Genomic DNA, 55,584 nt, shown 5'->3' on the forward strand with positions numbered 1-55,584 from the left:
CGGGGCGCGGCCGGTCTCCGGGCCCTGCGCGGCCGGATCGTTGCGCGTGTCGATAATCGCCTTGGCCCCGTGAGGCCACCGCCCCAATGGGCGAATGGGCGACGGATGCGAGAGAGCGTCGGGCTTCTGACATGGCAGGGCCGCGCCCAGCCCATCGCCAGGCGCGGCACCGGCCCGGCGTCAACCGGTCAGTTGACGCGCGCCGCGTCGGATCCCGGCGGGACGCCGAGCCCGGGCCGCTTGCGGCGCAGGGCGGCCCGGAGGACGGTCCGCCAGTAGCCCGGATGGGACAGGAACCCCGCCGCCCAGGACAGATGCATGGCCACCGCCGCCGGTCCGCTCAGGAGCAGGACGGGGTCCCGCGCCTTGAGGGCCAGGGCGAGGCCGCACAGGCCGCAGGCTCCGGCGTAGAGCAGCAGCGGGATCAGCAGGGCGGGCATCAGGGCTGCCAGGGGCAGGGCCGCGACGGCGTAGAGCAGAACCAGGGCCGGCAGCATCTGGCGGGCGCGCGGCAGGCTGGCGTGCTTCTCGAGGGTCCGCGCGCAGCCGCGACCGTACTGACGGTATTGCCGCGCGAGGCTGCCGAAGCGCGCGCGGGGAAAATACGTGATCGCGAGGTCGGCGGCGAGGTAGATCCGCCCGCCCGCCGCGCAGAGCCGCCGGTCGAGCTCGGCATCCTCGTTGTGGGTGAAGGTCTCGTCGTAGCCGCCCACCCGCAGGAACGCCCGCCGGTCGAAGGCCGCGTGGTGGCCGTGGGCGACGTAGCCCGAGATGCCGCCCTGACGGTGGGCCGAGCCGCCGTTGCCGAGGCGGCTGTTCTGCGCCGCCGCGATGGCCCGCTGCAGCGGCGTGACCCCGACGGTCCGGAGCGGCACGACCACCGAGACGGCTTCCCGCAGCTGCATCGTGCGGACGAGGTTCTGCACGAACCCCTCCGGATAGACGGCGTGGCAATCGGCGCGGACCAGGTAGGCGGAGGCGGGATGCGCCAGCCGTGCCGCGAGGTTGAGGGCCGCCGCCTGGATCCGGCGCTCGTTGTGGACGAGCCGGATCCGCGGATCCCCGGCGCTCAGGGCGGCGACGATCGCGCAGGTGCCATCGCGGCTGCCGCCATCCAACACCAGCAATTCGCAGGCGACCGCATCCCGGTCGGGCAGAACGGACGCGATGGCCTCGGCGATGTGGTCGGCCTCGTCGAGGGCCGGCATGGCGATCGTCACGAGCGGAGCACCGGCGGCGCGCGCGGGGGTTCTCGTGGGTGATCTCATGGGGGCTCTCCCGACACCGGGCCCCGGTGGTCGGCGGATCCGGGCCGGCCGTTCCGGAGGGAAGCGGACGCCGACGGTCCCGCGTCCGAGGGCTCATCTGCCGTGATTGGCCGCGATTACGGTCATTGATCACAACCACCACTTCGGTTGGCCGCACCGATACGACGAAAGGTGTAATTCTGACCGCCCCACCGCAATGATAGCCCGTTCCGGCGGGACAGCCGGACGGCTCGACAGTCGATTCGAACCGGATCCCGCGAGCTCGATCACGGGCTCGAAGCGTCATGCGGGACCCCCTCGAATGATGAAATCTCTGGATGCGCTTGCCCTCGGCCCGTCGGAATGCGGGCTGACCGAACAGCGAGGCGATCCGTCGACGCTGCGGGTCACCGAGATTGCGCCCGACGACCGGATCATCGCCTTCGACGCCGTGGGCCTCTGGCAGTATCGCGGTCTCTTGCGCGTCCTGATCCTGCGGGACCTGAAGGTCCTCTATCGTCAGACCGCCCTCGGCGCCTGCTGGGCGATCGCACAGCCGCTCTTCACCGTCCTGATCTTCACCGTGATCTTCGGCCACTTCGCCAAGATCCCCACCGACGGCGCGCCCTACGCGCTGTTCGCGGGCAGCGCGGTCGTCCTGTGGACCTACTTCGCCGAAGCGGTCCGGCGCAGCGCCAACGGCCTCGTGGCGGAGGCCGAACTCATCCGCAAGATCTACTTCCCGCGGTTGGTCATCCCGCTCGCCACGGTGATCTCGCCGATGGTCGATTTCGCCATCGCGCTGGCCGTCATGCTGGCCCTGATGGTCTGGTACGGCGTGGTGCCGGACTGGCACCTCGTGCTGACCGTCCCGACCCTGATCGTCACGGCGATGCTCGCCCTCGGCGTGAGTCTGTGGCTCGGCCCGATCAATGTCCGCTTCCGGGACGTCAAGCATACGCTGCCGTTCCTGATCCAGATCTGGATGTACGCCTCGCCGATCGTCTACGCGTCGAGCATCGTGCCCGCCTCGGTGCGCTGGCTCTACGCACTCAATCCCATGGTCGGCCTGATCGAGGCGTTCCGGTTCGCCGTCCTCGGCGGGACGCCGCCCGACGCCTTCGCGATCACGGTCTCGGTCACGGCAGCGTTCGTCCTGCTCGTCAGCGGACTGATCTTCTTCCAGCGCATGGAGCGCTCCTTCGCGGATGTAATCTGATGTCGATGGCAATCAGCGTACAAGATATCGGCAAGCAGTACTGGCGCGCGCCGCGGGCCGCGCACCAGAACTCCCTGCGCGACGCCCTCAGCGAGGGCGTCCGGGGCCTCCTGTCCCGCCGCTCCGAGGCGCGCCCGGCACGGGAATCCTTCTGGGCGCTCAGGGACGTCAGCTTCGGCATCAAGCACGGTGAGAATGTCGGCATCATCGGCCTGAACGGCGCCGGCAAGAGCACGCTCCTCAAGCTGCTCTCACGGATCGCCGCCCCCACCACCGGCCGCATCCGCCTCGAGGGTCGGGTCGGTGCCCTGCTCGAGGTCGGCACCGGCTTCCACAGAGAGCTGACCGGCCGGGAGAACATCTTCCTGTACGGCTCGATCCTGGGCATGGGCCGGCAGGAGATCGCCGACAAGTTCGACGCGATCGTCGCGTTCTCGGAGATCGGAGACTTCATCGACACGCCGGTCAAACGCTACTCGAGCGGCATGTATGTCCGGCTGGCCTTCTCGGTCGCGGCCCATCTCGAGCCCGACATCCTGCTCCTGGATGAAGTCCTGGCCGTCGGAGACTACGCCTTCCAGAGAAAATGCATGGACTTCGCCCATCGCCTGCAAGCAAGCGGCGCCACCATCCTGATCGTGTCGCACAACATGTTCAGCGTGAAGACGATGTGCAAGCGCGTGATCTACATCAAGAACGGGACGGTGGCCTATGACGGGCCCGTGGATGCGGGCCTCAAAATCTACGAGCAGGACAGCTACCTGTCCCACCCCTCGTGGTACAGACCCGAACAGTCGAGCCAGGACTTCCGGATCACCGGCGTCGAGATCGTCGACGCGGCCGGAGAGGGCAAGACGGTCTTCTCCCACGGCGAGCGGATGCGGATCCGCATGCGGTATGCGGCCGATCTGCCGATCCACGACGCGAACGTCTCCTGCTCCTTCACCCGCGCCGACGAGACCCATTGCTGCACGTTCAGCACGCTGCTCGACGCGGCACCGGTGCCGGTGATCGCCGGTACGGGGACGATCGAGCTGCTGACACCGCCGCTCCGGCTCACCGCGGACGATTACCGGGTGTCGATCTCCGTGCGCCGCAAGGGCTTCGACACGATCGCCGACGCCAAGATCGGCGCCCGGTTCCACGTTCAGCACCCGGATCTCGATCCGTACATCTTCGGCATCTTCCACGAAGAAGGTCACTGGACCTTCGGCAGGTAGACTTATCGGGAAGGCAAAGAACCATGAGCACGGTCGATGTCGTCGTCCCCTGCTACAATTACGGCCGCTACCTCCGCGCATGCGTCGACAGTATCCTGACGCAGCGCGATGTGGACGTCCGGATTCTCATCATCGACGACATGTCGAACGACTCATCCGAAGAGGTGGGACGGGCCCTGGCCCGGGAGGATGCCCGCGTCACCTATCGGCGCCACACGGTCAACCAGGGACACATCAAGACTTTCAACGAAGGAATCATCGACTGGGCCACGGCCGACTACACGCTGCTGCTTTCGGCCGACGACATGCTGACGCCCGGGGCGCTCGCCCGCGCGGCGCAGGCGCTGAACCGGCATCCCGAAGCGGGGCTCGTCTGCGGGATGGCGGTGTCCCAGGCCGGCGACGTGGAGCCGGTGGCCGTCGCCGACGCATCGGACCCGGAATGCCGGCTCGTCCCGGGGCGCACGTTCATCAAGCGCTTCTGCGACTTCGGAAACCAGTTCGCATCCCCGGTCGTGATCGTCCGCACATCCGTCCAGCATCGTCTCGGCGGCTACAATCCGAAGATGCGGCACACCTCCGACATGGAGATGTGGATGCGCTTCGCGTGCCATGGGCCCGTGGTCATCCTGAATGCGAAGCAGGCCTATTACCGCTGGCATAACCAGAACATGAGTTCTCATTACTATGCACAGGCGATCAGCGATCGCCGTGAGCAGATGGAAACCTGCCGCGTCATCCTGCAGGAGCAGGGAGACAGGATCCCCGAGCTTCAGGGATGGGTGGCCGCGATGCAGCGGCGGATCGGACGCGAACTCCTGATCACGGCGAGCAACTCCTTCACCCTGCATCACGACGACGACTGGAAGGAGATCCTCGCAGCTGCAGCGGAGTTCGATCCGCACCTGCTCCTGCGGCGCGACTGGTGGAAGCTCGCCCTGAAGCGGGTGATCGGTCGTCCGGCGCTCCATACCTTCCGCAGGCAGCTGCACCGATCGAACGGACGGTCGATCCGGGAGTGTCGTCTCGACTGGACGAACCATGGCGAGGTCACGGGCTGGTGGCCCGCCTGAACATCCTGTCGCGGACGGTGCCTTCTCGGCGCCGCATGTCAGCACAGGTGCAATCGAGCGGAGGACGACGTGCAGAGGCCCGTCATAAACGTCGCATTCGGCATCGATCAGTCGTACATCCCACAACTTCGTGTGGTCATGCGCTCGATCGAGACACGAAACGAACGCAACCCGCTGCGGTTTTTCGTCTTCCATGACGGCATCGACGCGGCCAGCCGAGCCCAGGTTTCGACCCGGCGCGCCACGATCGAGTGGATTCAGATCTGCGATCCGGTCCTGCTCGGGTTCGACGCCCATCGCCCGAGCATGAGTCGGGCGACGTATTTCCGGTTGATGATCCCGCGATTTATGCCGCCTGACGTCAGTCGTGCGATCTATCTCGATTCCGATCTCATCCTTCAAAGCGACATCGCCGAACTCTGGGACTTCGACCTCGGCGCCCATGCGCTCGGAGCCGTGGTCGATGCCGGCCTCAACCCGCGCGACTTCGCCGCGCGGTACGGCCTGCCGGCCCAGGGCCGATACTTCAACGCGGGCGTGCTCCTGCTGGATGTCCAGAAACTCAGAGCGGACCAGAGCTTCGATCACACGATCGCGCTCCTTGCAAGCAACGTCTACGATTACGACGATCAGGATGCGTTGAACATCAGCTTCTGGAACCGCTGGACCAGCATTCCACCGGAATGGAACTTCCAGCGCAATTTTCTCTACGAGAAGTTCGCAACGTGGACCGCTCTGACCCGGAGCGCCCCGCGGCCGAAGATCATCCACTTCACCGACGCGACCAAACCCTGGCGCCGCGACGAATGGCATCCTCTGGCGTGGCTTTACCTGAAGGAGCTGCGCGGTGCCGAGTTCGGCCTGAGCCTCCTGCGCAATGCGGGCATCGGCTTCAAGACCCGGCTCAAATGGCGTCTGCGCTGGCTGCTGTGGAATTTTAGATGCTTCTGCAGATGGAACCTCGGCCTCCAATAGCGAAGCCGGCCTTCTCCTGAGTTTCTCGGAAGCGTGCCGGCGCCGAACGCGCCGACGCGGCCCCGGTCGAACCCCGACACGTCACGGCGCCCGACATGAAGCTGACCTACTTTGCCGGCGATCCGCCGAACTTCGGGGATGAACTCAACCCGCTGGTCTGGAGCGCGATGCTTCCGGACGGCTTTCTGGATGATCGCGAGGAGGCGCTGTTCCTCGGGATCGGCTCGATCATCCAAGACATCTACCCGAGATCGGCAAGAAAATACGTTATCGGGTCCGGCTACGGCGGCTATTCGGCGATGCCGGACGTGCATGACGGATCCTGGGACGTCCTGTTCGTCCGTGGCCCCGGGACCGCGCAGCGCCTCGGCCTCCCGGCGGAGCGGGCGATCTGCGATCCAGCCGTCCTGCTGCGCCTGCTGCCGCTGCCGGAGGCCGCGTCGGGCATCACGGTCGCCTTCATGCCGCATTACGAAAGCCTGGAGCGTGGCTTCTGGCAGGTGGCCTGCCGGATGGCGGGCGTCACGCTGATCGATCCCCGGGACGATGTCGGGCGGATCCTGTCCCAGATCAGGGGCGCCAGGCTCCTCATCACCGAGGCGATGCACGGCGCCATCGTCGCCGATGCCCTCCGCACACCCTGGATCGCCGCCAAGCCGCTCCATCACTCGCATCGCATGAAGTGGCGGGACTGGTCCGAGTCCCTCGAGATCGACCTGCGCCCGCATGCCTTGCTGCCGAGCAACATCCGCGAGATGTATCACGTCGTTTGGCCCAACGCCGAAGTCTGGCGCGCGGCGCGTTCGAGCACGATGCCGAGTCTCAAGCCCGTCAATCAGATGCTGACCTGGATCGCCGCGAAGCGTCTGCAGCAGCTGTCGCATGCGGAGCCGCAGATGAGCCGCGACACCCGGCTGGATGCGGCCGTCGACGGAGTCGCCTCTGCCATAGATCGGTTCGTTCGGTCCCGCGGCGGTTCGGGCCTGCGCGCGACCGGACGGGCATCGGCTTCGGCCCGTTCCGCGTCGATGCGGTCGATGCGCTTGACGGCGTGAGGGCGGCCGCGGGGGCGATCCCGCCGATCCCCGTGACGGCCCGGCTGGCGTCCGATCAGATCGGCCGATGCATCGAGGCCATCTGAACCAGCGCCCTTCGGCAATCCCGGCGCGCGACCAGATGATAGGTCGCGCGGACCGGGAAGACCCTCAGCGCTCCGACGATCGCCCTGAAGGCCCGGCGCTTCTGGCCGCGCGAGGCCGCGGCGATCATGATCGTGACGAAATACCAGTAAAAGTGCTGCAGCGTTCCTTGATACGCCCTGAGGAACGCGAGGGGCGAGGGCCAGATACGCCATTCCGGCACACTATGCCTGAAGAAGACCAGCCGGTCGTAGGCAAGACGGTCGTACTGAATCGCGTCGTAGGTGCCGTGGGCGCGGCCGCGGAAGAGCATGCAGGGTGTCTCGACATAGCCCAGGGTCCGCCGGCGGGCGATACGGAGCTGCCAATCCAGGTCTTCTCCACCGATGAGCGTCTCGTCGAACAGACCCACCAAATCGCGGACGCGTCTGCGGACCACGAGCGTGCCCAGTTGAGGAAAGTAGCCGCTCAGCATGGTCCGAAGAAGCGCGTCGCCGACGCCCGGATGCCGTTCCGGCCAAGGGGCTGAGGGATTCTTCAGGTCCGGGTCCGTGCCGACGGCCTGCCCCAGAACGCCGTCCAAGGCGGGATCCGCATCGAGGACCGCAATCTGCGCACGCACATTCCCCGGAAGCCACGCGTCGTCATCGTCGAGGAAAGCGATGAAGTCGCCGGTCGCCAAACGCAGGCCCGCATTCCGTGCCGCGCTCGGCCCGCGGCGCTCCACCGCCACGTAGGTGGCCCCGAACGCCTCGGCGATCGCCCGGTTCTCGCACGCGCCCCCATTGTCCGCGACGAGGATTTCAAACGCGAGATCGCGATCTTCGAGGCGCCGGATGCTTGCGAGCGCACCGCGCAGAAGATGGGGCCGCCGGAATGTCGGCACTATGACCGAAACCAGCCTCGGACCGTCTTGCATCGGGGCGCCTCCCAGGCCGATGGATCTGCTGCGACATGACAGGGCAGTACGGCCTCGGACTGTTGGAGCACCCCGAGACGCCGGAGATCAGACCCATTCTTCCCACGCATCGAAGGCGCCGCGCAGCAGGGCCTGGAAGATCAGATCATGGTCGAAGCAGGTGACGAAGGTCCGCCCCACGGTGCCCTCAGGTTTGGTCTCCTCCGCCTGCGCATAGAGGGTCCGGTAGCCGGCCTCGCGGGCCGCCTGTTGGGCGAAGGGCGTCCAGTTCATCGACTGACCGAGCGGGATCGCGAAGCTCGCCGGAGCGACGCCCAGGCGCCGCGCGATGATGGCCCGGGAGACGACGAGTTCCTCGACGGTCCGATCCGTGTCGAGGCGCCCGAAATCCGGGTGCGTCACCGAGTGGCTGCCGATCTCGACCCCGGCCGCAGCGAGCGCCTCGATGGCGCGCCAGTCCAGGATGCCGCGCGGCCCGGTCTCGGGCCGGTCCAGCCAGCCTGCCACGATGAACAGGGTCCACGGGATCCCGTAATCACGCAGGATCGGGGCCGCCGCGCTCAGCACGCTGTGCCAGCCATCGTCGAAGGTGATGGCGAGGTCGCGGGCGCCGCCGCGTCCCTCGGCGATGGCGGCCGCCGGCACGAAGCGGTAGCCCAGACGGAGCGCCCGCTCGATCTGATGCCGGAAGCGCCCGGGGGCGACGTCGTTGACGCCGCATTCCGGCTGGCCCACCGAGTGGTAGCAGAGGATGCGCCCGCCCGGCAGGGCCCGACGCCGGCGGGCGAGGGCGAGCGTCGTGCGCTCGCAGGCCATCCGGGCGGCGGCGACGCGCGGGCGGGTCAGGCCGACCGTCCGGGCGAGGCTCTTGACCGGTGCGGGGATCATCGCAGGGCGGCGCGCAGGCCGTCGACGACCTGATCCTGCGCCACCTCCGTCATCGCCGCGTAGAGCGGCAGCAGGATCGCGTGCTCGCGGGCCCGCTCGGATTCCGGCAGCGCGAACCGCCGCGGCGCCTCGGCGTAGGGCGGCTCCAGATGCGCGCACATGATGCCCCGGCGGGTGGCGATGCCCCGGTCGAGCATCGCCTGCATGACCGCCTGCTGGTCCGCATCGTCCGGGAGGCGGACGCAGTAGCTCTGCCAGTTGCTGCGCAGCCCCATCGGCTCGGGCGGCGGCGTCACCCCGGGGAGGTCGGCCAGCCGCACGCGGTACCCGTCGGCGAGGTCGCGGCGCCGGGCGATCAGGTCGGGCAGCCGCTTCAGCTGCTCCCGGCCGATGGCCGCCTGCACGTCCGTCATCCGGTAGTTGAAGCCCGCGATGGCGTATTCCTCGACCACCACCCGGGCGCTGCCGTGGCGGGCGATGTCGGAGACGCTCATCCCGTGCTGGCGCAGCAGCCGGAAGGTCCGGTCCCACGCGGCGTTGGCGGTGGTGATCATGCCGCCGTCGCCGGTGGTCAGCACCTTGCGCGGGTGGAACGAGAAGCAGGCGATGTCCCCCGCCGGGCTGCCGATCGGCCGCCAGACGTCGCCCTGGAGCCGCTCGGAGCCGATGGCGCAGGCCGCGTCCTCGATCACCGGGATGCCGGACCGGCGCCCGATCGCCACGATCGCCTCCAGGTCGCAGGGCATGCCCATCTGGTGGACGCAGACGATCGCCTTCGTCTTCCCGGTGATCGCCGCCGCGGCGGCGTCCGGGGCCATGTTGTAGGTCGCCGGGTCGATGTCGACGAAGATCGGCGTCGCCCCGCACTGGGCGATGGCGTTGGCGGTGGCGATGAAGCTGTGGCTCACCGTCACCACCTCGTCGCCGGGGCCGACCCCGACGGCGAGGAGCGCGAGATGCAGCGCGGTCGTGCAGTTCGAGACCGCGCAGGCATGGGGCGCGCCGACGATCGCGGCGAACTCCGTCTCGAAGGCCGCGACCTGCGGCCCCTGGGTCAGCCATCCGGAGCGGACGACGGCGGCGGCGGCCTCGGCCTCGGGGTCGCCGACTTCGGGCTTGGCAATCGGGATCATGCCAGCGCCCGCCGCAGGTGTTCCGAGCGGGACTCGTCCTGCCACCAGGCGACGAGGTCGGCGAGGCCCTCGGCCGCGCCGATCTTCGCCTCGAAGCCGATCAGCGCCTTGGCGAGGCTCGTGTCGCAGAGGCGCCGGGGCACCGGGTTCACGGCCCGCTCGGCCTCGTGGATCAGCGGCGTGCCGTCCCGGCCCATGATCCGGGTGAGGTGGCCGGCGAGGTCGACCAGCGAGGTCTCGACGCCGGTGCCGACGTTGAGCACCACGTCGGTGGCCGGCGAGATCGCCGACAGGATGTTGGCCCGGGCGATGTCGCGGACATGGACGAGGTCCATGGTCTGCAGGCCGTCGCCGAAGACGATCGGCGACTGGCCCTCGGCCAGGCGCTGCATCCAGCGGACCATGACCTCGGTGTAGCGGCCGGTCAGGTCCATCCGCGGGCCGTAGGCGTTGAAGTACCGGAGCGCGACGTAGTCCAGCCCGTACATGTCGTTGAACGAGCGCAGCAGACCTTCGCCGAAGGACTTGGCGGCGCCGTACAGGGTCCGGTTGTCGTAGGGGTGGTGCTTCTCGGTCGTCGGGAAGACCTCCGCCATCCCGTAGACCGAGGCCGAGGAGGCCATCACCACCTTGGCGACGCCGGCCTCGACGCAGCTCTCAAGCAGGTTGAAGGTCGCGGCGGCCATCACCTCGAAGGCGTGGCGCGGCTCTGCGGCGCATTGCGTGATCCGCAGGGCCGCCTGGTGGAACACCACGTCGGTGCCCTTGACCAGCGTCTCCATCAGGGCGCGGTCGCGGATGTCGCCCTGGACGAGGCGGACGCGGCCGGAGCCGAGGGCGTCCCCGAGATTCTCGGGGCGGCCGCGGATCATGTTGTCGATGGCCACGATCTCGTCGCAGCCGGCCTCGACCAGAAGGTCGATGATGTGCGAGCCGATGAAGCCCGATCCGCCGGTGACCAGGATCCGGGTCCCGCGCAGGTCGCCGCTGAACCGGCTTCCCTTGGTGACCTCACGCAGCTTGGGCATCGGCGACCTCGCAGTAGCTCGCGACGGCCCGGCAGACGGTGTCGATCTGCGCGGACGTCATCTCGGGGAACATCGGGAGGGACAGGGTCCGGGCGGCCAGCCGCTCGGTGACCGGCAGGCGGCCGGCGCCGTCGTCGAGGTGACTGTAGGCGGGCTGCCGGTGGACCGGGACGGGATAGTGGATCCCGGTGGCGATGCCGGCCGCGTTGAGGTACTGGCGCAGCCCCTCGCGGTCCGCCGTCGACACGGCGTAGACGTGGAACACGTGGTCGAGCCCGGCGGGCGCCGGCAGCTCCAGGCCGAGGCCCGCGAGCCGGGCGCCGTACTCCGCCGCCACCGCCTGGCGGGCGCGGGTCCAGCCCTCCAGGTGCGGGAGCTTGACCCCCAGCACCGCGCCCTGGACGCCGTCCATGCGCAGGTTGAAGCCGTGGCGGACGTGGTTGTACTTGCCCTGCTGGCCCCAGTCGCGCAGGCAGCGGGCCGCCGCGGCGAGGTCGTCCCGGTCCGTGACGATGGCGCCGCCCTCGCCGTAGGCCCCGAGATTCTTGCCGGGATAGAAGCTGAAGCAGCCGATATCCCCGATCGTGCCGGCCTTGCGGCCGCCGCGCTCGGCGAGATGCGCCTGGGCGGCGTCCTCGACGAGGGCGAGCCCGTGGCGCCGGGCGATGGCGCCGAGCGCGTCGAGATCGGCCATCCGGCCGTGGAGGTGCACCGGCAGGATCGCCTTGGTGCGGGGCGTGATCGCCGCCTCGACCAGGGCCGGGTCCATGGTCCAGGTGACCGGGTCGATGTCGACGAGGACCGGGGTGGCCCCGGCATACAGGACCGCCGCGACCGTCGCCACGAAGGTCGACGAGACCGTGATCACCTCGTCGCCCGGGCCGATGTCGAGGGCGAGGAGGGCGAGGTGCAGGGCCGCGGTGCCGCTGCTGACGGCGACCGCGTGGCGGGCGCCGCAGGCCTCGGCGAAGGCCGTCTCGAAGGCGCTGACCGCCGGGCCGAGGACGAAGTCGCCGCTGCGCAGGACGTTGAGGATTGCGGTCTCGACGTCGCCGCCGATCGCCGCGTACTGCGCCTTGAGGTCGAGGAAGGGGATCACGAGGCCCTCGCAAGTGGCATGAGGTCGATGGGGGCGCCGTTCTGGCGCAGGGAGCGCATGGCGGCTTCGAGCATCTCGACGACGCGCAGGCCGCTGTGGCCGTCGGTCATGGGCGCGGTGCCGTTCTCGATGGAATCGGCGAAGTGCTCGATCTCGACGATCAGCGCCTCGCGGAAGGACAGGTGCGGCGACCACATGTCGCCGGTCCGGTAGGAGACCATCAGCTCGGTGATGTCGTCCGAGCCGCCGCCGACCGTGACGCCGCGGTCGTAGACCTTGACCTTCTCGATCGGGTCGAGGTCATTGTAGACGATCATCTTCTTGCTGCCGCCGATCAGCGTCTGCCGCACCTTCACGGGCGCGAGCCAGTTGACGTTGATCTGCGCGACCACGCCGCGCGGGTAGAAGACGGTCAGGTGGGCCATGTTCTCGGGACGGCCGCTGAAATGGCCGGTGCCGCTCGCCGAGATCGCCACCGGGGCGAGATCCAGGATGTGGTCGAGGATCGCGAGGTCGTGGACCGCCAGGTCCCAGATCACGTTCACGTCGCGCTGGAACAGGCCGAGGTTCACCCGGGTCGAGTCGTAGTAGAACACGTCGCCGATGGCGTCGGTCGTGACGAGCTCGTGGATCTTCTCGACCGCACCCGTGTAGACGAAGGTGTGATCGACCATCAGCCTCAGGTTGCGCTTGGCTGCCTCCTCGATCAGCAGCCGGGCCTCGAAGGCCGAGGGCGTGATCGGCTTCTCGATGAAGACGTGCTTGCCGGCCCGGAGCGCGTTGATGGCGATCTCGAAATGCGAGCTCACCGGCGTCGCCACCATGACGGCGTCGATCGCGGGATCGGCCACGAGGTCGCGCCAGTCCTGATGGAGCTGGACGGCGGGGTAGCGCTTGCCGGCCCGTGCGAGCGCGGCGGGCGACTGGTCGGCGATGGCCACCAGCTGGCAGCGCTCGCTCTCCGACGTGCACCGGGCGAGGTTCGGCCCCCAGTAGCCGTATCCGACGATACCGATCGAGATCATGAGTGCATTCCCCTCAAGCAATCTGCAGAGGCTCGGCCGGCTCGGGCCGCGGCGACTGGACGGAACGGGCGCGCGCGGCGCTTTCGGCGCGCTTGGTGCGCGTGTCCCCGACGACCCGCGCGGGGCATCCGGCGACGATGGCGAAGGCCGGGACATCCCGGGTGACGACGGCACCGGCACCGACCAGGGCGCCCTCGCCGATGGTGATCCCCGCCACGATGGTGGCGTTGGAGCCGATGGAGGCGCGGGCCTCGACCACGGTCTCGACGAGCTCCCACTCGCCGTCCCGCTTCAGGCTCCCGTCCGCGTTGGTGGCTTCCGGATAGAGCTCGTTGGTGAAGACCACGCCGTGGCCGACGAACACCTCGGCCCCGATCGAGACGCCCGCGCAGATGAAGCTGTGCGAGGAGATCTTGCAGCGCGGGCCGATATGGCTGCCGCGCTGGATCTCCACGAACGGGCCGATGCGCGAGCCGTCTTCGATTCGACATCCATAAATATTGACCAGATCTGGGTACAATATGCCCACATCAGAACCAATATTGACATCATTAATCGGCATACCGGTCGCTCCACCCGCCGAATTTCCGTGCGGTAAAGCTGCACAGAGCTGCAGGTGGCCGGGAACCCAGGCTTTCGATGTCGTTCGTCCGTCGAAAGGCGAATAGCGTCTGCCCGATGCTGCCGGCCGTCGCGATCCGGCGGCGCTCCGGTCGCCGCGCCTACGCCGAAAGGCGGGGATCCTGCCCCGACGGGACGGCGCCGGCCCACCTTTTGGAGGAGTCCCGGCGGACTTTGCCGTTACGCATCATGCCGCCTCAGCCACCCATAAGCCCGTGAGGCCGACGCGCGGTTCGCCGCTCGATGGCCACGCCCGGACATGGCAGCGCATTCGAGGGGACGACGCGTGTCGAGGATTCTGGCGAAGACTGAGCCTATGCCTGCCGGACATCGGTCCGCCGTCACCCGGCGCGCCTCCCGAGCCGGCATCATGGCCTGCCTGCTCGCCCTGTTCACGGTCCCCGCGGCGGCGGAGTACCGGATCGCCCCCGGGGACACGATCGAGGTGTCGGCCCTGAGCCTCCCGAACTTCAAGCAGGAATCCACGGTCTCGACCGATGGCGCCCTCATGGTCCCGCTGCTCGGGGATGTGCCGGCCGCCGGCCTGACCCTCGCCGAGCTGCGCCGGAACCTGCAGAAGACCCTGGCCGCCAAGGCGGTGCGGCAGCGCGGGCCGGACGGCAGGGAAACGATCGCCGTGATCGAGCCGGACGAGATCGGCGTGCGGGTCGCGAAGTACCAGCCGATCTACCTGAGCGGCGACGTGACCAAGCAGGGCGAGCACCCGTTCCATCCGGGCATGACCGTCCGGCAGGCGGTCGCCCTCGCGGGCGGCTACAATCTCCTGCGGTTCCGGATGGAGAACCCGATCATCGAATCCGCGAACCTGCGCGCCGACTACGATGCGACCTGGGCGAGCATCGCGCGGGAGAATGCGACGATCTGGCGCCTGAAGGCGATCATCGCCGCGCCGCGGGACAGGAGCGCCCCGGCCGCGGACCCGCAGGCCGCCTCGGGCGGCCGCCCGACACCGGCGCAGAAGCTCGCCGAGCAGCAGCTCCGGATCCAGCTGACCGACATCGCGAAGGAGAAGGAGCATCTGCAGCGCTCCCTCGCCCGGGCCCAGACGCAGTACGCGAATCTCAGCGAGCAGCAGGTCAAGGAGAAGGAGGGCGTCAACGCCGATGCCGAGGAGTACGACACGGTGCGTGCCCTGTTCCAGCGCGGCGCGGTGGTCACCACGCGGCTGACCGACGCCCGGCGGGCGGTGCTGCTCTCCTCGACCCGCGCCCTGCAGACGACGGTCCAGCTCACCCAGCTCGACCGTGACAAGAGCGACGTCGCCCGCAAGCTCGAGCGGGTCGAGGACCTGCAGGCCATGGACGCCCTGGAGAAGCTCCAGGCCGCGGAGAGCAACCTGTCGGCACTTCGCTCGAAGCTGAACAGCATCAACGACAAGCTCGTCTACACCGGCGCCCTGCGGGCCCAGCTCCTATCCGGAAGCCGGGCGCAGGCCGCGATCTCGGTCTTCCGCCAGGGCAGCACGTCCCGGACCCAGCTCGACGCCGCCGAGGACATGGAGCTTCAGCCGGGCGACGTCCTGGAGGTCGCGCTCAAGCCGGATCCCACCCTGCGGGGCATCGGTGACGGAGCCGGCCAGAACTGACGCCCCCCGGTTCGGCACCCCATGGGCCGAGCCGACACCCCCTTCGACAGAGAGCGCTCCGAGGCGGTGTCCGCCGCGGTGAGGAGAGAGCCATGAACCGACACTCGACCAGCGCGTCCTTCCTGCCGATCGGTGCGGCCCGCGCCGGTGGGACGGGCCCCTGGCGCAGCCTGCCGTTCTCGTCCGAGGCGGAGGCGCAGGTGTCCATCCTGACGATCGCCCGGCAGAACTGGCGGTCGATCCTGGTCTTCGCCACCATCGGCCTGGTCTGCGCCGGATTCTACGTCGCGACCGCACCCGCGATCTTCACGGCCCGGACGCGCATCTACATCGAGAGCCGCACCAGCCCGGTGACGGCCCGCGACACGCCCAATGCCGGGGCCCCGCTCGAGATCGCCGAGGTCGAGAGCCAGGTCGAGTACATACGCTCGGAGAAGATCGCGCTGGCCGCCGTGCGCCGGCTCGGCCTCCCCCCCCTGCAGGACCTCGCGGTGCCCTCGCACCCGCTGGTGGCGAAGATCCGTGAGGTCGTGAAGGCCCTCAAGGCGCTCCCCCATCGATTGATCGGCACCGAACCGCCGGTCCGGGAGACTGCCCCCGTGAGCCCGGAACTGAGCCAGGCACGGACCCTCCGGGAGAATGTGGAGGCCAACCGCATCGGCGCGGCCTACGTCATCGAGGTCGGGTACAGCGCCGACAACCCGACCACCGCCGCCGCCGTCGCGAACGCGGTGGCCGAGGCCTATGTCAGCACCGAGCTGGAAAACCGGGCCCAGATCTGGAAGGTCGCCGGCGAGTGGATGCTGCCGCGGCTGAAGGAACTCCAGCAGCGCGCCAGCCAGGCCTCGCGCGAGGCCCAGACCTACAAGGCCGAGCACACCATCATCGACCTGGGCAAGCGCGGCCTCGTGGGCGAGCAGCAGGTGGAAGAGCTCAACACCGCCGTGGCCGCGGCCCGCGCCAAGACCATGGATGCCCGGGCGGTGCGCGACCAGATCCGCGGGCTCCTCGATTCGGACATCGCCGATCCCGGGATTACCGAGGCCTTCAAGGATAGCGTGATCATCCAGCTGCGCCGGCAATATGTCGACCTCGTGCAGCGCGCCGACGACCTGAAGCGCCGGCTCGGCCCCGACCACGAGGCGGTCCAGGCGATCCAGCGGGACATTCAGGCGGCCAAGCAGTCGCTGCGCACCGAACTCGAGCGCCTCGCCATGTCCCTGGACCACGATTACGAGGTCGCCAAGGCACGCGAGGACAGCATGACGGCGGCCTTCGACGCCCTGATCTCGAAGACGCTGATCATGAGCAATGCCCGGGTCAAGGCGAAAGAACTCGACCGCACCGCCGAGACCTACGACCAGATCTACACGAACCTGCTCCAGCGCTACATCGACGCCGTCAACCAGCAATCCTATCCGCAGCCCTCCGCCCACGTGATCACGCCGGCGACCGTGCCGGAGGCTCCGAGCGCGCCCCGCGGCAGCCTGATCCTGCTCCTCGGCCTCTTCGTCGGCACCGGGTTCGGGGTGAGCGGCGCCTTCGCGCGGCACTGGTTCGACCGGACGATCCGCTCGCCCCGGCAGCTCACCGGCCACGGCCTGACCTGCCTCGCCGCTCTCCCCGAGCTGCGGCGCGAGCCGGGCTTCCGGGCCGCCCTGGCGCTGGCTCAGGCCCATGCCAGCGAGGCGCAGCGCCCGGCCAATGTCGAAGCGTTCAAGGCGAGCGCGGTGCGGTTCATGCCCCAATCGGTCTTCGTCGAGCGCCTGCACAGCCTGAAGGCCCATGTGCTGGGCAGCGATCGCCGCGGTGCGGTCTTCGCGATCGGCGTCACCTCGGTGGGGTCCGGCGCGGGCAAGACCCTGTTCGCGAGCAATTTCGGTCAGCTCCTCGCCCGCGTCCGGTCGAGCGCCGGGCGGGTGTTGGTGATCGACGCGGACGTCAGGCGGGCGACGCTCTCGCAGATCAACCGGGCCACGGACCAGCGCGGCCTGCTCGATGTGCTCGCCGGCCGCTGCTGCGCCACGGAGGCGGTCCGGCCCCAGCCCGGGGAAGTCCGCCTGCTGGCCTGCGGGAACCGCCACCCGAACGACCCCCATTTCAGCGACCTGATGACCCCGGAGGGCGTCGCGTCGGTCGTCGGGGACGAGCGCACCACCCTCGACCGCGTCGTCGTCGATCTGCCGCCGGTGGACGAATTGCCCACTCTCCAGCCGCTCCTCGACAGCCTCGACGGCCTGATCATCGTGGTGGAGGCGGGGCGGACGAGCATCGACGAGGTCGCCGCCGCCGTCCACGATCTCGAGTCGAGCGGCAGCACCGTCCTGGGCATCGTGCTCAACAAGACGAGCGACGGGACGACGGTCCGGCGCGGCGGCCTCAGGAGCGCGCTCCGGCGCTGGGCCACGGCCCCGCGGCGGCCCCACGACGCAACCCAGGCGGCTCTGTGATCGGCCCGCTCAGCCGGGGCATCGGCCGGACCTCGGCCTTCGGGCCGGGCGCGGCCACCGCGCCCCCGGCGGTCGCGAACCCGAAGACCGCGCCCGGCCGTCGGGTCGCCTTCTTCGGCCACGATCTGGCCGAGCCGACGGTCCGGAAGCGGGTCGATGCCATCCGGGAAGCCGGCTGGTCCGTGGTCGTCTACGCCTTCGAGCGGGCCCGACCCGGCGGCGCAGCCACGCCCCGGGAGGCGGACGATGCCGTCCCGCTCGGCCGGACCGTCGACCGGAACTACGCAAGCCGGCTGCCGCGCCTCGCCCTCGGCATCCTCCGCGCCCTGCGCCGCGGGCCCGACCTGCGCGCGGCGGACGTGATCTACGTGCGCAACCTCGACATGGCCCTCGTGGCCTGGACCTCTTCACGCCTCGCCGGAAGCCGCGCGCGCCTCGTCTACGAGGTGCTCGACATCCAGCGGCTGATGGTCCGGCCGGACGCCCCGGGGCGGATCGCCCGCACGGTCGAGCGCTGGCTCCTCCGCCGCAGCGCCCTCCTCGTCGTGAGCGCACCGGACTTCATCGACCGGTACTTCCGGCCCGTCCAAGGCTTCACCGGCGCGTGGCATCTGCTGGAGAACAAGGTCATGGGCCATCGCCTCGGCGAGGTGGCGGACCGGCTCGATCGCACCCGCGCGGCTGAGCCGCCCTGGGTGATCGGCTGGTTCGGGACGCTGCGCTGCCGCAGGAGCCTGACGCTTCTCGCCGCCATTGCCGACGCCCTCGGCGACTCGGTGCGGATCGTCCTGGCCGGGCGTCTCTCCGAGGAGGACATAGCCCCGCACATGCTGGCCGAAACCCTGGACGGCCGTGCGAACATGGCGTTCCGCGGTCCTTACGCCAATCCCCGCGATCTCCCCGAGATCTACAGCGGGATCCACTTCAGCTGGGCCGTCGATTACCTCGACGATGGACTGAATTCGGACTGGCTGCTGCCGAACCGGCTCTACGAGGGCGGCCTGTGCGGGGCGCTGACGCTCGCGCGCGCCTCGACCGCCACCGGGCGCTACGCGGTCGCCGAAGGGCTCGGCTGGGCCTTCCCCGAGCCGCTCGCGGATTCCGTGACGGCGTTCCTGCGGACGCTGACGCCCGCCGTCTACGCGCAGCGACACGCCCGACTGCTCGTCTGCGACCTCGCCACGTTCGTCGATGTCGGCGGCATGCGCGATCTCCTGGTCCGGGTGGACTGAACAGGCCTCTTCAGAGCAGTCCGGGCATCGCAATTCCGGCGCGCAGGCGCGGGCTGATTCGCCCGCCGCGCCGGGCGGCACGCCCAGCCGCGCCGCGGATCCGGATGCCCTGCCATTCGGTACCGCAGCGTACCCATGAAATCAGTACTCGACTCAAAACAGCCCCAACAAACACCCACATATGTTGCATTTTAGCCTCATCATTTGACACCGGATCGCATTGGGGCGAATACTTGCAATCGAATACATGAAGCGCATTCGGATCATCGAAATCGGTTCGAAAGCCAAGCCAAACGCCTTAGCAATAAGCGGGGGCAAGCAAAGCAAAGTTTGATCATTCAGAAAATCGATGAACGATGGACTACATTCGCAAAGATCTTGAGACCGATCGCTGCCCGACGACAAACGACCTTGCGAATGCACATCTCGATCAGTTCAAGAACCGGCTATCAAACAAATCACCCTGTACGTACGTAGTGAGCGATGATTGTATTTAGAGAAGAAATTTAGGCAGTTAATTTCATACAGGGTATTTACAGGCGATTTTACGAAAGTTAGCATTGTATCCGTGGTCATCGGCCATCGCCCCAGACGACCGGAGCGACCGCGTATCTCAGTGTCACGCCGTCGGCGGGCTCATTGGGTACTCACGTCATCGCTGACAATGGACTTCCTTCGAAAGGAGGTAATTTCTCATGGCCAGTCTTGGTACTCGAGACGCGCTCATCATCGTTGAGCGGGACACGGCCGAGAGCCGCGGCGGCTTTTCGGGTGCACATGCCGGTGACAACCCGGCCGTCGTCGAGCAACGGGACCAGTCCCGGGGCCGCTCCAGCCGCATCGTGATCATCGATCGACGCCAGCTCGTCGGCCGATGCCTCGCCGCCTCGCTCAGCGAGGCCGACCGGGAGACTTCGTTCGAAGTCTTCGCGGACATCGAATCGTGGAAGCGTCAGACGCCCTTCGTTCCGGCGAGCGTGGTCGTCCTCTGTCGGCCGGACGGCAATCTGTCCGAGACCGAGTGGGCCGAGATCACCCGGGAGCTGACCTTCCTGCAGGGCGAGGCCGGCACGCCGCCGGTGGCGGTCATCTCGGACGGCGAGCACCTCGAGCAGATCGTGCGGATCATCAAGCTCGGGGTCAAAGGCTACATTCCGACGACGACCTCCGTCGACATCGCCCTGCAGGCCCTCCAGCTCGTGCAGGCCGGCGGCGTCTACATCCCGGCCGAGTGCCTCCTGCCCCTGCTGGCCAACATCAAGGTGGACGAGCCGGTCGAGGCCGGCGACGATGAGATCTTCTCGCCGCGGCAGCTCTGCGTGGCGCGGGCGCTGCGGAAGGGCACGCCGAACAAGATCATCGCGTATGAACTGAACATGTGCGAGAGCACCGTGAAGGTTCATGTCCGGAATATCATGAAGAAGCTCAAGGCCAAGAACCGGACGGAAGTCGCCTATCTGACGAACAAGTACTTCCTCCGGGAGGATTCGAGCCTGGCGAGCGTGAAGGCCCCCGCGGCCTGATCGCTCCCGGCGCCCCTCCCGCGGTCGCAGGGTGACCCCGGCGAGACCGCGATCCGGCGGCGCCAAGCGGGGCTTCACGGACTCCTCTCCGGTCGACGGCTTGATCGGCCCGGGAGGGGCCTCGTCAGCCTCGCCGCCGCTCGAGGCATCGGGCTCCTGAAGCGGACGGATCGCCCGCGCCGCCCCGGCGGGCGCGATCATCGGCGCAGATCCCGGCTCGCGCGGCGACGGGCCCCATCGCGGGCGAAGTCGAGATCGCTTCCCTGCCGGCCGCCCCGCTCCGTCGCGGGCAGTTCGCGCAGCGTCTCGCCCGCCCCGTCGGGCATGCGGGCGCAGGACCGCACCGGAACTGGCCGCTTCGGCCGCTGGCGGGCCGCCGCCCGTCCAGGCATCGCGCACCCGGCCGCCGACCGCCGCCACCCGCATTCAGGGCCATGCCCGCCTCGCGCTTGGCGGCGCCCCGCAAGCGCGGCGCCGGACGCGTCCCCCCGCCCCAGCCTGGGAGCCTGGGAGGCGCCGGCACGTCCGCGCAGGGCTCGACATCCCCCGTCCTTCGGTCCGCACCCGTGCTGCCCCGACATCACCGTCCGGACATCGCGGGTGTCAGACGGCTACGCCCTTCGGCCTACGTCGAGCCATCCTTCGGCGATCCGGCGAAGATTGCGCACAGGCATCACCCGAATTGCCAAAGACGGCTGCTCTTTTCTGACCGCTTCATCTCAGGGCGCACGCGGCTAAGATGCGCGCATCGGGCTATAGCAGAGAACTCCCGAAAGAGTTCCGACCGAGGAGAATCCTGTTGGCGGCGCGTTTCTACTTCGAGATCGCAAATGCCGAGGAGACGATCCGCGACCTGGTCGGCGTCGAGGCCGCGGGCCTCGAGGAAGCCCTGATCGAGGCCCGCAGCGTGATCGCCGAGATGGCCGAGGAGATCACCGGAGGCGGCCGGGAACCGCTCTGGACCCTGCTCGTGCGCAACGAGGCCGGCTGGCTGGTCGGCCGGTTGCCCATCCGGAAGTGACGGCACTGGCCGCACCCTCCGCCTCCGAGGCGCGCCTGTTAAGATATCGTTAACGGATCGTCTTGAGGATCGGGCCAGCCCTCGCACCGTGGCAGCCATGGCCGGAATGCCCCTCTCCTCGACCGACCCGCGCGCCGCCCTGCAGGCTGATGCCATGGCCGCCCAGATGGCGCTGGCCGCCGACGCCCTGCAGTTGCGCGGCGATATCGAGACGGCCGAATCGCTTCGCGCCATGGCGCGGCACAACCGGATCCTCGGACTCAAGCTGCGGGTCGAGCACGGTCTCGCGCCGCTCCCGAGCCGCGACCGCGTCCGGCGTCAGGGCAGCGCGACCCGCTGACGGTTCCGCCCGGAGCGACGCGGCACGCCCGGTTCCGCTCCCCTCGAGACAGGGCGTCCCGGGCACAGGCCCCCACGCCCGCACCGGCGCCGATTGCTCGCCGCGCCTTAACGGCCGGCGCCTGTCCCGTCATGCGACGGGCCCCACCCTGACCGATGCCCCCGGGGCGGCCGATCCGCCGATCCGGCCATGCGGCGACCGTGCCGCTCGGCGCCGGCAGATGCGGGCTCTCCACGTGCGGTCGCCCGCCTCGCGCCCGATCCGGCCGAAGCGGCACGCCGTGTCCTGGACAGTCCCCCCGCGGGCCAGCTCCGCCGGAAAGCGGTTCCGGGACGGTCGCGGTCCGAACGGGATGCGTGAAAGGCGCCATCCCATTGAAAAAATTCGACATGGCTGGCGTCGAATTGAGAGTGTGATAGAGTAGCAGCTCAGCTTGCGACAGGAAATTCAGTCGTCGTGCCGGCGCCAGAAGCGGAAAATTCGGATATCAGCACAACCCTGGCGCTGGACATGGTCGGGCGCGCCTATTTGGCCCTCGCTCTGCTCTATGAGACGGCTCATCCTGGCGAGTTCGGCGATGTTCAGCAGAAGATCCGCACGTTCGTCGAAGATAATTTCCGCATCATTCAAGAAACAAGCCGCAACGGAAGCCTGACAACCGGGACAGTCGACGACGCCGTTCAACTTGTGAACAGCGTCCTCGTTGAGGTTGAAAACAAGATTGCCACGATGATCCGGCCGACACGACCTATGCGCAGCTAGGTATCGTCTTGAGATAGGCTTGCGCTGAGCTTGTCCGTTCCGAGACTGTTGCAGTCGAGCCATGGGCCTCCGCTAAATCGCCGTGCGGCACGCCTTGTCGAAAAGTGCAATTGGCCTCAATATCGACAGATATAATTGAGCATGTTACCCGGAGAAAAGGGCAGCAATAGAATATCAATCACGATGATATGCAGCGATGATTGTGATCGAGGCGCGCGCAGTGCGGATGTCGCGCTCGAGGTCCTGATCCGGGCCTATCACGCTCTTGCGGTGGTCTACGAGCTGTCCAGCCCCGGTGCCTACGTGGCGCTCCATGGCAAGATGATGCCCTACCTGCTGGACAGCTTCCACCAGGGCACGAAGCGGGACGCCGTCGATCCGAATCTGGACGCGGCGTTCTCGACCGCCCTCGAACGGGTCCGCTGCGCGCTGGACGACGTCTGCTCCGACGTGGCGGCCGTCCGCACCCGCAAGGCGGAGCGCGACCGCTGATCCGCCAGGCAGGCTCGGCCGGAGCCTGGGATCAGCGCACGGGCTCGAGGCGGCGCTCGGGCCCGAGGAGCAGGCGCGGCCGGATCTCCCGGTCCGGCGCAGCCGCGGGCACCAGGCGCGCGAGCTTGGCCGCCAGAGTCACCGACAGGATGTGCCGCCACGCCATGGGCGTGCCGAGCAGTTCCCTCACGGCCGCCGCGTAGCCCTGGGCGCGTCGCCGGTCGAGAACGCGCCGGTGTTGCCAGCGCTTGGCCGTCGCGGTCCGGTGAGCCCGGAGCGCCGCCCGGGCGTCCGGGGTGAGCCCCGGCCGGTCCAGCATGGCGTCGTCGAAGGCCAGGATCGCCGCGAGATCGTCCGTCCGGTGCTGGGCGCTCAGCGAGTTCGCCCGTTCGACCGCCACATAGCCGCAGGGCGCCGTCACGGCGAACACCGCCCCGGCCGCCAGCGCCTCCACGTAGAGGGCGTAATCCTCCCCGAGGCGCAGGCGCACGTCGTAGCGCAGCCCCTGCCGCTCCAGGAATCCCCGCCGCATGACCGGCTTCAGGAAGCCGAGTTCGCGCCGGTACGCGCCGGGACGGGGGATGTTGCCGGCCACGAAGGTCGCGAGGGTGAGCCGCTGCGGCCGCCCGGGCCCGGTCACGAGGCCGGCGGCGGAGCCCGCCTCGCGGCCGCGGACCATGATGATGTCGTCGGCGATCAGGTCCCAGGTCCGGGGCGCGGACAGGAGCCGGCCGAGCCGGCCGTCGATGAAGTGGTCGTCGGAGTCGAGGATGCAGAGCAGCGGGGCGGTCGCGGCCGCGATGGCCCGGTTGCGGGCGGCCGCGGGTCCGACATTGACGGACAGCCGGATTAGCTTCAGGCGGCCCGAACCGTCGTCGGCCGCCGCGGCGGCCGCGCCGGTCCGGTCCGCGGAGGCATCGTCCACCACGATGACCTCCGCGACCTCCGGCTGCCGGAGCGCCGAGGCGATGGCGGTCGCGATCGTGTCCGCGGCGTCCCGGGCCGCGATGATGACGCAGACCTCCGGGACGGGGGACGGGGCCTGTAATCTGCGCACCGGACGACTCCGCGACTCTCGGGCCGGTCCGCGCCGCGGCCGGTCCGCCGCACGGTAGGACGGCTCCGCCGCGGGGCGCGAGATCGTCCGAAAGGAGAGGGAGCGCCCCGGCCCGGATCGTCCGAATGATCACCGGTCCGCGGCGCCCCCGTCGCTACGATCCGCACCGCCGCGATCGGGCGGCGAAGATAAGGACGCGCGCATGACGATCTGGTCCGGCCCGGTCCGCCGCCTCTGCGTGGCGGCGACGCTCCTCCTGCAGGCCCATCCCGGCAGCGCCGGCGAGACCGCCGCTCCGCCGGCCGGCGCCCCGGCCGAACAGGGCGGCGGATCCTTCGTCGAGACCTTCAACACCTTGAGCGACCGCCGCTGGTACATCTCTGACGGCTGGGCCAACGGCGACTGGCAGGGCTGCATGTGGTCGAAGCAGCGCGTCCGGATCGCCAAGCCCGGCGAACTGACGCTGGCCCTGGCGAACATCGCCTACAAGGAGCGCCCGTTCAGCTGCGCCGAGATCCAGACCCACGAGCGCTACGGCTACGGCACCTACGAGGTCCGGATGCGGCCCGGCGCCGGGTCCGGCATGGTCTCGGCGTTCTTCACCTACAACGGCCCCGAGAACGGCGACCGGCGCACGAACGACGAGATCGACTTCGAGTTCCTCGGCAAGGACACCGGCAAGGTCCAGCTCAACTACTTCGTCGGCGGCGTCGGCGGCCACGACAGCTTCGACCCACTCGGATTCGACGCCGCGACCGCCACCGCCGACTACGCCCTCGAGTGGCTGCCCGACCGCCTGCGCTGGTACGTCAACGGACGCCTGCTGCGCGAGGTGCGCGCCGCGCCCGACCGGCCGCTCCCGTCGCATCCGGGCAAGATCATGCTCAGCGTCTGGTCGGGACAGGGCCAGGATTTCGCGTCCTGGCTCGGACCGACGGTCTATCCGGGACGGCCGGTCACCGCGCTGTTCGAGCGGGTGGCGTTCACCCGGATGGGCGATCCGTGCGGCTTCAAGGAATCGATCGTCTGCCGGTAGCGGCCCCCGTCGGTCGGCCTCGCCCCGGACACCGGACGGGGCGGAATCTTAACGTCTCCGCATCAGGCTCAGCCCGCGAATGTGCCCGGAGCTGCGCGATGCATTGGTCGAGCCTCGTCATCGCCGCCTACGCCGCCGGATTCGTGGAGTTCTGGCGCCTCTGCATCGAGGCGCCCACCGCCGAGGACGATGCGGCCTGACGTGCCCGCGTCGCCGCGGCGGCCCGGGCCGGCCCCGGGGGCGTCACCGCTGATTGGCGATGGGCCGCAGCAGCGCGCCGAGCAGAAAGGCCAGCTGGCCGCAGATCAGCAGCGCCGTACCGCGGCGCAGACACGCACCTGCGCTCAGGTTGTAGACGCAGAGGCCGTAGCCGACCTCCGCCGCCACGATCGGAACGAAGACCAGCAGCCGCCAGACCGAACCGAAGCGTCCGAGCATCACGCCCAGCAGGGCGTTGAGCATCATGCCCTTCATCGGCGCATTCCACGGTGTGCGCGGCGATTGGGACGCGGCCGCCAGGCCATGGCCCTAGCGGCTGCCGCGCTGGCTCAACACGGCCGGCACCGTCTTGAGCAGGATGCCGAGGTCGCGGGCGAGGCTCCACTGGCTGGCATAGGCGCAATCCAGGGCGACGCGCTCGGCGTAGCCCGTGTCGCTGCGCCCGGAGACCTGCCACAGGCCGGTCAGCCCCGGCGGAACCGAGAAGCAGGTGATGAAGTCGGCGCCGTAGCGGACGACCTCCGCCTGCACGATCGGCCGCGGACCGACGAGGCTCATCTCTCCGCAGAGCACGTTCCAGAGCTGCGGCAGCTCGTCGAGGGAGGTCTTGCGCAGGACCTGGCCCAGCGCCGTCACGCGGGGGTCGTGCGTGAGCTTGTAGGACGCCTCCCACTCGGCCCGGGCCTCGGGATGCTCGGCGAAGTGCCGCGTCAGAACCGTGTCGCTGTCCGGCACCATGGACCGGAACTTCAGGCAGCCGAAGGGGCGCCCGTACCGGCCGAGGCGCTTGTGGCGGAAGATCGGCGACCGGCCGTCGCTCCCCCAGATCAGCAGGGCGATGAACAGCAGGAGCGGCAGCAGCAGGAGCAGGGCCGTCAGGGCGATGGTGGCGTCGAGGATGCGCTTCGTCACCCAGCTCGCCCTGAGGCCCGGGCCGGCCTGCACCGTCGCCGGCAACGTCTTGACCAAGGCCTCGTTGATCGTCTCGACCACATCCTGCGGCGTCGACGACTCGATCGGCGTCGGGGTCCCGGCCGGGCGCAACATGTCGGCTCCTTGACTCGAAGCGAGACGGGGTCCGAACCTGCGGAGCGGCGTGCGCGCCCGGCCGGTCCGGCCCGCGTCGCCGCAGCCGGCTTCGACGGCTGTCAGCCGGTCCGAAGGGGCGTCGATCGCAGGCGGAACCCTTGCGCCGACTCTGGGCCGGCGAGAGGTTCGGCAACAAGACGGCCGCCGATCCATCAATGGAGGTAAATCGTTGCTGGTCGTGCTGGTCTTCGCTGCGCTGATAGGAGGAGCGATCGGCTTCACACTGGTCCTGCCGAAGGGGATCCTGGTCGCGCTGCTGGCCGCCCAGGCTGCGGCGGCCGTTTCCGTCGGCCTCGTCGCCCTCCTCGCCCGGCGCCGCTGAGCGGCAAGACCGCTTTCGGGGAGCCCCGCTCCCCCGATCGAGGTAGGGACCTCCGGCTCTCAGCCCGGTCTATGGCGACGTGTCCGGCCCTCCCGGACGCGAACGAAGCCGCACGGGCGAGATCGGCATTCAGGTCTGCCCCGGCGCGGCGCGGACGATCACCGGACGAGGCGCGCCGTGGCCCCTCCAGAGCGCCGCATCATCGGGTTCGACGGCCTCCGGGCCGTGGCGTTCCTGATGGTCTTCATCAGCCACAAGGCGCCGAGCCCGAGGACCGAAGCCCTCGGCACCGCCGGCGTGTGGCTGTTCTTCGTCCTGAGCGGCTTCCTGATCGTCCGCATCCTCGACGCCGCCCGCGCGGCGGTGGAGGCCGGCACGGCGACGCCGCTCGGCAGCCTCGGACTGTTCTACCGGAACCGGATCGCCCGCATCGTGCCGGTCTACTACGTCTTCCTGTTCGTGCTCTACACGGTCCGGCCCGGCGACCCGTCCAGTCTCGGCACCGCCGCGTTCAAGGGCGCGACGTGGTTCTACGTCACGAACGTCTACATCGCGCAGAACGGCTGGGGGACCGAACTCGGCCACCTCTGGAGCCTCGCCGTCGAGCAGCAATTCTACCTGCTGTTCGCGCCGGCGGCGCTGTTCCTGCCGCGGCGGCACCTCGGCACGCTGTGCGGGATCCTGATCGGAGTCAGCGTCGTGACGCACGGCGCCCTGTGGCTGTCGGGCGCCGGGCCGACGCGCTTCGATGTCGATACGCTGGCCAATCTCGGGCTGATCGCGCTGGGCGGCCTCGCCGGTCTGCGCACCAAGCCGCTTCCGGCCTGGCTCGCCCACGACGCCGCCCTGGCCGGCGTGGCGATCCTGTTCCTGACCCTGCCGCTCGTGGTCGCGCCGACCGGCTGGTGGCTGATCCTCGGCCGCCTCAGCGGCGTCCTGGCGGCGCTGCTCCTGCTGCAGGTGGTTCTGGTGCGGGACGGCCGCGCGGTCGCCCTGCTGGAGATCCCGTGGCTGCGCCGGATCGGCGTGATCAGCTACGCCGCCTACCTGTTCCACGTTCCGCTCCACGCGGAACGGGTGCTCGCGCCAATCGGCCTCGACGTCGCCGGCCCGCGCCCGGTCTCGATGGCGCTTGACCTGATCCTGACGCTGTTGCTGGCGGAATTGTCGTGGCGGCTCCTCGAGGCGCCGGCCCGCCGGCTCCTGCGGGCGCCACCCCGGCGGGTCGGCTCGTCTGCGCTGATCGGCCCGTAGCCGCGTCCCGCGGCGGCAGCGGCCGGGCCGGTTTGCGGATGCCCGCGGGCGGGCCCCGTCTAGCTCTTGATCGGCAACCGGCCGACCTCGGCACCGGTGGCGTCGCGCACGACGAGCGTCCACCTGCCGTCCGAGCCTGCGGCACCCAGATCGCCTGCCACTTCGTCGATCACGCTGCGGGCCTCCGCCAGCGCCTCGGCCAGGTCTTCGGCTTCCACGCCCTGCGCGTCGCGGATCGTTTCCTTGCCGTTCTCGATATCGAAATAGAAGCGACTGGGCACCCATCTCCTCCCTGAATGCTGCCCTCGGGAGGGCCCCCTCGGATACTACCTACGTAGTTCGCCCGTGCCCGACAATGCTCAGTAGGAGACATAAACCTTAACAAACACCAAAACTGTTTTCGCCAGTCGCGTTGCAATAATGTCGAGATTCCATCCAAATAATCCATTATAGGTATCGCCGATCACCCTTCCGGCCGCGTCGGCCATGGCGACGCGCGGTGACGGGCCTCAGCGGCGTTCGACATGACAGCCTCCGGCGATTCGAGCCTCAAGAAGGATTCTCCCGCCTCGGCGGAGCGAAAGCAGAAATTGCGCGCCCATGTCCGGTCGATCCTGACGCAGGGCCTCACCCCGCAGGAGCCGCGTCCCGGCGGCGAATCGAAGCCCGGGTCACGCTGAGCGCCCTCCGCCACCGGAGCCATCCGCCGCAAGAGGAAGGGCTGCCGGCGGCCCTACGCCCTTTGAGCGTCGTGCGCGCCGATCACTTCGGGCTCATGTCGAGGGCGGCCCGGGAGGCCGCGCCCGTCGGGCCAGGAAACGCGATGGCGGATCAACTCTTGTCCGATGCCCGGGGCACGTCCGTGGACGTCTCGTTCATCATGGCCGCGCACGATGCGGCGCCCTGGATCGAGATGGCCGTTCGCTCCGCCCTCGCCCAGACCGGCGTCGCCGTGGAGGTCGTGGCGGTCGATGACGGCTCGCGGGACGGGACCGGGACCGTGCTGGCGCGCTTGGCGGAGGCCGATCGGCGCGTCCGCGTGATCCCCCTCGCCGGGGCCGGGCCGGGATCGCCCCGGGGCCCGTCGAGCGCCCGGAACGCGGCCCTGGACGCCGCCCGGGGCCGCTGGATCGCGATCCTCGACGCCGACGACCTGATCCTGCCAAATCGCTCCCGGTCGCTGCTCGACCTTGCCCTGGCGGCGGATGCCGACATCGTCGCCGACAACCCGATCCCGTTCACGGACGTGTTCGATCCCCGGGGACCGGGCATGATGGAGGGCGGCCGGGAGCCGTACCTGTTCGAGATCGATCTCGCCAAGTACATCGCCTGCAATCAACTTCTCAGGCCCGGGACCAAGCTCGGCTACCTCAAGCCCATGATCCGGGCCGAGACCCTCAACCGGCACAAGATCCGGTACGACGAAGGCGTCCGGATCGGCGAGGACTTCCTGCTGTGCCTCGAGGCCCTCGCGGCGGGCGCGCGGTTCGTGGTCACCAGCGACGCGGGCTACGGCTATCGGCGCGGCCCGACCTCCCTGTCCCACCGGCTGCGCCAAGCCGACATCGCGCGCTTGGAGGCGGCCTTCGCGGTCCGGGCGGAGCACGGCCGCCTCGCGGAGGCCCGGGCGCGGTCCGCTGAGATCCGCCACGGCAGCCGCGCCTACCGCGACGGCCTCGCGATGATGCGCATGATGGCCCAGGTCATCGAGGCCGCCCAGGCCGGCCGGTGGATCCAGGGCGCCGCCCTGGCGCTCCGGCATCCCCGGATGTGGCAATCCCTGGCCGCGACGCTGCTGGAAGCGGCGGGCAAGCGCCTGCGGCCGAGGCTACACGCCCTCCCGATCGGACAGAGGTGAGACGATGCGCCTGTGCATCTGTATCTGCACCTGCGAGCGGCCCGTCGGGCTCGCGCGCCTTCTCAAGGCGCTGGACCAGCAGCGGCTCGGCAACCTCGCCGAGACCGCCCTGCGCATCCTGATCATCGACAACGGGCGCAGCCGCGCCGCCGTGCCGGTGGTGGAGGCCTATCGGGCGACCGGCCGTTTCCCGGTCACCTATGCCCGGGAGGAGACCCGCGGCCTCGCCGCGGTCCGCAACCGGAGCCTCGCGGAGGCCTCCGCGGCCGGCGCGGACTGGGTCGCGCTGATCGACGACGACGAGTTCCCCGACCGGGACTGGCTCCACAACCTGCTCGAGACCGCCCTCGGAACGGGGGCCGCGGCCTGCATCGGGCCGGTCGTGCCGTTCTTCGACCGGGTGCCGCCCACCTGGGCGGCGGCGGGGGGCTTCTTCGCCAAGCGCCTGCCGGTCCGCGACGGCTTCGTGCAGGACGGCTACACCGCCAACGCGCTCCTGGACCTGCGGGTGATCCGGGCGCTGGGCCTGTCCTTCGACATGCGCTTCAACACCCTGGGCGGCGAGGACACCTTCTTCTTCCGGTCCTTGCTGCAGGCCGGGCACCGGATCGCCTGGGCCGAGACGGCTTTGGTCTACGACAGCATCCCGACGCACCGGATGCGGGTGCGCTGGCTGCTGGCCCGCTGGTACCGCAGCGGCAACGTCGAGGCCTATCTCGGCCGGCTCCGCCCGGAGACGGTGACCGGCCGCCTCGCCAATGCGGGCCGCGGCCTCGCGCGCCTCGGCGGTGGCCTGCTGCGGCTCGGGATCGCCGGCCTGTCCCTCAGGCCGGAGACCCTGATCGGCGGCGGCTACACGCTGTGCCGGGGGGCCGGCCTGCTCGCAGCGGTCATCGGCCTGAGCTACCGGGAATATCACCCGTCGCGCTACCGGTAGCGTCTCCTAGCGGGTCGCGAACGCGATGCTGAGCGCCGCCTTGGCCACGAGGCCCGGGCTTGCCAGGGCGTCGCGGTACTGGCGGTAGCGCCGGTCGAGGGCGTTCTGGACGACGACATCCGCCGTGACCCGGTCGGTGACCGCATAGGTGGCGAAGAGGTCCACCAGCCCGTAGGCCTTGGTGGCCCGGTTCCGGGAGCCCGCCGGGAGGTCGGTGCGCGCATCCACCAGGGTCAGGCGCGTCCCGACGATGAGCCGGTCGGCGAGGAAGCGCAGGCCCAACGTCGTGCCGATCCGGTCCGGCGGCACCGTGAGCAGGCTCTCGCGGGTGGCGCGGTCGCGACCGTCGATATGGGTGGCGGCGAGCGACACGAAGCCCCGGCCCCAATCGTAGGTGCCCTCCAGTTCCACGCCCGACAGGTCGGCCCGGGCGATGTTGCGGTACTGGTAGGAGCGCACTGGGATCACGCAGGGGAAGCGCCCGGGCCGGCCGGAGCAGGCCGAGGCCGGGATGCCGGGGATCGCCGGGACGAAGTAGGTCGGTCCGACCGCCTGCATGTCGATGAAGGCGTCGACCGCGGTGTCGAACACGGCGAGCTTGGCGCGCAGGGAATCCTCCGGCCCCATCACGGCGTCGGCGCGCAGGTTGACGCCGCCCTCGACGGTGCGGGCCACCTCCGGCCGCAGGGCCGGATTCGGCAGGATCGTGAAGGCCGGGAACGGGTGGAGGCCCTGCACCAGCGTCTCGGTGACGGTGGGGGCGCGATAGCCCTCGGCATAGGTGCCGTAGAGTTCGAGGCCGCCCAGCGGCGCAACGCCGATCGTGATCTTCGGCGAGACCCGCGCGCCGCCGGCGCGATAGGCCCCGCCGTCGAGCCGGTAGCTGTCGCGCCGGAGCGCGCCGACGATCCGCAGCCACGGCGCGGCTTGGATCTCGTCCTGCAGGAAGGCGCCGGCCAGGTCCCGCCGCCCCGACGGCGTGAAGGCCGCCCCGAAGCCGCCGGCCCGGTCGGTGGTCCGGACGCGATTCGCCACGCCGTCGCCGCCGAGCGTGAGCGCGTGCGCGACCGGACCGGTCTCGAACCGGGCGGTGTTGTGGGCGTCGAAGCCCATCGTCGCGATGTCGTAGGTCAGACGGTCGCCGGCCCGGGTGCCGAGCCGGCTGTAAACGCCCCGCGGCGAGTCCTGGAGGAAAGTCAGGGCGTCGTGCGTCGTGGTCGCGTAGCTGTCGAGGCTGAGATCGACGAGCGGCACGTCCGGCCGGGCGAAGCGGTAGCCGACGGTGTAGGTGTCGGCCTGCACGGCGTTGGCGAAGCGAGCCCCGCCGCCGGTGTCGCCGCCATTGACGAAGTCGAAGCGCTGGAGGAGCGCGGTGGCGTGGATCGCGTATCCGTCCGCGGGCCGCAGGGTGAGCTTGGCGAGGCCCGCATTCAGGTCGCTGCCGGTATCGGGCACCGGCAGGCCGGCGCCGTCGCGATAGGGCGCGGTGTCGCGGAAGACGAACTGCCCGAACAGGTCCGCGGCGGTGCCGATGCGGGCGCCGAGCGCCGAGCTGTTCACGAAGCGCTGGCCGTTCGTGCCGAAGCCCTGCTTCTGCACGAAGCCGGCGGTCTCGTCGGGGGCCAGGATGTCGTCGATCGACCGGGTGCGGAACGCCGCGACGCCCCCGATGGCGCCCGAGCCGTAGATCGTCGCCGTGGGCCCGCGGGTGATGTCGACGCCGCCGACGAGTTCGGGATCCAGGTAGAACACGCCGTTGGCGCCGTGGCCCGAGACCTGGAAGTCCTGCCGCGCGCCGTCGACCAGGACGTTGACCCGGCCGAAATCCTGCAGGCCGCGGATGTTGATCGCCTGCGCGGGATCGGTCCGGTTCTCCTGGGTGGTCACGCCGGGCACGTCGCGCAGCACCTCGGACAGGCGTCCGGGCTGGAGCCGGTCGAGGGCCGCGCGCGGGACGACGCTCGTGCCCGCCAGGGCGTCGACGGCCGGAACGGCGGTCTTCGTCGCGGTGACCGACAGCGTATCGAGGCCGATCTCGGGCTCGAGGCGCGCGGCCGGGCCGGACTCCTCCGCCCGGGCGCCCGGCAGAGTCGCCAGCGCAACGCCGAGGGCGACGAGCGCCCGGTGGAAAGCATAAGCCATGATGACGATCGCCCCCGCACAGTCGTTTCCAAGAGCTGGCTGGCGGATGGCTGGCTTGCTGAAGCTTTTCTCGCCGATCGCGATGGCGATGCGCAACAGATTTTTCTGGGATGTCGGGCCGGCATGCCGAGAAGGCCGTCCTGGCGCCGGCCGGACGACGTCGAGGATCCACGAAATCCGGTCAGGTCGGTGTCCGGCCGGCCACATCCCGATGCGGCAGGAGGAAGGGCTGGTCGCCCTCGGGCACCCGGCCGACCGGCCAGCGGACGCCGAAGACCCGCGCGATCAGCTCGTCCGTCAGGACCTCGGCCGGTCGCCCGCGCGCGACCAGCCGGCCCCCGTCCAGAACCAGAAGCCGGTCGGCATAGGCCGCGGCGAGGTTGAGGTCGTGCAGGATCGCCACCACGGCGATGCCGGCCGCTGCCAGCCCGGCCGCGGCGTCGAGAAGCGCGCCCTGGTGGCGGAGGTCGAGACTCGCGGTCGGCTCGTCGAGGAACAGCACCTGCCGCTCCGCGACCGTGCGGCCGGCCTCCAGCTGGCAGAGCACGCGGGCGAATTGCACCCGCGCCTGCTCCCCGCCCGACAGGGTCGGATAGGCGCGCCCGGCGAGATGGACCGCGTCGGCCTGTTCGAGGGCCCGGGCCAGGATCGCGGCGCGGTCGCGGGCGCCGAGGCCCCGGCCGATGCCGTCGAGGCCGATCCGGACCACCTCGGCCGCCGTGAACGGGAAGGCGAGGCGCGCCGCCTGCGGCAGCACGGCCCGCATCGCTGCGAGCCGCCAGGGCGGGATCGTCTCAATTGCCGCGCCGGCATAGGCGACGGTGCCCCGGGTCGGGCGCAGGGCGCCGCTGAGCAGGCGGAGGAGGGTGGACTTGCCGGCCCCGTTCGGGCCGACGATCACCTGGAGGGTGCCGCCTTCCACCCCCAGGGAGACGTCGCGCACGAGGTCGCGCCCCGCCACCGTGACGGTCAGGTCGCGCGCCGTGAGCAGGGCCGGATCAGACATCGTCCGCCCGCACCCGGTCGAGGAGCAGCCACAGGAAGACCGGCGCCCCGACCAGCGCCGTGACGATCCCGATGGGCAGTTCGGCGGGCGCGGCGACGAGGCGCGCCACCACGTCGGCGAGGATCAGGAAGGCGCCGCCGAGGAGCGCCGAGGCCGGGAGCAGCAGCCGGTGCCCCGGGCCGATCAGCAGCCGCAGGGCGTGCGGCACCACGAGGCCGACGAAGCCGATCACCCCGGCCGCCGCCACGCTGGCGCCGACCGCGACCGCCACCAGCACGATGCAGGCGCGCTTCAGCCGCTCCACCGGGACGCCGAGATGGAACGCCTCGGCCTCGCCGAGGACCAGGGCGTTCAGGCCGCGGCCGAGGAACGGGACCGCGGCCAGCACCGGCAGGATCAGCGGCGCCGAGGCCGCGACCTTGGCCCAGGTGGCGCCCCCGAGGCTGCCGAGGGACCAGAAGGCGAGATCGCGCAATTGCCGGTCGTCGCTGACGAAGGTCAGCAGGCCGGTCAGCGCGCCGGTCAGCGCGCCGAGGGCGATCCCGGCGAGCAGCATCGTCGCCACGGCGGTGCGCCCGGACCGCGTGGCGAGGACGTACAGAATGAGGGTCGCGCCCAGGCCCCCGAGGAAGGCCCCGGCCGGCAGGACCGCGTAGGGCAGCGGCCCAGGCAGCCCGAGATGGGCGAGGATGCGGTCGCCGAGGACGATGATGAGCGCGGCGGCGAGCCCCGCCCCCGACGAGACCCCGACTAGCGCCGGGTCGGCCAGGGGATTGCGGAACAGCCCCTGCATCAGCGCGCCGGAGACCGCCAGCCCCGCCCCGACCATCAGCCCCAGCAGAGTGCGGGGCAGGCGGATGGAGAGGATCACGAGGGCGTCCCGGGCGCGGGCCGGATCGCTGCCGTCCCCCAGCAGGACCGCCAGGACCCGCTCCACCGGGATGCGGATCGCCCCGAGGCTCACGGAGAGCAGGGCGGCGGCCACCACCAGGGCCGCCAGGATCCCCAGCACCCAGGGCGCCGTGGACCGCCGGCTCACGCGCGCCGCCCGCCGCCGCGCGGCTCAGTCACGCGGCAGGTCCGGGTAGAGCGCCCGCATCAGGTCCATGGCGGCCTGCGGCGTGCGCGGACCGAAGCCGAGGAGGTAGAGCCCGTCCATGGCCACCAGCCGGCCTTGGGCGCCCGCGGGGGTCTGGGCGAGGGCCGTGCCGGGGGCGAAGATACCCTCGGGCTTCGGCGGCTCCGGGCCATTCTGCATCATCACCACCGCGTCGGGAGCGGCGGCCACGATGGCCTCGTCGGTCATCGGCTTGAAGCCCTCCAGGCCCGTGGCCGCGTTGGCGATGCCCGCCAGGGTCAGGATGCCGTCCGCCGAGGAGCCGGCACCGCCGACGACGGTCCGGCCGCCCTGGACCGAGAGGACGACGAGGGCCCGGGCCGGCCGGGCGATCCGGGCGCGCCGGGCCGCGAGGTCGGCGAAACGGGCGCGGACCTCGGCCTCGAGGGCCTCGGCCGCGCGCTCCAGCCCGGCGAGGCGCCCGACCGTCTCGATCTTGTCCAGCACGCCCTCGGGGCTCGGCGGCTCCGTCACGGTCTCCACACGCAGCCCGGCCTCGCGCAGCTGCGCCAGGACCGCGGGCGGGCCCGCCCCCTCGGCGGCGATGATCAGGTCGGGCTGCTGCGCCAGCAGGCCCTCGGCCGAGAGCGCCCGCAGGTAGCCGACATTCGGCTTCTCGCGCAGCGCCTCGGGCGGGTAGAGGCTGGTCGTGTCGACCGCGACGATCCGGCCGCCGGCGCCGAGGCGGTAGAGGATCTCGGTGACGGCACCGCCCAGTGCGGCGATGCGGGTGGCCGCCTGCGCGGCGGCGGCGCGCGGGGCGAGCGCACCGGCCGCGGCGGCGGCCAGGAGGGTGCGGCGCGATATCGGGGCGGGGGCGTTCATTTGGTCAGGATCAGCTTGTCGCTCGCGGTCACGCGCAGGCGATAGGCGTGGCCGCCGTGGCGGATGACGATCTCCCGGCGCCCCTGCAGGAGACGCGCCGAGCCGATCTCGGCCGCCGGCTCCGGCAGCGGAACGGGCTGCGTCGCGCCGGGCCCCGCGCGGGTCCCAGCCGGAAAGCCGCGCTGCCCCTCTCCTTCGGCACGCAACATGGACCGATCGCTCCAGAGCTGTTGTTTGTAAATCTTCAAATGAAAGACTTACTTGGATAGAGGAACAGCTTAGCGGCAATCGATTGCGGGCGCCACCCCGCTGCGGTGGTGTCGTAATACTTCAAAAATCTCCTGTAGAAACCGGGCGATTCCGATTTTCGGATCCACCGATGCGGCGCTGGACCGGTTCGGCTCCGTCGAGACCCTCGACCCGAGCGATATCGGCCGGAGCGCTGTCGACCGCGACGACCGGGTGCCATCGGGGCTCGCGCCCAGAGCGGGCCGGCATGGGCCGCCACGCTGCGCGCCCAGTCCGGCCGCGCGATCGCCGCAGCGGTGAGGCGGGCGAGGCGCTGCGTCGGATCGCCGGAGCTGAGCGGCGTCAGGCCGCCGCGCCCTGACGCGGGCCCGCGTCCCAGTCGCCCCCCCAATCCTGGACGCTGTGGCCAGGCGCGACCTCCCGGTAGAGCCGCTCCGGCGCCACGTAGTCGGGCGCGCGGATCGGGCTGCGGATCTCGTCGTCCGGCAGGGCGTGCCGCGCGCCCCGCCGGGCCGGATCCGGGACCGGCACGGCGGCGAGCAGCTTCTTCGTGTAGGGGTGCTGCGGGTCGCCGAAGATCGCGGCGCGCGGTCCGATCTCCACGATCTCGCCGAGATACATCACCGCCACCCGGTGGCTCACCCGCTCCACCACCGCCATGTCGTGCGAGATGAACAGGTAGGCGAGGCCGAACTCGGCCTGGAGGTCGAGCATCAGGTTCACGACCTGCGCCTTCACCGAGACGTCGAGCGCAGAGACCGCCTCGTCGGCGACGATCAGCCGGGGGTTCAGGGCGAGCGCCCGGGCGATGCAGATGCGCTGGCGCTGGCCGCCGGAGAATTCGTGCGGGAAGCGCCCGGCCGTCTCGGGCGCGAGTCCGACCCGGGCCAGCAGGTCCTCGGCCCGAAGCCTTGCCTCGCGGGGCGCGGCGAGGCGGTTGATCAGCAGCGGCTCCGCCACCGCCGCACCGACGCTCAGGCGCGGGTCGAGGCTCGCGAACGGGTCCTGGAAGATCATCTGCATGCGCTGGCGGCGGGTGCGCAGGGTCTTCGGGTCGAGGCCGGTGATGTCCTCGCCGTCGAGCAGGACCGAGCCCGACAGCGGCTCGACGAGGCGCAGGATCGCGCGGCCGGTGGTGGACTTGCCGCAGCCGGATTCGCCGACCAGCGCCAGGGTCTCCCCGGCCGCGAGGCTGAACGAGACCCGCTCCACCGCGTGGACGCGGCCGGTCACGCGGCCGAGGAGGCCGGAGCGGATGTCGAACCGGGCGGTCAGGTCGCGCACCTCCAGCACCGGGCGCCCGGCGGCCCTGACGGTGTCGGGGGTCTCGGGCGTCGGCGCCGCCAGGCCGGTCGCCCGGTCGACCACCGGGAAGCGCATCGGGCGGGCGCGGCCCGCCATGGTCCCCAGCCGCGGGACCGCGGCCAGCAGCGCACGCGTGTAGGGCTCGGCGGGGGCGTCGAAGATCCGTGCGGTCGGGCCGGCCTCCACGGCGCGGCCCCGGTACATCACCACGGTGCGGTCGGCGATCTCGGCGACCACGCCCATGTCGTGGGTGATGAACAGGACCGACATGCCCTCCTCGTCCTGCAGGCTCTTGATGAGGTCGAGGATCTGGGCCTGGATCGTGACGTCCAGCGCCGTGGTCGGCTCGTCGGCGATGAGGAGCTTCGGCCGGCAGGCGAGCGCCATGGCGATCATCACCCGCTGGCGCATGCCGCCGGAGAAGCGGTGCGGGTACTCGTGCAGGCGCGACCGGGCGGCCGGGATCCGGACCTTGTCGAGGAGCCGGAGCGCCTCCGCCTCGGCGGCGGAGCGCGACAGGCCCCGGTGCCGGATCAGCGCCTCGGCGATCTGGAAGCCGATGGTGAGCACCGGGTTCAGGGAGGTCATCGGCTCCTGGAAGATCATGGCGATGGAATCGCCGCGCACCCGCCGCATCTCGGCCTCGGGGGCCGTGAGCAGCTCGCGTCCCGCGAAGCGCACGCTGCCGCCGATGCGGCTCGCGTCCCGCGGCAGGAGGCGCAGGATCGACAGGGCGCTGACGCTCTTGCCGGAGCCGGACTCGCCCACCAGCGCCACGGTCTCGCGGGGCCCGACATCGAAGGAGACGCCGTGCACCACCGCGTGCCAGCGGCCCTCCGAGCGGAAGGACACGGTGAGGTCGGAGACCGAGAGGATCGGATCCGTCACGGGCTTCACTCCTGATCCAGCGGGGTTCGACGGGGCGACTCCACACCGTCCCCGCGTCCTCCGACGCGACGATGTTCCCGCCTCTCCGATGCGCACCGACGCTGATGACGGAGCGCGACGGGCCCCCTCTCCCGTGCGGGAGAGGGTTGGGGTGAGGGATGAGAAGGTTCAGGACCGAGCACACCGTCGACGCTCCGACAGGGCGCGCCCCATCCTGAAAGACCTGATCCCTCACCCTGTCCCTCTCCCGCCCGGGAGAGGGGACCCGCGCCCGATCCTGAAGCCCCAGTGCCGGAAAGGGCCTTCCGGTCTGTCCGCCCCTCTGCGGGGGCAGGCGCGGTCACGGCAAGCCGGCAGCCCTCGAAGCCCCGCCGCATGCCCTAGAGCACCCGGCGCGGGTCGAGGGCGTCGCGCAAACCGTCGCCGATGAAGTTGATCGACAGCACCGTCAGGAAGATCGCGCCCCCCGGGAACAGCGCCCAGTGCGGGGCGACGTCGAGATGGTCCTTGGCGTCGAACAGCAGCCGCCCCCAGGTCGGGATGTCGGGCGGGAAGCCGAGCCCCAGGAAGGAGAGCGTCGATTCCGCGATGATCGCCGACGAGACCTCGATGGAGGCCGCCACGATCACCGGCCCCAGGGCGTTCGGCAGGATGTGGCGGCGCACGAGGTGCCCGGTGGTCGCCCCCTGTGAGCGGGCCGCCTCCACGAACTCCTTCTCGCGCAAGCTCAGGAACTGCGCCCGCACCAGCCGGGCGACCGGCATCCAGCGCAGGCCCCCGATCACCGCGACGATCATCAGGAACACGCCGCCCTGGCTGCCGAACACGGCCTTCAGGCTGTCGCGGAACAGGTAGATCACCAGGAGCAGCAGCGGCAGCTGCGGCAGCGACAGGAACAGGTCGGTCAGCCACATCAGCACCGGGTCGAGGAGGCGGCGCGACATGCCGGCGAGCGCGCCCACCAGCACGCCGATCAGGCTCGCCACCGCCATGGCGGCGAAGCCCACGGCGAGCGAGATCCGGCCGCCGTAGATCATCCGGGCGAGGAGATCCTGGCCGAGATCGTCGGTGCCGAACGGGTGGTCCCAGGACGGACCCTGGAGCTGGGCCGCGAAGTCGATATCGTCGATGGCGACCGGCCAGAGTAGGCCGCCGAACACCACGCCGGCGACGAGGAGCGCCAGCACGCCGACGCTGGCGAGCGCCAGCCGGTGCCGCCGGAAGCGCCGCCACGTCTCCCGCGCCGGCGAGGCCGGCGCGCGGGCGACGGGCACCGCCTCATCGGAGGGCGATGCGAGGGTCGAGCCAGCCATAGAGCAGGTCCGCGACGAGGTTGAACAGGATGACGAGGCCGGCGAACACGAAGGTCACCGCCATCACCACCGGCGTGTCGTTGGCCAGCATCGCGTCGATCAGCAGCGAGCCGATGCCGGGTATCCGGAAGATCTGCTCGGTGACGATGGCGCCGCCGAACACCGCCGGGATCTGGAGGGCGACGAGCGTCACCACCGGGATCAGGGCGTTGCGGGCGATGTGCCGGCGGGTCACCGTGCCCTCCGACAGGCCCTTGGCGCGGGCCGTGGTGACGTAGTCGAGGCGGGCGACGTCCAGCGCCGAGGCGCGCACGTAGCGGGTGTAGGAGGCGGCCTGAAAGAAGCCCAGCACCGCCACCGGCATGATCGCCTGCCGGACATTCGCCCAGACCCAGGGCAGGCCGGAGCCCGGCAGGTCGGCCTGGTAGACGAAGGGCAGCCAGCCGAGCTTGATCGAGAACAGCAGGATGAACAGCAGGCCGGTGAAGAAGGTCGGCAGCGAGAAGCCCACGAAGGCCAGCGTGTTGGCGATCTGGTCGGCGAGCGAGTAGGGCCGGCGCGCCGCGTAGAGGCCCACCGGGACCGCGATCAGCAGCGCCAGAACCTGCGAGGAGCCGACGATGAACAGGGTCGTCGGCAGCCGCTGCAGGATCAGGGTGTCGACATTCACCCGGCTGGCGAAGGAGAAGCCCCAATCGCCCTGCAGCATGGCGGTGAGCCAGTGCAGGTAGCGGGTGAGGATCGGGTCATCGAGGCCGAACTTGACCCGCAGGGCCGCCCGCACCTCCGGGGGCACGTTCGGGTTGCTGGCGAGTTCGCCGAACGGGTCGCCCGGCGCGAGCGCCAGGACGGTGAACAGGATCAGGCTGATGCCGAGCAGGCTCGGGATCGCGATCAGGAGCCGTCGCAGGATGTAGGCGCCCATGGCCCGCGCTCCCGCTCAGGCCTCCCTGTACCAGTCGGGCAGGAACGACAGGTCGTTGTCCCAACCGCTGCGGGGGGCCGTGAGCGTCGCGCCCACCGCCGAGACCTCGGCGCGGTGGATCAGCGGCAGCACGTTCTCGGAGACCGCGAGGTCGTTGCAGGTGATCAGCAGCGCCGCGCGCTTGACCGGGTCGAGCTCGCTCTGGGCGGCGTTGTAGGCCTTGTCGTAGGCGGCGTTGCGCCAGCGCACGACGTTGCGGCCCTGCCACTTGTTGGCCTTCTGGGCCACCTCCCAGGAGGCGTACATGAGCAGCCAGATCGCCGGATCGGCCTGGGTCATGCTGTAGGCGTACATCTCCATGTCGGCGTAGAAATGCGTGCAGGTGTCGGGGTTGGCCGGGTCGGAGGAGAAGAACACCGAGCCGGTCACCGATTTCAGCTCGATCTCGATCCCGGCCTTGGCGGCCGCCTGCTTGATGATCGCCTGGGTCTTCTGACGCGGCGCGTTGATCGAGGTCTGGAAGAGTAGCTTGAGCTTCTTGCCGTCCTTGGCGCGGATGCCGTCGGAGCCCTTCTTCCAGCCGGCCTCGTCGAGGAGCGCGTTGGCCTTGGCCGGGTCGAAGGCGAAGCTCGTGTTCTTGGAGACGAAGCGCTCCGGCCCGTTGACCGTGTTGGCGGTGGGCTTGCCGGTGCGGCCGTAGATGTAGGTCTGGATCGACTTGCGGTCGACCAGCAGGTTCATCGCCTGACACACCTTGGGGTCGGAGAAGGCGGGGTGCTTGGTGGTGACCGAGGCGCGCTCGCCGTCGACCTCGACGTTCGGGTCGGTGGCGTTGAGGAGCAGGAACTCGAGCTTGCCGCCGTAGACCACGTCGACCCGGCCCTTGCCGCCGGTCTCCAGGCGCTTCAGCACCTCGTCCTCGATCAGCATGTTCCAGGCGTAGTCGTACTCGCCGGTCTGGAGCACGGCCCGGGCGGCCGAGACCGCGTCGCCGCCGCCCTTCATCTCGATCGTGTCGAAGTACGGCCGGTTCGGCAGGTGATAGTCCGGGTTGCGCTCCCCGCGGACGATGTCGCCGGGCCGGAACTCCACGAACCGGTACGGGCCGGTGCCCACGGGGGCGAGGTTCTGCGGCGCGTCCCGGGACTTGGCGCCGCTATAGGGCCCGAACAGGTGCTTCGGCAGCACCATCCCGACGATGCCCACGAAGGCGTCGCACCAGTAGGGCGTCGGCTTGTCGAACAGGACCCGGACGCTGAGGTCGTCGACCTTCTCGACCTTGCAATCCTTGTAGGAGCCGGCCGTCACCGCCGCGGTGGCGGGGTCGCGGGCGTAGTCCCAGGTGAAGACGAGGTCGTCGGCGGTGAGCGGCTTGCCGTCGTGCCACGTCACGCCGGGCTTGAGCGTCCACACCACCGAGCGGCCGTCGGCGGCGAGCGCCCCGTTCTCCTTGGACGGGATCGAGGCGGCCAGCACCGGCACGAGGTTGCCGTCCGCGTCCCAGGCGGCGAGCGGCTCGTAGAAGATCCGCGAGGCGTCCTGGTCCTTGGTCCCGATGGCGAAATGCGGGTTGATCAGGGTCGGCGCCTGCCACCAGAGCAGCTTCAGGACGCCGCCGCCGCCGGCCTTGGTCGGCTTGTAGCCGGCCCGGATATCGGCCGCCATCGCGACCCCGTTCCCGGCCAGCATCAGCCCTGCCATGGGCGCTGTGAGGCCGAAAGCCACCATCCGCTGCACGAAGGCGCGCCGCGACAGGCGGCCGCCCTTCACCTGCCCGATGAGGCCGCGCAGATCCCGCTCGTCCATGTACGCATTCCCGTTGACCGCCGCGCGGCACAGCAACATTCCGGTGGCGGCCTTGGCAAGGGGCGGGCCAGTGACGGTTCAACTGAAACGTGTTGAGGAAAGTTCGCTTCGTGCACAGCATGGCCCCGGCCCTGCATGCCAGTCCCTCTCCTGCCGCACCGAGCCGAGCAGCGCGACGCGGCCGTCTTTGCGAGCGCAGCGAAGCAATCCAGCAGCGCCACGTCCCCTAATCGTGCGCAGCCCTGGGTCGCTTCGCTGCGCTCGCGATGACGGCGCGGAGCCCGTTATGATGGCGCGAACGCGACGCGCGACCTTCCGGGAGACGACACGATGGACAACCGCAACACCGTGTGGCGCCACGTCGACGCGCAGACGGAGCGGCTGATCGCCCTGTCCGACCGGGTCTGGGGCATGCCGGAGGTCTGCTACACGGAAGCGCGCTCCTGCGCCGAGCACGTCGCCGAGCTGCGCCACCAGGGCTTCCGCGTAACCGAGCAGGTCGCCGGCATCCCCACCGCGGTGATGGGCGAGGCCGGTGAAGGCGGGCCGGTCATCGCCTTCCTCGGCGAGTACGACGCCCTGCCGGGCCTGTCGCAGGAGGCGGGCGTCGCCGAGCACCGGCCGGTGGAGGCGGGCGGCCACGGCCACGGCTGCGGCCACAACCTCCTTGGCTCGGCGGCCCTGCTGGCCGCTACCGCCGTAAAGGACTGGCTCGCCGAGACCGGCACACCCGGCCGCGTGCGCTACTACGGCTGTCCCGCCGAGGAGGGCGGCGCCGCCAAGGCCTTCATGGTCCGCGCCGGCGCCTTCGCGGATGCCGACATCGCGATCTCCTGGCATCCGGGCAGCTTCTGGGAGGTGGCGCCGCCGGTGGCGCTCGCCAACACCCGGGCGGACTTCGTCTTCACCGGGCGCACCGCCCACGCGGCGGCTTCCCCGCATCTCGGGCGCTCGGCGCTCGACGCCGTCGAGCTGATGAGCGTCGGCGTGAACTACATGCGGGAGCACATGCCGTCCGACGCGCGGGTCCACTACGCCTATCTCGACGCCGGCGGCATCGCCCCCAACGTCGTCCAGGCCGGCGCCACGGTGCGCTACTCGATCCGGGCGCGCGACCTGCCGGGCATGCTGGCGCTGGTCGAGCGGGTGAAGAAGATCGCCGAGGGCGCCGCCCTGATGACCGAGACCGCCCTCGAGGTGCGAATCGTCAGCGCGGTGTCGAACCTCCTGGGCAACACGCCGCTGGAGCAAGCGCTCCACGGCGTGATGGAGGAGCTCGGGCCGCCGCATTTCGACGAGGCCGACCGGGACTTCGCGGGCAAGATCCGGTCGACGCTGACCGACGGCGACATCGACGCCGTGTTCCGCGCCATCGGCATGCCGCGCAACGAGGCACCGCTCGCCGATTTCCTCGTGCCCCTCGACGCGCCGCGCAACCCGGCGGTCGGCTCCACGGATGTCGGCGACGTGAGCTGGGTGGTGCCCACCGTCCAGGCCCACGCACCCACGGTGGCGATCGGCACGCCGTTCCACACCTGGCAGGTGGTGGCGCAGGGCAAGACCCCGGCGGCCCACAAGGCGATGGTGCAGGTCGCCAAGGCGATGGCCGCCACCGGCGCCCGGGCGGTGACCGACGCGGCTCTGCGCGACGCCGCGAAGGCGGACCTCGCCCGCCGGGTCGGCGCCGCCGGCTACGTCTCGCCGCTGCCGCCGGAGGTCGCGCCGCCGCTCGGCATGTCGCTGGGGCGGTGAGGCCCCCTCAGAGCGTCCGGGCGCGGAGCGCCGTCACGACGATCTCGGCCAGGATGACGACGCCGAAGATCGCGGCGAGCACCACGGCGACCTGATCCCAGTAGAGCAGGTTCAGGGCGGTATCGAGCGCGACGCCGATGCCGCCCGCGCCGACCAGCCCGAGCACGGCGGATTCGCGGATGTTGATGTCCCACCGGAACAGCGCGATCGACCAGAAGGCCGGCTTCACCTGCGGCCAGTAGCCGAGCAGCAGCGTCGAGAGCCGGCCGGCGCCCGCGGCCTGCAGGGCCTCGATCGAGCCGCGATTGGCCTCCTCCAGCGCCTCGGCGAACAGCTTGCCGGTGAAGCCGACGGAGCGGAGCGCGATCGCCAGGGTCCCGGCCAGGGGGCCGGGGCCGAACACCGCCACGAACAGCAGCGCCCAGACTAGGGAATTCACCGAGCGCGAGGTCACGAACACGAACTTCGCGAACAGGTTCAGCGCGCGGTTGGGCGTGACGTTGCGGGCCGCCATCAGCCCGATCGGCACCGCGATCGCGATGGCGATCAGGGTGCCGAGGGTCGCGATGTGGAGCGTCTCCACCAGCGCCCGCAGGGTCGGCCCGACATAGCCGGCATCCATCGGCCACATCCGGCCGAACAGGTCGGCCAGCTGCTCGGGGGCGTCGTAGAGGAATTCCGGGATCACCTCGATGGTGCGCAGGCTCGCCACGAAGGCCGCCACCGCGCAGAGCGTGAAGGCGAGCCGCGCCAGCCGCTTCCACAGGGGGAAGCGCTGCCAGTGGCGCGGGCCGGCGGAAGCGGGGGCGAGGGCGACGCTCACTGGAACACCTTGCGGGCCCAGCCGGAGACGATCTCGGCCACCATGATCAGGGCGACGATGACGATCAGGATCGCCAGCACGACGTCGAAGTCGAAGCGCTGGTAGGCGGTGAACAGCGTCGCGCCGATGCCGCCGCCGCCGACGATGCCCACCATGGTGGAGTTCCGCAGGTTGGAATCCAGCTGGTAGGTGGCGAAGCCGATGAAGCGCGGCAGAACCTGCGGCTGCACGCCCATGATCAGGGTCGACAGGAAGCCGGCACCGGTCGCCCGCACCGCCTCGACCTGCTTCAGGGAGATCTCCTCGATCGCCTCGGCGAACAGCTTGGCGATGAAGCCCACCGAGGCGACGATCAGCGCCATGACGCCGGCGAGCGCCCCGAAGCCGATCGCCTTCACGAACAGGATCGCCACGATGATCGGGTGGAACGACCGGCAGAGCGCGATCAGGATGCGGGTCGGCCACGTCACCCAGGGCGGCATCAGGTTGCGGGCCGCCAGGAAGCCGATCGGCAGGGCGACCGCGATGCCGATCACCGTCGCGATCACGGCGATCTGCAGGCTCTCGAGGATGCCCGACTGGATCAGCTCCCAGCGGGAGAAGTTCGGCGGGAACATCCGGGCCAGGAACTGCTGCCCGTGGGCGAGGCCGCCGGCGAAGCGCTCGGGGGAGAAGCCGAGCTGGGTCGCCGCGTAGACCGCGTAGAGGGCGAGGAGCGCCCAGCCGGCGCGGGCGGTCCAGTTGGGCCGGAACGCGACGCGGCCGGCGGCGTCGGAGGAGGCCGGTCGGGCGGTCGGAATCATTCGAGCCAGTTCTCGCCGCCGTAGATGCCGCGCAGGTCGGCCTCGCTCAGCCGGTCGGGCGGCCCGTCATAGACCACGTGCCCGCCCGACATGCCGACGATCCGCGCCGCGAAGCGCTGGGCGAGCGCCACGTTGTGGATGTTGACCACCACCGGCACGCCGCGCTCGGCCGCGAGCCGGGACAGGATCTCCATGATCTCCACGGAGCTCTTCGGATCGAGGGACGAGGTCGGCTCGTCGGCGAGCACGATCTCGGGCTCCTGCATGATCGCCCGGGCGATGCCGACGCGCTGGCGCTGGCCGCCCGACAGGGCGTCGGCCCGGCGCGTGGCGAAGCCCGACAGGCCGACCGCGTCGAGGAGGTCGAAGGCGCGGGCGATGTCCGCCTCGGGGAAGCGGCGCAGCCACGCGCGCCACGCCGGCACGTAGCCGAGGCGGCCGCAGAGCAGGTTCTCCATCACCGAGAGGCGCTCGACCAGGTTGTACTCCTGGAACACCATCCCGATCCGGCGGCGCGCCCGGCGCAGGGCGGGGCCGGAGAGCCGGGCGAGGTCCTCGCCGCGGAACAGGATCTCCCCCGCGGTCGGCTGGACCAGCCGGTTGATGCAGCGGATCAGGGTGCTCTTACCGGTGCCGGACGGCCCGATGATCGCCGTGAGCCCGGTGCCGGGCACCACGAGGTCGATGCCCTTCAGGACCGGCTGGCCGGGCCGGTATTCCTTGGTCAGCCCGCGGATCACCAGGGCTCGGGGATCCTCCGCCCGGGGATCGCCGTCGGGTCCGTCCTTGACCGCGCGCATCGCGCTTCCCGCCGTCACAGCCTGCATCACGGCTTGGGCGCGTCCGCGGCCTTCTTGCGGGCGGCCTCGGCCTCGCGGGCGGCCTCACGCTCGTAGGCGACCTTGTTGTACGGCGTGCCCGATTCCTCCGCGACCTTGCGGACGATCGCCCAGTCCTTGAGGTAGGTGATCGGCGCGAACCGGTCGTCGCCCTCGAAATCCTTCACCATGTCGGGCGGGAAGCGGAAATCGTAGAAGCACTGCTTCAGCTTCTCGGCGAGGTCCGGCTTGAGATCGTGGGCATAGGCGAAGCCCGAGGTCGGGAACTTCTCGCTCGTGTAGATCACCCGGTAATCGTCGCCCTTGATCGTGCCGCGGGCGACCATCCGGTAGAACACGTCCGAGGCCACCGGGGCGGCGTCGTAGTCGCCGGTGCCGACGCCCAAAGCCGACTTGTCGTGCCCGCCCGAATAGATCAGCTTGTAATCCTCGCCGGGCTTCAGCCCCTGCTCGGGGAAGAGGGCCTTGGGGGCGAGGTTGCCGGAATTCGACGACGGCGCCGTGTGGGCCACGCGCTTGCCCTTCAGGTCGGCCAGCGTCTTGTACGGGCTGCTCGCCTTCACCACGACGATCAGGTTGTAGCCCTCAGACCCCTTCTCGGTGCCCTTGGCGGCGAACGGGACCGCGCCGGCCATGTTGACGGCGAAGCCGAGGGGCCCGGTCGAGAAGCCCGCCACCGTGAGCCGGCCGGAGCGCATCGCCTCGATCTCGGCGGAGTTCGACTGGACCGGATAGTAGACGACCCGCTTGCCTGTGCACTGGCTGAGGTAGGTCGTGAACGGCTTGAACGAGTTCTCGTAGACCGCGGGATCCTCCACCGGCGTGTAGGCGAAGACGATGACGCTCGGGTCACGGGTCTTGGCCGGGACGTCGGCGACGAGATCCTTGTCGGCGTCGCAATAGGCATCGTCGAGCTGGCCGCGGTTGGGACACGCGTCGGCCCTGACGGGCGACAGGGAACCGAAGCCGCAGAGCAGCGCCAGGGCTGCGCCGTATCGGGCGAATGTCACGCGGTATCCTCCCTGCGGAGCCGTGCCTCGGGCCGGCGCCGTCATGTCCTCGCTCGATCGCGGCCGAGCCTTAAGTCGGCAAACTTGTAGGCGGCGGCTTCCGGGCGATGCAAGGCAGTCCGTGGAACAGAAGTTGAAGGACACGGCCCGGTGACAGGGGCCTGCGGCGGCTCCGAAGCGTCCCGTTTCCGTCGGCATCCAGGTGCCCACCGCCGGAGCCCCAGGGCGTGACACCGGGCGCCGAAGGGAAACCGGTTCCGTCCTGGCGCGCCGCGACAGGGCCGCCGCGCCGCTGATACGGTATCGCGCGGCTGTGGAGCGTTTCGATGCGGCGATCAATCCTGTTCCTGACGGCCGGCCTCCTGGCCTGCAGCCCGCGTGCGGCCTCCGCCGAGCCGGCGCAGGACGGCGTCGCCGATCTCGGCAGCTATGCCGCCCGCGTGGAGATGCATCCCTTCGAGAGCCTGACGCTGACCGACCGGCCGTTCCTAGCCGGCACGTCCGAGGGTGCGAAGCCCGTCACGGTCGCCGGGCTCCTGCGCATCGCCAAGCCGGGGTCGGAGCGGTTGCCGACCGTGATCCTGATGCACGGCTCCGGGGGCCTCGGCGGCAACATCGAGTTCTGGCAGCGGGCGCTGGCGGCGCGGGGGATCTCGACCTTCGCCATCGACGGCTTCACCGGCCGGGGCCTGACCAGCGTCAACACCGATCAGAGTCTCCTCGCGCGCACGAACCTGATCCTCGACATCTACCGGGCGCTGGGCGTGCTGGCCCAGCATCCGCGGGTCGATCCGTCGCGCATCGCCGTGATGGGCTTCTCGCGCGGCGGCCAGGCTGCGCTGTATGCCAGCCTCAAGCGCTTCGACGCGGCCTGGAACCGCTCCGGCGTCACCCCCGCCCTCTACCTGCCGGTCTATCCCGACTGCGCGATCCGATTCCGGGACGACACCGCCCTGGTGGACCGGCCGATCCGGATGTTCGGGGGCAGCGGCGACGATTACAATCCGGCCGCGACCTGCGCCGCCTACGCCGAGCGACTGAAGGCGGCCGGCGCAGATGTCGGCCTGACCGTCTATCCCGGCGCGCAGCACGTCTTCGACAACCCGAACGGGCCGGCCCACCCCGTGGTCGCCAAGGGCGCGCAGACGGTCCGGGCCTGCGCGATCCGCGAGGCGGAGGGCGGCGCCCTCGTGGAGGGCCCGAACGCCACGCCGTTCACCTATACCGCCCCGTGCGTGCAGCACGACCCGCATATCGGCTCCGACGCCGCCGCCCGCGCCGCGACCCTGTCGAGCGTCTCGGACGCGCTCGAGGCCGCGTTCCGGCGGCCGTGACGGCCGGATCGACGCCGGATCGATGCCGTGCAGGCGTCACTGGAGATCGATGACCGTCCGTCCCGACGGATGGGCCCGCGGTGCGGGCTCCCGCCTGTTGCCGAGGAAGTCCGTCGGCGGCAGGGCACCGGGCTTGGCGACCGGTGCGCCGCGCGCGGCCTGCACCACCTGTTCGGGGCGCTCGGACGTAGCCGGCCCCGCGACCGGCGGCAGGGGCGCCACCACGCGTCCCTCCGCCTGATCGAGGCAGCGCCGCAGGGCGCCCGGGTCCGGCAGCAAGGTGCAATCGTTCACCGAGAGCGGGCTCGGCTGCGCGGCGGCGGGGGCCGCACCGAGGCCGGCCAGCAGGGCCAGGACGGCCTTGGCTTGCCGGGACCTGGCTTGCCGGGACCGGGTCGGGATCATGGCTGCGCCTGCCGGATCCGCGGGTTGACCTGCCGGATCTCGACCTCGCTCGGCTCCGACGGAAGCAGCCTGCGTGGGACCGGCGCCCCGACGCGGCCAGCCTGCTGCTGCGCCTGGGGCGCCATCGGCTGCGAGGACGAAGCATTGGCCCGGACCTGCTGCGGCGGCTGTGCGGGCGCGTCCGCCTGGTCGAGCCGGCCGAGCCGCACCCGCACATACGCGACCGAGCGGTTGGCCGCATCGAACCCGCACTCGTAGGTCACCCGCACCCATTCCTTCGCGGGGCTGAGGAAGCGGATCGAATCCCCCCGATAGCGCACCACCGTGGCGGCGCCCTCGGGCGCCTCCGCCTGCTGGAAGATCTTGGCGAAGGGCCGCGAGACCCACTCGAAATCCGTCGGCGCCTGCGCCTCGATCCGCGGCGCGCAGATCTGGGATGCGACCTCGTTGTTGGCGCGCACGCAGGTGGCGTCGCAGCCCGCGGGGGCGGGCGCCGGTTGCGTCGACGCGGCCCTGGCGGAGGCTGGCTGCTGCGCGGGCGGTGTCTGTGGTGAGGCTGCCGGCGGGGCCGGGGCCGCGGGCTGAGCCTCGGCCGAGTTGGCGCCGACAGACCCCAGGGTCGCGGTGGCGAGCAGGACCTGCATCAGCGATCGGCCGCGCTGCCTCATCGTAGCCTCCCACCCAACGCGTATCGCAGACGATTTTTCGTCTTGCGGTGAATTCGATCTCTTCGTCGTCCGCGAAAACCTTTCGGCTCAAGCACAGTCGACGGATCCTAAGCGGCGACGGCGGCATGGCCCTGTGAGACCCGTCCCACATCACCTTTCGGAGCATTCTTGCTTGGCCAGCAACATACCACTTTCAGCCATAACTGATTTGACCAATTTAACACGCCTATACCGACCTGTGATGGCACTAACGAAGACTGCCTATCCCGTGGAATGGATTCTAAGTCAGCGATCGCGGCAGGGCCACTTTAAACAGTTGAGAATGTTCGTCTTTCGACGCGCCATCCATACTGAATTCACGGCATTTTTATCTGAAAAATGAATCCAGAAAATTGTAAAGATTGTAGATTTTTGCCTAACTCACGCTTGACACCCATCATCGGCTTATGGATACGCTTAACAAGCCGTTAAATCGCTGTAACGATAGAGCGACTGCGATGGCATAGATTGTGTTCGAGAGGACACATAAATAAAAATGGGAGTGTATCTATGTTCAAGTCAGTTGTTCTGGCGTCCGTGGCGGTCGCCGGTCTGACGGCCTTTGCGACAGGCGCCTCGGCGCAGTCCCAGACCCCCGTCATGGGCGCTGGAACTACCGCGAACGAAGCCTTCGTCATCCAGCGCGGTCTATCGAACTCCGCGACTGTCGATCAGACCGGAACGAACAATAAGGCCGGCAAGCTCTCGACCAATGTCGACCTGTCAGTCCCGAATCTGTCGGAGAGCAACCTGAACGGCGTCTCGAACGGCGCCCAGACCATTCTGCAGAACGGTGCGTTCAACGAACTGAAGGTCACGCAGGGCGGCTCGAACAACACCGTGAGCACGATCGCCGGCAATCGCTACGGCAATCCGACGATCGGCGTCGCCAACGGCTCGTTCCAGCAAGGCATCGCCAACTCCGTCGACTCGAATCAGCTCGGGACCAACGGCGTGGCGCAGTTCCAGCAGAACGGCGACAAGAACAAGGCGTGGATCACCGCCGAGGCCGGATCGAAGAACACCTACGCGGGCATTTTCCAGTTCAACGGCGACAACAACAGGGCCCGCATCACGCAAGACTACAGAGCTGACAACGCCTATGCCGCGATCGTCCAGTCCGGCGACTATAACGTAGGCAACATCAGCCAGAACGGCAACACCAACTACGCCGCCCTGCTCCAGATCGGCCGAGGCAACGAGGCGTCGATCACGCAGACCGGATCGTCTGTCGGCGCCTTCGGCTATCAGAACGGCTTCGGCAATTATGGATCCATCACGCAGTCGGCGAACTCGGCCAATGCTGCTTTCGCGCAGATCGGCGGCTTCAACAGCGTGACGATCCGCCAGCACTAATGGATCGGGCTGAGGCCCATCCCCAGTCTGACGTGTCCTGGAAGGGGCGCTCCTGCGGGAGCGTCCCTTCTCTCGCCATCCCAGCGTCTTCGATCGCAGGCGCAGTCTCGATCATGCCCAGCCTCACCGTCGATCCGCCCGTCCTCTGTCGCGTGGTCGAGAGCCGCTCGGCCGAAACGACGCGTCTGGCTCTTCGCGTCGAGGCGCCCCGCGGCACCGCAGGGCGGTACAGCCTGGTCGTGCGGAAATCGGATCCGGCAGGCACCGCGACGATGCAGCAGGGCGGTGGCTTCGACCTCGCCCCCGGCGAAACCCGGGATGTCGGCAATCTGACCGTCAGCGTCCTGCCGAACGGCCAGCTCCGGATCGACGCGTCCGTGCTGATCGACGGGCGCAAGATCAACTGCGGTCATATCAGCATATACGATCTTTGATCGGCTGATCGATAATCGCCGATGTCAGTCGGTTGACATACCACTTTTTCGTTATCGGGAAATTATCCGTCGATTCATTGACATGGGCTGCCAACGGCGGCAGCGGGTCGATTCTTATCAGAATTCATTGTGCCATAGTCACCACACGCCGGCTTAGAAGCCGTGTGGATAAGATATTTTGCTGTACGTTATCGAATAGCACTGATTTAAGGTGGGCCAAACAAGCAGGGGGGACAGATGATGCGCCGCACGCGCCGCAGCCGGACCGCAGGTCAAGTGCTGCTCTTCGTCCTCCCGCTCATGGCCGGCTCGGCGGCGGCCCAGGATCGCGTCGCGATCGAACAGATCCAAGCCCTAGCCCAACGCGCCGCGGCCGGTGCTCCGGGGCGGGCGATCCAGGAGAGCGACTACATCCTGGGCAACCAGTCCGGCATCCTGCTGCTCAGCCCGAGCCTCCCGCCCCAGCCGGCAGCCAATCAAGCCCAGGCCCTTCAGGTCGGAACAGGCAACATCTCCACGATCGACATGTCGGGCTACGGGAATGTCGCGGTCCAGAGCATCATCGGCGCGCGCAATACGGTGACGCAGCAGCAGACAGGCTCCTACAATCAGTCGACAGTCTCGGTCTTCGGCGATTCCAACACCGTCGGTACCCGGCAGGACGGCAGCGGCGCGGCCGCGACGATCACGGTCCGCGGCGACAACAACGCCATCTCGGCGCAGCAGCAGGGCAACAACGCCCTGCCGATCAGCATCACGCAAGTCGGCAACGGCGCCAACGTCTCGGTCACCCGGAGGTAACCCCATGCGCTTGTCCCGTCTCCTCGGGCCGCTCGTCTGCGGCACGGCTCTCCTTGCGGGCGCAGAGGCGCAGGCCAGCAGCCTCGTCTACCAGCCGATCAACCCGTCCTTCGGGGGAAGCCCCCTGAACGGCGCCTGGCTGCAGGCCGAGGCCGCCGCCCAGAACGACGCGCAACGGTCCGCCCAGCGCGACCAGCAGCTGTTCTCGGCGGCCCAGAGCAACGCCAACACCAAGACCCCCGGTCAAATCTTCGCCCAGCAGTTGCAGACGCAGATCTACAGCTCGCTGGCGAACCAGATCACCCAGGCCCTCTTCGGCGAGAACGCCCAGCAGAGTGGCAGCTACAGCTTCGGCGGATCCCAGGTCACGTTCCAGCGTCTGGGGACCAACATCCAGCTCCAGATCTTCGACGGCCAGTCGACCACCACCATCGTCGTCCCGGCGACGGCGGCTGCCGGCGGCAGCGCGATCGCCACGACGCCGCTCTCGGGCGCGCCCTGAAGCCGGGCGCAGGACGATGGAAACCGATCATCCTTGGCGGCCGGCTTCGCCGACCTGTGCCGCGCGAGCGGACGCGGCGGACCGGCATGCGGACCGGAACGGAGACGGCGTTGCCCGTGCGTAGCCTTCTGAACAGCCTGGTCGGCGCCGTCATCCTGTGTGCGGGCCTCGCCGCCTGCGCCCCCTGGGAGCGGGAGCTGCTTGCCCAGGCCCCGGTGGTGACGCCGCCGTCGCCCACCGACCTCAATCTGGAGACGCTGCCGCCGCCGACCCGCCGGGTCGACATCGCGATCTACAGCTTCCCGGACCTCACCGGTCAGAACAAGCCGAACGACAACATCGCGGAATATTCCCGCGCGGTCACGCAGGGCGGGGGCGCCTTCGTGGTCGACGCCCTGCGGCGCGCCGGCCGCGGCCAGTGGTTCTCGGTGGTGGAGCGCACCGGTCTCGCCAATCTGCTGCAGGAGCGGCAGCTCATCCGGGCCACGCGCCAGGAATTCGAGGGCGTGGAGGCCAAGCCGCTGCCGCCGATCCGGTTCGCCGGCCTGATCGTGGAGGGCGGCATCATCGGCTACGATGCCAACACCGTCACGGGCGGCGCCGGCGCCAACCTTCTGGGCATCGGCGGCGACACCAAATACCGGCGCGACGAGGTGACGGTGGCGATGCGCATCGTCTCCGTGCAGAGCGGCGAGGTGCTCAACAGCGTCACGGTGACGAAGACGATCTACTCGGTCGCCCTCAACGCCAACGCGTACCGCTACGTGGCGGTGGCCAAGCTGCTGCAGGTCGAGGCGGGCGTGACCCGCAACGAGCCGACCCAGATGGCCGTCCGCGAGGCGATCGACCTCGCCGTCTACGCGACGATCATGGAAGGCACGCGCAAGAAGCTCTGGCGCTTCCGGGACCCGGTGCTCGGGACGCGCTTGGTCGACGCGTACCTCGCCCGCGACAAGCCGACGCCGCTCGAGGTTCCGGCCGCAGAGGCGCCGGTGGCGCCGGTGGGGCCGGTGGTGGTCAAGTCCTGAACCGCCATGCTGGAGCCCGTCGCACGCCCGCTCCGGTTCGGCCACCGCCGCAGGGGCGTGCGGGGGCCGCTCGCCCTCTGTCTCGTTCTGGCCGCCGCCCTGACCCCGATCATCGCGCCCCGGGCATCGAGCACCGCGCGTGCCCCGATGGCGCCGGATGCGGCCGACCTCACACCCTTCGCGCAAAGTGCGCCGCCGCCGATTGGGCCGGTGGCCAGCTTGGTCCGGTGGCCGGCGATCAGTCCGGCGATCAGTCCGGCCATGGCCGACCTTCTGGTCCTGGATCGGGGCGCGTTCCAGCCGATCGATGCCGCGTCACTGCTGTTCTCGCGGGGTGATGGCGACCTGGACCGGCTGATCGCGACCGCGGCCGCGGCCAACGACCTGCCGCCCGACTTCTTCCTGCGCCTTCTGCGTCAGGAGAGCGGCCTCAATCCCTATGCGGTCAGTCCGGTCGGCGCACAGGGAATCGCCCAGTTCATGCCCGGGACCGCCGCCGAGCGCGGCCTGCGAAACCCGTTCGATCCCGTGGAGGCGATTCCGAAATCCGCCGAACTCCTGCGCGAGCACCGCGCGCGCTTCGGCAATCTCGGTTTGGCGGCCGCCGCGTACAATGCCGGCCCTCAGCGCGTGCGCGGATGGCTCGACGGCCGTTCGGGCATGCCCGCCGAGACGCGCGACTACGTGATCCGCATCACGGGCCGCCCCCTGGAGGAGTGGGCCCTGCAGAGCGGCCGGTCCCTGCCGGGGACGGCGCTGGCCTTCCTCGCCCCGCGCAGTCTCGGCACTGCCTGGGCCGGCCGCGCCGACCCGCTCCTGCGTCCTGCGTCCCTGCTGGGGACCGAGCCGGTCTTGCGCGACGGGCCCGTGCCGTCGACGGCGCGCTCCGCCAGGACGAGGTCCCAGCGCCCGTCGGCACGGAGCCCGCAGCCGCGCTCCGAGCAGGCCCTCTGCGCGGTCCTGAACGGCGAAGGCCGCACCTGCCTCGTCCAGGCGGTCTACTGAGGGGGCGCGAGCTGCTCGATCCGGACCGCCTGGGCGGGCGTGGTCGGCTGGCGGCTCTGCCGAAGCCTGCGCCGCTTCCCGCGCCGTGATGCCCCCGCCGCCGGGATTGGGCCTGCCGCCTCAAGCAGGGACCGGTCGATCACCGGCGCCCGCTGAAACGCAGCCGGTCGCGGGCCGGGCGCGAGGCGCTGCCCCTCATAGAGTTCGATGCAGTCCCGGAGGGCCGTCGGGTCGCGGATGAAGGTGCAGTCGTTCACGTTCGGCACCGGCGCGCCCTGCGCCGCAGCGGCGGTGATGCTCCCCGCGGCGGCGGCGGCGAACACAATCGTCCGCAGTGCAAATCCGGACATGGATGAACCTCACGGCCGTGCAGGCGAGTCGCCGCGTCGGCCTGAAACTACATTATTCAGCGTCTATCAGAACAT

54 protein-coding genes are annotated in these 55,584 nt (G+C 69.9%); 26 read left to right on the forward strand and 28 right to left on the reverse strand.

Going from position 1 to position 55,584, the window contains the following annotated elements; genetic code table 11:
• Positions 1 to 188 precede the first annotated feature (188 nt).
• Positions 189 to 1,268 carry a glycosyltransferase family 2 protein gene (locus tag MCBMB27_RS19895; RefSeq protein WP_075381119.1) on the reverse strand — a complete coding sequence of 360 codons (1,080 nt, stop codon included), beginning with the start codon at positions 1,266 to 1,268 and terminating at the stop codon, positions 189 to 191.
• 301 nt (positions 1,269 to 1,569) lie between these two features.
• On the opposite strand from MCBMB27_RS19895, the gene MCBMB27_RS19900 reads away from it, so the two are divergent.
• The 5 genes from MCBMB27_RS19900 to MCBMB27_RS19920 all read left to right on the forward strand — a co-directional run bounded on the left by MCBMB27_RS19900 (position 1,570) and on the right by MCBMB27_RS19920 (position 6,789).
• On the forward strand, positions 1,570 to 2,466 hold the full coding sequence (locus MCBMB27_RS19900) for an ABC transporter permease (protein WP_075381120.1): 897 nt from the start codon (positions 1,570 to 1,572) through the stop codon (positions 2,464 to 2,466).
• Positions 2,466 to 3,686: an ABC transporter ATP-binding protein gene (locus MCBMB27_RS19905; RefSeq protein WP_075381121.1), complete on the forward strand. Its 1,221-nt coding sequence runs from the start codon at positions 2,466 to 2,468 to the stop codon at positions 3,684 to 3,686. The genes MCBMB27_RS19900 and MCBMB27_RS19905 overlap by 1 nt, the downstream gene beginning before the upstream one ends.
• 23 nt (positions 3,687 to 3,709) lie before the next feature.
• Entirely contained in the window at positions 3,710 to 4,759 is a 1,050-nt protein-coding gene (locus tag MCBMB27_RS19910; protein WP_053609331.1) for a glycosyltransferase family 2 protein, read from the forward strand.
• A 69-nt stretch (positions 4,760 to 4,828) separates the two neighbouring features.
• Entirely contained in the window at positions 4,829 to 5,734 is a 906-nt protein-coding gene (locus MCBMB27_RS19915; protein ID WP_075381122.1) for a glycosyltransferase family 8 protein, read from the forward strand.
• Positions 5,735 to 5,829: 95 nt separating this feature from the next.
• The gene (locus MCBMB27_RS19920) at positions 5,830 to 6,789 is read left to right on the forward strand and encodes a polysaccharide pyruvyl transferase family protein (RefSeq protein ID WP_075381123.1); all 960 of its coding nucleotides are present in this window, start codon (positions 5,830 to 5,832) and stop codon (positions 6,787 to 6,789) included.
• Between the two features lie 55 nt (positions 6,790 to 6,844).
• Here MCBMB27_RS19920 and MCBMB27_RS19925 read toward each other — a convergent pair whose 3' ends face one another.
• From MCBMB27_RS19925 to MCBMB27_RS19955, 7 genes are all read right to left on the reverse strand, one after another.
• A complete protein-coding gene (locus MCBMB27_RS19925; protein ID WP_043379183.1) occupies positions 6,845 to 7,792 on the reverse strand; it encodes a glycosyltransferase family 2 protein in 948 nt (315 codons plus the stop codon).
• An 87-nt stretch (positions 7,793 to 7,879) separates the two neighbouring features.
• Positions 7,880 to 8,680 (reverse strand): polysaccharide deacetylase family protein, encoded by an 801-nt coding sequence (locus MCBMB27_RS19930; RefSeq protein WP_043759821.1) that lies wholly within the window; start codon positions 8,678 to 8,680, stop codon positions 7,880 to 7,882.
• Positions 8,677 to 9,813, reverse strand: a complete 1,137-nt coding sequence (locus MCBMB27_RS19935; protein ID WP_075381124.1) for a DegT/DnrJ/EryC1/StrS family aminotransferase — start codon at positions 9,811 to 9,813, stop codon at positions 8,677 to 8,679. Before MCBMB27_RS19935 ends, MCBMB27_RS19930 begins: the two co-directional genes overlap by 4 nt.
• Positions 9,810 to 10,841 (reverse strand): NAD-dependent epimerase/dehydratase family protein, encoded by a 1,032-nt coding sequence (locus MCBMB27_RS19940; protein WP_043355148.1) that lies wholly within the window; start codon positions 10,839 to 10,841, stop codon positions 9,810 to 9,812. Before MCBMB27_RS19940 ends, MCBMB27_RS19935 begins: the two co-directional genes overlap by 4 nt.
• Positions 10,825 to 11,940 (reverse strand): DegT/DnrJ/EryC1/StrS family aminotransferase, encoded by a 1,116-nt coding sequence (locus MCBMB27_RS19945; RefSeq protein WP_043379175.1) that lies wholly within the window; start codon positions 11,938 to 11,940, stop codon positions 10,825 to 10,827. Before MCBMB27_RS19945 ends, MCBMB27_RS19940 begins: the two co-directional genes overlap by 17 nt.
• On the reverse strand, positions 11,937 to 12,965 hold the full coding sequence (locus tag MCBMB27_RS19950) for a Gfo/Idh/MocA family protein (protein WP_043379174.1): 1,029 nt from the start codon (positions 12,963 to 12,965) through the stop codon (positions 11,937 to 11,939). Before MCBMB27_RS19950 ends, MCBMB27_RS19945 begins: the two co-directional genes overlap by 4 nt.
• Positions 12,966 to 12,978: 13 nt before the next feature.
• The gene (locus tag MCBMB27_RS19955; RefSeq protein WP_075381125.1) at positions 12,979 to 13,527 is read right to left on the reverse strand and encodes an acyltransferase; all 549 of its coding nucleotides are present in this window, start codon (positions 13,525 to 13,527) and stop codon (positions 12,979 to 12,981) included.
• 375 nt (positions 13,528 to 13,902) lie between these two features.
• Between MCBMB27_RS19955 and MCBMB27_RS19960 the strand changes: the two genes are divergently transcribed.
• From MCBMB27_RS19960 to MCBMB27_RS19995, 8 genes are all read left to right on the forward strand, one after another.
• Complete coding sequence (locus tag MCBMB27_RS19960; protein ID WP_075381126.1) at positions 13,903 to 15,192, forward strand: polysaccharide biosynthesis/export family protein; 1,290 nt, start codon at positions 13,903 to 13,905, stop codon at positions 15,190 to 15,192.
• 92 nt (positions 15,193 to 15,284) lie between these two features.
• The gene (locus tag MCBMB27_RS19965; RefSeq protein ID WP_075381127.1) at positions 15,285 to 17,642 is read left to right on the forward strand and encodes a GumC family protein; all 2,358 of its coding nucleotides are present in this window, start codon (positions 15,285 to 15,287) and stop codon (positions 17,640 to 17,642) included.
• On the forward strand, positions 17,639 to 18,874 hold the full coding sequence (locus MCBMB27_RS19970) for a glycosyltransferase family protein (RefSeq protein WP_075381128.1): 1,236 nt from the start codon (positions 17,639 to 17,641) through the stop codon (positions 18,872 to 18,874). Before MCBMB27_RS19965 ends, MCBMB27_RS19970 begins: the two co-directional genes overlap by 4 nt.
• 695 nt (positions 18,875 to 19,569) lie before the next feature.
• A complete protein-coding gene (locus MCBMB27_RS19975; RefSeq protein ID WP_043355160.1) occupies positions 19,570 to 20,397 on the forward strand; it encodes a LuxR C-terminal-related transcriptional regulator in 828 nt (275 codons plus the stop codon).
• A 799-nt stretch (positions 20,398 to 21,196) separates the two neighbouring features.
• Positions 21,197 to 21,418 carry a DUF6894 family protein gene (locus MCBMB27_RS19980; protein ID WP_043355162.1) on the forward strand — a complete coding sequence of 74 codons (222 nt, stop codon included), beginning with the start codon at positions 21,197 to 21,199 and terminating at the stop codon, positions 21,416 to 21,418.
• A 97-nt stretch (positions 21,419 to 21,515) separates the two neighbouring features.
• Positions 21,516 to 21,758, forward strand: coding sequence for a hypothetical protein (locus MCBMB27_RS19985; RefSeq protein WP_043355164.1), 243 nt, complete (start codon positions 21,516 to 21,518; stop codon positions 21,756 to 21,758).
• Positions 21,759 to 22,214: 456 nt separating this feature from the next.
• Complete coding sequence (locus tag MCBMB27_RS19990; protein WP_085987698.1) at positions 22,215 to 22,520, forward strand: hypothetical protein; 306 nt, start codon at positions 22,215 to 22,217, stop codon at positions 22,518 to 22,520.
• Between the two features lie 183 nt (positions 22,521 to 22,703).
• Complete coding sequence (locus tag MCBMB27_RS19995; protein WP_043355166.1) at positions 22,704 to 23,012, forward strand: hypothetical protein; 309 nt, start codon at positions 22,704 to 22,706, stop codon at positions 23,010 to 23,012.
• Between the two features lie 31 nt (positions 23,013 to 23,043).
• On the opposite strand, the gene MCBMB27_RS20000 is transcribed toward MCBMB27_RS19995, so the two are convergent.
• Positions 23,044 to 24,069, reverse strand: a complete 1,026-nt coding sequence (locus tag MCBMB27_RS20000) for a glycosyltransferase (RefSeq protein WP_075381129.1) — start codon at positions 24,067 to 24,069, stop codon at positions 23,044 to 23,046.
• Positions 24,070 to 24,271: 202 nt separating this feature from the next.
• Between MCBMB27_RS20000 and MCBMB27_RS20005 the strand changes: the two genes are divergently transcribed.
• Positions 24,272 to 25,105: a family 16 glycosylhydrolase gene (locus MCBMB27_RS20005; RefSeq protein WP_043355170.1), complete on the forward strand. Its 834-nt coding sequence runs from the start codon at positions 24,272 to 24,274 to the stop codon at positions 25,103 to 25,105.
• A gap of 243 nt (positions 25,106 to 25,348) precedes the next feature.
• Here the strand turns inward: MCBMB27_RS20005 and MCBMB27_RS20010 are convergent, their stop codons facing one another.
• Both MCBMB27_RS20010 and MCBMB27_RS20015 read right to left on the reverse strand, forming a co-directional pair.
• Positions 25,349 to 25,579: a hypothetical protein gene (locus MCBMB27_RS20010; RefSeq protein ID WP_043355172.1), complete on the reverse strand. Its 231-nt coding sequence runs from the start codon at positions 25,577 to 25,579 to the stop codon at positions 25,349 to 25,351.
• 54 nt (positions 25,580 to 25,633) lie between these two features.
• Positions 25,634 to 26,371 carry a sugar transferase gene (locus MCBMB27_RS20015; protein WP_051045014.1) on the reverse strand — a complete coding sequence of 246 codons (738 nt, stop codon included), beginning with the start codon at positions 26,369 to 26,371 and terminating at the stop codon, positions 25,634 to 25,636.
• Between the two features lie 211 nt (positions 26,372 to 26,582).
• Between MCBMB27_RS20015 and MCBMB27_RS30285 the strand changes: the two genes are divergently transcribed.
• Positions 26,583 to 26,735 (forward strand): hypothetical protein, encoded by a 153-nt coding sequence (locus MCBMB27_RS30285; protein WP_164706357.1) that lies wholly within the window; start codon positions 26,583 to 26,585, stop codon positions 26,733 to 26,735.
• A gap of 177 nt (positions 26,736 to 26,912) precedes the next feature.
• A complete protein-coding gene (locus tag MCBMB27_RS20020; protein WP_075381130.1) occupies positions 26,913 to 27,989 on the forward strand; it encodes an acyltransferase family protein in 1,077 nt (358 codons plus the stop codon).
• A gap of 59 nt (positions 27,990 to 28,048) precedes the next feature.
• Here the strand turns inward: MCBMB27_RS20020 and MCBMB27_RS20025 are convergent, their stop codons facing one another.
• On the reverse strand, positions 28,049 to 28,270 hold the full coding sequence (locus tag MCBMB27_RS20025) for a DUF6894 family protein (protein WP_043355176.1): 222 nt from the start codon (positions 28,268 to 28,270) through the stop codon (positions 28,049 to 28,051).
• 542 nt (positions 28,271 to 28,812) lie between these two features.
• On the opposite strand from MCBMB27_RS20025, the gene MCBMB27_RS20030 reads away from it, so the two are divergent.
• On the forward strand, positions 28,813 to 29,847 hold the full coding sequence (locus tag MCBMB27_RS20030; RefSeq protein WP_051045017.1) for a glycosyltransferase family 2 protein: 1,035 nt from the start codon (positions 28,813 to 28,815) through the stop codon (positions 29,845 to 29,847).
• A gap of 4 nt (positions 29,848 to 29,851) precedes the next feature.
• Positions 29,852 to 30,784 carry a glycosyltransferase family 2 protein gene (locus MCBMB27_RS20035; RefSeq protein ID WP_043355178.1) on the forward strand — a complete coding sequence of 311 codons (933 nt, stop codon included), beginning with the start codon at positions 29,852 to 29,854 and terminating at the stop codon, positions 30,782 to 30,784.
• Between the two features lie 6 nt (positions 30,785 to 30,790).
• Here the strand turns inward: MCBMB27_RS20035 and MCBMB27_RS20040 are convergent, their stop codons facing one another.
• The 9 genes from MCBMB27_RS20040 to MCBMB27_RS20080 form a co-directional block, all read right to left on the reverse strand.
• Positions 30,791 to 32,926, reverse strand: coding sequence for a TonB-dependent hemoglobin/transferrin/lactoferrin family receptor (locus tag MCBMB27_RS20040; protein ID WP_075382041.1), 2,136 nt, complete (start codon positions 32,924 to 32,926; stop codon positions 30,791 to 30,793).
• Between the two features lie 181 nt (positions 32,927 to 33,107).
• Entirely contained in the window at positions 33,108 to 33,932 is an 825-nt protein-coding gene (locus tag MCBMB27_RS20045; protein ID WP_075381131.1) for a heme ABC transporter ATP-binding protein, read from the reverse strand.
• The gene (locus MCBMB27_RS20050) at positions 33,925 to 34,971 is read right to left on the reverse strand and encodes a FecCD family ABC transporter permease (RefSeq protein ID WP_075381132.1); all 1,047 of its coding nucleotides are present in this window, start codon (positions 34,969 to 34,971) and stop codon (positions 33,925 to 33,927) included. Before MCBMB27_RS20050 ends, MCBMB27_RS20045 begins: the two co-directional genes overlap by 8 nt.
• Before the next feature lie 24 nt (positions 34,972 to 34,995).
• Positions 34,996 to 35,874 carry a heme/hemin ABC transporter substrate-binding protein gene (locus MCBMB27_RS20055; RefSeq protein WP_075381133.1) on the reverse strand — a complete coding sequence of 293 codons (879 nt, stop codon included), beginning with the start codon at positions 35,872 to 35,874 and terminating at the stop codon, positions 34,996 to 34,998.
• Positions 35,871 to 36,083 (reverse strand): hemin uptake protein HemP, encoded by a 213-nt coding sequence (locus MCBMB27_RS20060; RefSeq protein ID WP_043353304.1) that lies wholly within the window; start codon positions 36,081 to 36,083, stop codon positions 35,871 to 35,873. Before MCBMB27_RS20060 ends, MCBMB27_RS20055 begins: the two co-directional genes overlap by 4 nt.
• A 382-nt stretch (positions 36,084 to 36,465) precedes the next feature.
• Positions 36,466 to 38,316 (reverse strand): ABC transporter ATP-binding protein, encoded by a 1,851-nt coding sequence (locus MCBMB27_RS20065; RefSeq protein ID WP_075382042.1) that lies wholly within the window; start codon positions 38,314 to 38,316, stop codon positions 36,466 to 36,468.
• Between the two features lie 380 nt (positions 38,317 to 38,696).
• Entirely contained in the window at positions 38,697 to 39,629 is a 933-nt protein-coding gene (locus tag MCBMB27_RS20070) for an ABC transporter permease (RefSeq protein ID WP_043353306.1), read from the reverse strand.
• Positions 39,595 to 40,554, reverse strand: a complete 960-nt coding sequence (locus MCBMB27_RS20075; RefSeq protein ID WP_043379060.1) for an ABC transporter permease — start codon at positions 40,552 to 40,554, stop codon at positions 39,595 to 39,597. The genes MCBMB27_RS20070 and MCBMB27_RS20075 overlap by 35 nt, the downstream gene beginning before the upstream one ends.
• 15 nt (positions 40,555 to 40,569) lie before the next feature.
• Complete coding sequence (locus MCBMB27_RS20080) at positions 40,570 to 42,360, reverse strand: peptide ABC transporter substrate-binding protein (protein WP_075381134.1); 1,791 nt, start codon at positions 42,358 to 42,360, stop codon at positions 40,570 to 40,572.
• Positions 42,361 to 42,690: 330 nt separating this feature from the next.
• Here MCBMB27_RS20080 and MCBMB27_RS20085 point away from each other — a divergent pair, with 330 nt between their 5' ends.
• On the forward strand, positions 42,691 to 44,112 hold the full coding sequence (locus tag MCBMB27_RS20085) for a M20 family metallopeptidase (protein WP_075381135.1): 1,422 nt from the start codon (positions 42,691 to 42,693) through the stop codon (positions 44,110 to 44,112).
• A gap of 7 nt (positions 44,113 to 44,119) precedes the next feature.
• Here the strand turns inward: MCBMB27_RS20085 and phnE (MCBMB27_RS20090) are convergent, their stop codons facing one another.
• Genes phnE (MCBMB27_RS20090) through phnD form a run of 4 tightly spaced genes read right to left on the reverse strand, consistent with a single transcriptional unit; the run spans position 44,120 to position 47,587 of the window.
• A complete protein-coding gene (phnE, locus tag MCBMB27_RS20090; protein ID WP_043379068.1) occupies positions 44,120 to 44,935 on the reverse strand; it encodes a phosphonate ABC transporter, permease protein PhnE in 816 nt (271 codons plus the stop codon).
• Entirely contained in the window at positions 44,932 to 45,738 is an 807-nt protein-coding gene (gene phnE / locus MCBMB27_RS20095; protein WP_043356475.1) for a phosphonate ABC transporter, permease protein PhnE, read from the reverse strand. The genes phnE (MCBMB27_RS20090) and phnE (MCBMB27_RS20095) overlap by 4 nt, the downstream gene beginning before the upstream one ends.
• A complete protein-coding gene (gene phnC / locus MCBMB27_RS20100) occupies positions 45,735 to 46,538 on the reverse strand; it encodes a phosphonate ABC transporter ATP-binding protein (protein ID WP_051045083.1) in 804 nt (267 codons plus the stop codon). Before phnC ends, phnE (MCBMB27_RS20095) begins: the two co-directional genes overlap by 4 nt.
• Before the next feature lie 26 nt (positions 46,539 to 46,564).
• Positions 46,565 to 47,587, reverse strand: a complete 1,023-nt coding sequence (phnD, locus tag MCBMB27_RS20105; protein ID WP_043353999.1) for a phosphate/phosphite/phosphonate ABC transporter substrate-binding protein — start codon at positions 47,585 to 47,587, stop codon at positions 46,565 to 46,567.
• 326 nt (positions 47,588 to 47,913) lie between these two features.
• Between phnD and MCBMB27_RS20110 the strand changes: the two genes are divergently transcribed.
• Positions 47,914 to 48,921, forward strand: a complete 1,008-nt coding sequence (locus MCBMB27_RS20110; protein ID WP_075381136.1) for a dienelactone hydrolase family protein — start codon at positions 47,914 to 47,916, stop codon at positions 48,919 to 48,921.
• A 36-nt stretch (positions 48,922 to 48,957) separates the two neighbouring features.
• On the opposite strand, the gene MCBMB27_RS20115 is transcribed toward MCBMB27_RS20110, so the two are convergent.
• Both MCBMB27_RS20115 and MCBMB27_RS20120 read right to left on the reverse strand, forming a co-directional pair.
• The gene (locus tag MCBMB27_RS20115; protein WP_075381137.1) at positions 48,958 to 49,326 is read right to left on the reverse strand and encodes a hypothetical protein; all 369 of its coding nucleotides are present in this window, start codon (positions 49,324 to 49,326) and stop codon (positions 48,958 to 48,960) included.
• Positions 49,323 to 49,994 (reverse strand): hypothetical protein, encoded by a 672-nt coding sequence (locus MCBMB27_RS20120; RefSeq protein WP_236952756.1) that lies wholly within the window; start codon positions 49,992 to 49,994, stop codon positions 49,323 to 49,325. The genes MCBMB27_RS20115 and MCBMB27_RS20120 overlap by 4 nt, the downstream gene beginning before the upstream one ends.
• A 549-nt stretch (positions 49,995 to 50,543) precedes the next feature.
• On the opposite strand from MCBMB27_RS20120, the gene MCBMB27_RS20125 reads away from it, so the two are divergent.
• From MCBMB27_RS20125 to MCBMB27_RS20150, 6 genes are all read left to right on the forward strand, one after another.
• Positions 50,544 to 51,389, forward strand: a complete 846-nt coding sequence (locus MCBMB27_RS20125; protein WP_043353994.1) for a hypothetical protein — start codon at positions 50,544 to 50,546, stop codon at positions 51,387 to 51,389.
• 152 nt (positions 51,390 to 51,541) lie between these two features.
• Positions 51,542 to 51,823, forward strand: a complete 282-nt coding sequence (csgH, locus tag MCBMB27_RS20130; RefSeq protein ID WP_139239475.1) for a curli-like amyloid fiber formation chaperone CsgH — start codon at positions 51,542 to 51,544, stop codon at positions 51,821 to 51,823.
• 237 nt (positions 51,824 to 52,060) lie between these two features.
• A complete protein-coding gene (locus MCBMB27_RS20135; protein ID WP_236952757.1) occupies positions 52,061 to 52,624 on the forward strand; it encodes a hypothetical protein in 564 nt (187 codons plus the stop codon).
• 4 nt (positions 52,625 to 52,628) lie between these two features.
• Positions 52,629 to 53,126, forward strand: a complete 498-nt coding sequence (locus MCBMB27_RS20140) for a curli assembly protein CsgF (RefSeq protein WP_043759862.1) — start codon at positions 52,629 to 52,631, stop codon at positions 53,124 to 53,126.
• Positions 53,127 to 53,242: 116 nt separating this feature from the next.
• Entirely contained in the window at positions 53,243 to 54,154 is a 912-nt protein-coding gene (locus tag MCBMB27_RS20145) for a CsgG/HfaB family protein (protein ID WP_043379424.1), read from the forward strand.
• A 6-nt stretch (positions 54,155 to 54,160) separates the two neighbouring features.
• Positions 54,161 to 55,159, forward strand: a complete 999-nt coding sequence (locus MCBMB27_RS20150; protein WP_043759864.1) for a lytic transglycosylase domain-containing protein — start codon at positions 54,161 to 54,163, stop codon at positions 55,157 to 55,159.
• Here the strand turns inward: MCBMB27_RS20150 and MCBMB27_RS20155 are convergent.
• Positions 55,153 to 55,509: a hypothetical protein gene (locus tag MCBMB27_RS20155; protein ID WP_043355336.1), complete on the reverse strand. Its 357-nt coding sequence runs from the start codon at positions 55,507 to 55,509 to the stop codon at positions 55,153 to 55,155. The two genes, MCBMB27_RS20150 and MCBMB27_RS20155, sit on opposite strands and share 7 nt — an antisense overlap.
• Between the last annotated feature and the right edge of the window lie 75 nt (positions 55,510 to 55,584).

Source organism: Methylobacterium phyllosphaerae, from assembly GCF_001936175.1.
Lineage (GTDB): Bacteria > Pseudomonadota > Alphaproteobacteria > Rhizobiales > Beijerinckiaceae > Methylobacterium > Methylobacterium fujisawaense.

Coding starts and splice junctions, on each gene's coding strand:
- MCBMB27_RS19895 (WP_075381119.1), bottom strand. CDS start 1,268: ATGAGATCACCCACGAGAACCCCCGCGCGCGCCGCCGGTGCTCCGCTC.
- MCBMB27_RS19900 (WP_075381120.1), top strand. CDS start 1,570: ATGATGAAATCTCTGGATGCGCTTGCCCTCGGCCCGTCGGAATGCGGG.
- MCBMB27_RS19905 (WP_075381121.1), top strand. CDS start 2,466: ATGTCGATGGCAATCAGCGTACAAGATATCGGCAAGCAGTACTGGCGC.
- MCBMB27_RS19910 (WP_053609331.1), top strand. CDS start 3,710: ATGAGCACGGTCGATGTCGTCGTCCCCTGCTACAATTACGGCCGCTAC.
- MCBMB27_RS19920 (WP_075381123.1), top strand. CDS start 5,830: ATGAAGCTGACCTACTTTGCCGGCGATCCGCCGAACTTCGGGGATGAA.
- MCBMB27_RS19925 (WP_043379183.1), bottom strand. CDS start 7,792: ATGCAAGACGGTCCGAGGCTGGTTTCGGTCATAGTGCCGACATTCCGG.
- MCBMB27_RS19930 (WP_043759821.1), bottom strand. CDS start 8,680: ATGATCCCCGCACCGGTCAAGAGCCTCGCCCGGACGGTCGGCCTGACC.
- MCBMB27_RS19935 (WP_075381124.1), bottom strand. CDS start 9,813: ATGATCCCGATTGCCAAGCCCGAAGTCGGCGACCCCGAGGCCGAGGCC.
- MCBMB27_RS19940 (WP_043355148.1), bottom strand. CDS start 10,841: ATGCCCAAGCTGCGTGAGGTCACCAAGGGAAGCCGGTTCAGCGGCGAC.
- MCBMB27_RS19950 (WP_043379174.1), bottom strand. CDS start 12,965: ATGATCTCGATCGGTATCGTCGGATACGGCTACTGGGGGCCGAACCTC.
- MCBMB27_RS19955 (WP_075381125.1), bottom strand. CDS start 13,527: ATGCCGATTAATGATGTCAATATTGGTTCTGATGTGGGCATATTGTAC.
- MCBMB27_RS19960 (WP_075381126.1), top strand. CDS start 13,903: ATGCCTGCCGGACATCGGTCCGCCGTCACCCGGCGCGCCTCCCGAGCC.
- MCBMB27_RS19965 (WP_075381127.1), top strand. CDS start 15,285: ATGAACCGACACTCGACCAGCGCGTCCTTCCTGCCGATCGGTGCGGCC.
- MCBMB27_RS19975 (WP_043355160.1), top strand. CDS start 19,570: ATGGCCAGTCTTGGTACTCGAGACGCGCTCATCATCGTTGAGCGGGAC.
- MCBMB27_RS19985 (WP_043355164.1), top strand. CDS start 21,516: ATGGCCGGAATGCCCCTCTCCTCGACCGACCCGCGCGCCGCCCTGCAG.
- MCBMB27_RS19995 (WP_043355166.1), top strand. CDS start 22,704: ATGATATGCAGCGATGATTGTGATCGAGGCGCGCGCAGTGCGGATGTC.
- MCBMB27_RS20005 (WP_043355170.1), top strand. CDS start 24,272: ATGACGATCTGGTCCGGCCCGGTCCGCCGCCTCTGCGTGGCGGCGACG.
- MCBMB27_RS20010 (WP_043355172.1), bottom strand. CDS start 25,579: ATGAAGGGCATGATGCTCAACGCCCTGCTGGGCGTGATGCTCGGACGC.
- MCBMB27_RS20015 (WP_051045014.1), bottom strand. CDS start 26,371: ATGTTGCGCCCGGCCGGGACCCCGACGCCGATCGAGTCGTCGACGCCG.
- MCBMB27_RS20030 (WP_051045017.1), top strand. CDS start 28,813: ATGGCGGATCAACTCTTGTCCGATGCCCGGGGCACGTCCGTGGACGTC.
- MCBMB27_RS20035 (WP_043355178.1), top strand. CDS start 29,852: ATGCGCCTGTGCATCTGTATCTGCACCTGCGAGCGGCCCGTCGGGCTC.
- MCBMB27_RS20040 (WP_075382041.1), bottom strand. CDS start 32,926: ATGGCTTATGCTTTCCACCGGGCGCTCGTCGCCCTCGGCGTTGCGCTG.
- MCBMB27_RS20045 (WP_075381131.1), bottom strand. CDS start 33,932: ATGTCTGATCCGGCCCTGCTCACGGCGCGCGACCTGACCGTCACGGTG.
- MCBMB27_RS20055 (WP_075381133.1), bottom strand. CDS start 35,874: ATGAACGCCCCCGCCCCGATATCGCGCCGCACCCTCCTGGCCGCCGCC.
- MCBMB27_RS20060 (WP_043353304.1), bottom strand. CDS start 36,083: ATGTTGCGTGCCGAAGGAGAGGGGCAGCGCGGCTTTCCGGCTGGGACC.
- MCBMB27_RS20070 (WP_043353306.1), bottom strand. CDS start 39,629: ATGGCTGGCTCGACCCTCGCATCGCCCTCCGATGAGGCGGTGCCCGTC.
- MCBMB27_RS20075 (WP_043379060.1), bottom strand. CDS start 40,554: ATGGGCGCCTACATCCTGCGACGGCTCCTGATCGCGATCCCGAGCCTG.
- MCBMB27_RS20080 (WP_075381134.1), bottom strand. CDS start 42,360: ATGGACGAGCGGGATCTGCGCGGCCTCATCGGGCAGGTGAAGGGCGGC.
- MCBMB27_RS20085 (WP_075381135.1), top strand. CDS start 42,691: ATGGACAACCGCAACACCGTGTGGCGCCACGTCGACGCGCAGACGGAG.
- phnE (WP_043356475.1), bottom strand. CDS start 45,738: ATGATTCCGACCGCCCGACCGGCCTCCTCCGACGCCGCCGGCCGCGTC.
- phnC (WP_051045083.1), bottom strand. CDS start 46,538: ATGCGCGCGGTCAAGGACGGACCCGACGGCGATCCCCGGGCGGAGGAT.
- MCBMB27_RS20110 (WP_075381136.1), top strand. CDS start 47,914: ATGCGGCGATCAATCCTGTTCCTGACGGCCGGCCTCCTGGCCTGCAGC.
- MCBMB27_RS20115 (WP_075381137.1), bottom strand. CDS start 49,326: ATGATCCCGACCCGGTCCCGGCAAGCCAGGTCCCGGCAAGCCAAGGCC.
- MCBMB27_RS20120 (WP_236952756.1), bottom strand. CDS start 49,994: ATGAGGCAGCGCGGCCGATCGCTGATGCAGGTCCTGCTCGCCACCGCG.
- MCBMB27_RS20125 (WP_043353994.1), top strand. CDS start 50,544: ATGTTCAAGTCAGTTGTTCTGGCGTCCGTGGCGGTCGCCGGTCTGACG.
- MCBMB27_RS20135 (WP_236952757.1), top strand. CDS start 52,061: ATGATGCGCCGCACGCGCCGCAGCCGGACCGCAGGTCAAGTGCTGCTC.
- MCBMB27_RS20140 (WP_043759862.1), top strand. CDS start 52,629: ATGCGCTTGTCCCGTCTCCTCGGGCCGCTCGTCTGCGGCACGGCTCTC.
- MCBMB27_RS20150 (WP_043759864.1), top strand. CDS start 54,161: ATGCTGGAGCCCGTCGCACGCCCGCTCCGGTTCGGCCACCGCCGCAGG.
- MCBMB27_RS20155 (WP_043355336.1), bottom strand. CDS start 55,509: ATGTCCGGATTTGCACTGCGGACGATTGTGTTCGCCGCCGCCGCCGCG.